50 protein-coding genes and 1 tRNA gene (2 of these 51 cut by a window edge) are annotated in these 57,671 nt (G+C 58.4%); 28 read left to right on the top strand and 23 right to left on the bottom strand.

Annotated elements, in window-relative coordinates; all coding sequences use genetic code 11:
• Both CKALI_RS10955 and CKALI_RS10950 read left to right on the top strand, forming a co-directional pair.
• Window positions 1–7,767: the 3' portion of a DUF7507 domain-containing protein gene (locus CKALI_RS10955; RefSeq protein WP_156193384.1), read on the top strand. The gene continues 2,979 nt to the left of window position 1, outside the view; 7,767 of the gene's 10,746 nt are visible here — the last part of the coding sequence; the start codon falls outside the window, past its left edge; the stop codon is at window positions 7,765–7,767.
• A gap of 139 nt (window positions 7,768–7,906) precedes the next feature.
• Window positions 7,907–8,287: a hypothetical protein gene (locus CKALI_RS10950; RefSeq protein WP_156193383.1), complete on the top strand. Its 381-nt coding sequence runs from the start codon at window positions 7,907–7,909 to the stop codon at window positions 8,285–8,287.
• A 262-nt stretch (window positions 8,288–8,549) separates the two neighbouring features.
• Here CKALI_RS10950 and CKALI_RS10945 read toward each other — a convergent pair whose 3' ends face one another.
• From CKALI_RS10945 to CKALI_RS10935, 3 genes are read right to left on the bottom strand one after another with little or no spacing between them, the layout of a single operon-like run.
• Window positions 8,550–9,245 (bottom strand): type 1 glutamine amidotransferase, encoded by a 696-nt coding sequence (locus tag CKALI_RS10945; protein ID WP_156193382.1) that lies wholly within the window; start codon window positions 9,243–9,245, stop codon window positions 8,550–8,552.
• The gene (locus tag CKALI_RS10940) at window positions 9,236–10,483 is read right to left on the bottom strand and encodes a MurT ligase domain-containing protein (protein ID WP_231580464.1); all 1,248 of its coding nucleotides are present in this window, start codon (window positions 10,481–10,483) and stop codon (window positions 9,236–9,238) included. The genes CKALI_RS10945 and CKALI_RS10940 overlap by 10 nt, the downstream gene beginning before the upstream one ends.
• A gap of 29 nt (window positions 10,484–10,512) precedes the next feature.
• Complete coding sequence (locus CKALI_RS10935; protein ID WP_156193381.1) at window positions 10,513–11,553, bottom strand: DNA polymerase III subunit epsilon; 1,041 nt, start codon at window positions 11,551–11,553, stop codon at window positions 10,513–10,515.
• A 122-nt stretch (window positions 11,554–11,675) separates the two neighbouring features.
• Here CKALI_RS10935 and CKALI_RS10930 point away from each other — a divergent pair, with 122 nt between their 5' ends.
• Window positions 11,676–12,119, top strand: a complete 444-nt coding sequence (locus CKALI_RS10930) for a DUF2231 domain-containing protein (RefSeq protein ID WP_156193380.1) — start codon at window positions 11,676–11,678, stop codon at window positions 12,117–12,119.
• 26 nt (window positions 12,120–12,145) lie between these two features.
• Here the strand turns inward: CKALI_RS10930 and leuA are convergent, their stop codons facing one another.
• Entirely contained in the window at window positions 12,146–13,876 is a 1,731-nt protein-coding gene (leuA, locus tag CKALI_RS10925) for a 2-isopropylmalate synthase (protein ID WP_156193379.1), read from the bottom strand.
• Between the two features lie 181 nt (window positions 13,877–14,057).
• Here leuA and CKALI_RS10920 point away from each other — a divergent pair, with 181 nt between their 5' ends.
• Window positions 14,058–15,179 carry a hypothetical protein gene (locus tag CKALI_RS10920; RefSeq protein ID WP_156193378.1) on the top strand — a complete coding sequence of 374 codons (1,122 nt, stop codon included), beginning with the start codon at window positions 14,058–14,060 and terminating at the stop codon, window positions 15,177–15,179.
• Between the two features lie 148 nt (window positions 15,180–15,327).
• On the opposite strand, the gene CKALI_RS10915 is transcribed toward CKALI_RS10920, so the two are convergent.
• Window positions 15,328–16,167 (bottom strand): DMT family transporter, encoded by an 840-nt coding sequence (locus tag CKALI_RS10915; RefSeq protein ID WP_156193377.1) that lies wholly within the window; start codon window positions 16,165–16,167, stop codon window positions 15,328–15,330.
• Window positions 16,168–16,285: 118 nt separating this feature from the next.
• Here CKALI_RS10915 and CKALI_RS10910 point away from each other — a divergent pair, with 118 nt between their 5' ends.
• From CKALI_RS10910 to CKALI_RS10870, 9 genes are all read left to right on the top strand, one after another.
• On the top strand, window positions 16,286–17,551 hold the full coding sequence (locus CKALI_RS10910) for an aspartate kinase (RefSeq protein ID WP_156193376.1): 1,266 nt from the start codon (window positions 16,286–16,288) through the stop codon (window positions 17,549–17,551).
• A 99-nt stretch (window positions 17,552–17,650) separates the two neighbouring features.
• Complete coding sequence (locus CKALI_RS10905) at window positions 17,651–18,679, top strand: aspartate-semialdehyde dehydrogenase (RefSeq protein ID WP_156193375.1); 1,029 nt, start codon at window positions 17,651–17,653, stop codon at window positions 18,677–18,679.
• A gap of 209 nt (window positions 18,680–18,888) precedes the next feature.
• Window positions 18,889–20,208 (top strand): hypothetical protein, encoded by a 1,320-nt coding sequence (locus tag CKALI_RS10900; RefSeq protein ID WP_156193374.1) that lies wholly within the window; start codon window positions 18,889–18,891, stop codon window positions 20,206–20,208.
• A gap of 449 nt (window positions 20,209–20,657) precedes the next feature.
• Window positions 20,658–22,391: a SpaH/EbpB family LPXTG-anchored major pilin gene (locus CKALI_RS10895; RefSeq protein ID WP_156193373.1), complete on the top strand. Its 1,734-nt coding sequence runs from the start codon at window positions 20,658–20,660 to the stop codon at window positions 22,389–22,391.
• 88 nt (window positions 22,392–22,479) lie between these two features.
• Window positions 22,480–23,412, top strand: coding sequence for a class C sortase (locus CKALI_RS10890; RefSeq protein ID WP_156193372.1), 933 nt, complete (start codon window positions 22,480–22,482; stop codon window positions 23,410–23,412).
• Window positions 23,405–24,151 carry an isopeptide-forming domain-containing protein gene (locus tag CKALI_RS10885; RefSeq protein ID WP_156193370.1) on the top strand — a complete coding sequence of 249 codons (747 nt, stop codon included), beginning with the start codon at window positions 23,405–23,407 and terminating at the stop codon, window positions 24,149–24,151. Before CKALI_RS10890 ends, CKALI_RS10885 begins: the two co-directional genes overlap by 8 nt.
• Before the next feature lie 15 nt (window positions 24,152–24,166).
• A complete protein-coding gene (locus CKALI_RS10880) occupies window positions 24,167–25,036 on the top strand; it encodes a class C sortase (RefSeq protein ID WP_231580463.1) in 870 nt (289 codons plus the stop codon).
• The gene (locus CKALI_RS10875; RefSeq protein WP_156193368.1) at window positions 25,033–29,454 is read left to right on the top strand and encodes a SpaA isopeptide-forming pilin-related protein; all 4,422 of its coding nucleotides are present in this window, start codon (window positions 25,033–25,035) and stop codon (window positions 29,452–29,454) included. The genes CKALI_RS10880 and CKALI_RS10875 overlap by 4 nt, the downstream gene beginning before the upstream one ends.
• A gap of 430 nt (window positions 29,455–29,884) precedes the next feature.
• A complete protein-coding gene (locus CKALI_RS10870; RefSeq protein WP_156193367.1) occupies window positions 29,885–30,682 on the top strand; it encodes a hypothetical protein in 798 nt (265 codons plus the stop codon).
• Here CKALI_RS10870 and CKALI_RS10865 read toward each other — a convergent pair.
• Window positions 30,679–31,239, bottom strand: coding sequence for an RNA polymerase sigma factor (locus CKALI_RS10865; RefSeq protein ID WP_156193366.1), 561 nt, complete (start codon window positions 31,237–31,239; stop codon window positions 30,679–30,681). The genes CKALI_RS10870 and CKALI_RS10865 overlap by 4 nt on opposite strands.
• Window positions 31,240–31,351: 112 nt before the next feature.
• Here CKALI_RS10865 and CKALI_RS10860 point away from each other — a divergent pair, with 112 nt between their 5' ends.
• Both CKALI_RS10860 and CKALI_RS10855 read left to right on the top strand, forming a co-directional pair.
• Entirely contained in the window at window positions 31,352–32,863 is a 1,512-nt protein-coding gene (locus CKALI_RS10860; RefSeq protein ID WP_156193365.1) for a catalase, read from the top strand.
• Window positions 32,864–32,895: 32 nt separating this feature from the next.
• Window positions 32,896–33,309 (top strand): Ohr family peroxiredoxin, encoded by a 414-nt coding sequence (locus CKALI_RS10855; RefSeq protein WP_156193364.1) that lies wholly within the window; start codon window positions 32,896–32,898, stop codon window positions 33,307–33,309.
• 99 nt (window positions 33,310–33,408) lie between these two features.
• Here the strand turns inward: CKALI_RS10855 and CKALI_RS10850 are convergent, their stop codons facing one another.
• The 7 genes from CKALI_RS10850 to CKALI_RS10820 form a co-directional block, all read right to left on the bottom strand.
• Complete coding sequence (locus CKALI_RS10850) at window positions 33,409–34,143, bottom strand: hypothetical protein (protein ID WP_156193363.1); 735 nt, start codon at window positions 34,141–34,143, stop codon at window positions 33,409–33,411.
• Between the two features lie 362 nt (window positions 34,144–34,505).
• Window positions 34,506–34,772 (bottom strand): Na+/H+ antiporter subunit G, encoded by a 267-nt coding sequence (locus CKALI_RS10845; protein ID WP_156193362.1) that lies wholly within the window; start codon window positions 34,770–34,772, stop codon window positions 34,506–34,508.
• A complete protein-coding gene (locus tag CKALI_RS10840) occupies window positions 34,769–35,020 on the bottom strand; it encodes a monovalent cation/H+ antiporter complex subunit F (protein ID WP_156193361.1) in 252 nt (83 codons plus the stop codon). The genes CKALI_RS10845 and CKALI_RS10840 overlap by 4 nt, the downstream gene beginning before the upstream one ends.
• A complete protein-coding gene (locus CKALI_RS10835) occupies window positions 35,017–35,427 on the bottom strand; it encodes a monovalent cation/H+ antiporter subunit E (RefSeq protein ID WP_156193360.1) in 411 nt (136 codons plus the stop codon). The genes CKALI_RS10840 and CKALI_RS10835 overlap by 4 nt, the downstream gene beginning before the upstream one ends.
• Complete coding sequence (locus tag CKALI_RS10830) at window positions 35,424–36,884, bottom strand: monovalent cation/H+ antiporter subunit D family protein (RefSeq protein WP_156193359.1); 1,461 nt, start codon at window positions 36,882–36,884, stop codon at window positions 35,424–35,426. Before CKALI_RS10830 ends, CKALI_RS10835 begins: the two co-directional genes overlap by 4 nt.
• The gene (locus CKALI_RS10825; protein ID WP_156193358.1) at window positions 36,881–37,291 is read right to left on the bottom strand and encodes a cation:proton antiporter subunit C; all 411 of its coding nucleotides are present in this window, start codon (window positions 37,289–37,291) and stop codon (window positions 36,881–36,883) included. The genes CKALI_RS10830 and CKALI_RS10825 overlap by 4 nt, the downstream gene beginning before the upstream one ends.
• Window positions 37,291–40,035 (bottom strand): DUF4040 family protein, encoded by a 2,745-nt coding sequence (locus CKALI_RS10820; RefSeq protein WP_156193357.1) that lies wholly within the window; start codon window positions 40,033–40,035, stop codon window positions 37,291–37,293. The genes CKALI_RS10825 and CKALI_RS10820 overlap by 1 nt, the downstream gene beginning before the upstream one ends.
• 179 nt (window positions 40,036–40,214) lie before the next feature.
• Between CKALI_RS10820 and CKALI_RS10815 the strand changes: the two genes are divergently transcribed.
• Both CKALI_RS10815 and CKALI_RS10810 read left to right on the top strand, forming a co-directional pair.
• Entirely contained in the window at window positions 40,215–41,567 is a 1,353-nt protein-coding gene (locus CKALI_RS10815; protein ID WP_197079695.1) for a hypothetical protein, read from the top strand.
• Window positions 41,564–41,845 carry a metal-sensitive transcriptional regulator gene (locus CKALI_RS10810; RefSeq protein WP_156193355.1) on the top strand — a complete coding sequence of 94 codons (282 nt, stop codon included), beginning with the start codon at window positions 41,564–41,566 and terminating at the stop codon, window positions 41,843–41,845. The genes CKALI_RS10815 and CKALI_RS10810 overlap by 4 nt, the downstream gene beginning before the upstream one ends.
• Window positions 41,846–41,848: 3 nt before the next feature.
• Here CKALI_RS10810 and CKALI_RS10805 read toward each other — a convergent pair whose 3' ends face one another.
• The 5 genes from CKALI_RS10805 to CKALI_RS10785 all read right to left on the bottom strand — a co-directional run bounded on the left by CKALI_RS10805 (window position 41,849) and on the right by CKALI_RS10785 (window position 45,212).
• A complete protein-coding gene (locus CKALI_RS10805; protein WP_156193787.1) occupies window positions 41,849–42,889 on the bottom strand; it encodes a DUF4185 domain-containing protein in 1,041 nt (346 codons plus the stop codon).
• A 206-nt stretch (window positions 42,890–43,095) separates the two neighbouring features.
• The gene (locus CKALI_RS10800; protein ID WP_156193354.1) at window positions 43,096–43,830 is read right to left on the bottom strand and encodes a hypothetical protein; all 735 of its coding nucleotides are present in this window, start codon (window positions 43,828–43,830) and stop codon (window positions 43,096–43,098) included.
• Between the two features lie 6 nt (window positions 43,831–43,836).
• On the bottom strand, window positions 43,837–44,049 hold the full coding sequence (locus CKALI_RS10795) for a hypothetical protein (protein WP_156193353.1): 213 nt from the start codon (window positions 44,047–44,049) through the stop codon (window positions 43,837–43,839).
• A 143-nt stretch (window positions 44,050–44,192) separates the two neighbouring features.
• Window positions 44,193–44,266: transfer RNA gene (locus tag CKALI_RS10790), tRNA-Pro, on the bottom strand.
• A 55-nt stretch (window positions 44,267–44,321) separates the two neighbouring features.
• Complete coding sequence (locus tag CKALI_RS10785; RefSeq protein ID WP_231580570.1) at window positions 44,322–45,212, bottom strand: metallophosphoesterase; 891 nt, start codon at window positions 45,210–45,212, stop codon at window positions 44,322–44,324.
• Window positions 45,213–45,237: 25 nt separating this feature from the next.
• Here CKALI_RS10785 and CKALI_RS10780 point away from each other — a divergent pair, with 25 nt between their 5' ends.
• A complete protein-coding gene (locus tag CKALI_RS10780) occupies window positions 45,238–45,669 on the top strand; it encodes a GatB/YqeY domain-containing protein (protein ID WP_407643752.1) in 432 nt (143 codons plus the stop codon).
• On the opposite strand, the gene CKALI_RS10775 is transcribed toward CKALI_RS10780, so the two are convergent.
• Entirely contained in the window at window positions 45,664–48,063 is a 2,400-nt protein-coding gene (locus CKALI_RS10775; RefSeq protein ID WP_197079693.1) for a transglycosylase domain-containing protein, read from the bottom strand. The two genes, CKALI_RS10780 and CKALI_RS10775, sit on opposite strands and share 6 nt — an antisense overlap.
• A 122-nt stretch (window positions 48,064–48,185) precedes the next feature.
• Between CKALI_RS10775 and CKALI_RS10770 the strand changes: the two genes are divergently transcribed.
• From CKALI_RS10770 to CKALI_RS10755, 4 genes are read left to right on the top strand one after another with little or no spacing between them, the layout of a single operon-like run.
• Window positions 48,186–48,494 carry a WhiB family transcriptional regulator gene (locus tag CKALI_RS10770; RefSeq protein WP_156193350.1) on the top strand — a complete coding sequence of 103 codons (309 nt, stop codon included), beginning with the start codon at window positions 48,186–48,188 and terminating at the stop codon, window positions 48,492–48,494.
• 2 nt (window positions 48,495–48,496) lie between these two features.
• Window positions 48,497–48,652, top strand: a complete 156-nt coding sequence (locus tag CKALI_RS10765; protein WP_156193349.1) for a DUF4177 domain-containing protein — start codon at window positions 48,497–48,499, stop codon at window positions 48,650–48,652.
• Complete coding sequence (locus CKALI_RS10760; protein WP_156193348.1) at window positions 48,649–49,104, top strand: RidA family protein; 456 nt, start codon at window positions 48,649–48,651, stop codon at window positions 49,102–49,104. Before CKALI_RS10765 ends, CKALI_RS10760 begins: the two co-directional genes overlap by 4 nt.
• Before the next feature lie 31 nt (window positions 49,105–49,135).
• Window positions 49,136–49,945: an MBL fold metallo-hydrolase gene (locus tag CKALI_RS10755; protein WP_156193347.1), complete on the top strand. Its 810-nt coding sequence runs from the start codon at window positions 49,136–49,138 to the stop codon at window positions 49,943–49,945.
• Window positions 49,946–50,022: 77 nt separating this feature from the next.
• Here the strand turns inward: CKALI_RS10755 and glxR are convergent, their stop codons facing one another.
• Complete coding sequence (glxR, locus tag CKALI_RS10750; RefSeq protein WP_156193346.1) at window positions 50,023–50,706, bottom strand: CRP-like cAMP-activated global transcriptional regulator GlxR; 684 nt, start codon at window positions 50,704–50,706, stop codon at window positions 50,023–50,025.
• 281 nt (window positions 50,707–50,987) lie between these two features.
• Between glxR and nth the strand changes: the two genes are divergently transcribed.
• From nth to CKALI_RS10730, 4 genes are all read left to right on the top strand, one after another.
• Window positions 50,988–51,713 carry an endonuclease III gene (gene nth / locus CKALI_RS10745; protein WP_156193345.1) on the top strand — a complete coding sequence of 242 codons (726 nt, stop codon included), beginning with the start codon at window positions 50,988–50,990 and terminating at the stop codon, window positions 51,711–51,713.
• On the top strand, window positions 51,710–52,258 hold the full coding sequence (locus tag CKALI_RS10740; RefSeq protein ID WP_156193344.1) for a TlpA family protein disulfide reductase: 549 nt from the start codon (window positions 51,710–51,712) through the stop codon (window positions 52,256–52,258). The genes nth and CKALI_RS10740 overlap by 4 nt, the downstream gene beginning before the upstream one ends.
• 7 nt (window positions 52,259–52,265) lie before the next feature.
• Window positions 52,266–52,949 carry an NUDIX hydrolase gene (locus CKALI_RS10735; RefSeq protein WP_156193343.1) on the top strand — a complete coding sequence of 228 codons (684 nt, stop codon included), beginning with the start codon at window positions 52,266–52,268 and terminating at the stop codon, window positions 52,947–52,949.
• Between the two features lie 66 nt (window positions 52,950–53,015).
• The gene (locus CKALI_RS10730; RefSeq protein ID WP_156193783.1) at window positions 53,016–54,194 is read left to right on the top strand and encodes a MarP family serine protease; all 1,179 of its coding nucleotides are present in this window, start codon (window positions 53,016–53,018) and stop codon (window positions 54,192–54,194) included.
• Here CKALI_RS10730 and CKALI_RS10725 read toward each other — a convergent pair.
• Together CKALI_RS10725 and CKALI_RS10720 are read right to left on the bottom strand one after the other, a co-directional pair.
• Window positions 54,187–54,894, bottom strand: a complete 708-nt coding sequence (locus CKALI_RS10725; RefSeq protein ID WP_156193342.1) for an alpha/beta fold hydrolase — start codon at window positions 54,892–54,894, stop codon at window positions 54,187–54,189. The genes CKALI_RS10730 and CKALI_RS10725 overlap by 8 nt on opposite strands.
• A gap of 5 nt (window positions 54,895–54,899) precedes the next feature.
• The gene (locus CKALI_RS10720; protein ID WP_156193341.1) at window positions 54,900–55,406 is read right to left on the bottom strand and encodes a phage holin family protein; all 507 of its coding nucleotides are present in this window, start codon (window positions 55,404–55,406) and stop codon (window positions 54,900–54,902) included.
• A 101-nt stretch (window positions 55,407–55,507) separates the two neighbouring features.
• On the opposite strand from CKALI_RS10720, the gene CKALI_RS10715 reads away from it, so the two are divergent.
• Window positions 55,508–56,110 (top strand): hypothetical protein, encoded by a 603-nt coding sequence (locus tag CKALI_RS10715; protein WP_156193340.1) that lies wholly within the window; start codon window positions 55,508–55,510, stop codon window positions 56,108–56,110.
• On the opposite strand, the gene CKALI_RS10710 is transcribed toward CKALI_RS10715, so the two are convergent.
• Entirely contained in the window at window positions 56,087–56,923 is an 837-nt protein-coding gene (locus CKALI_RS10710; protein ID WP_156193339.1) for an HAD family hydrolase, read from the bottom strand. The two genes, CKALI_RS10715 and CKALI_RS10710, sit on opposite strands and share 24 nt — an antisense overlap.
• 329 nt (window positions 56,924–57,252) lie before the next feature.
• On the opposite strand from CKALI_RS10710, the gene ssd reads away from it, so the two are divergent.
• Window positions 57,253–57,671, top strand: the 5' end (the start) of a protein-coding gene (ssd, locus tag CKALI_RS10705) for a septum site-determining protein Ssd (RefSeq protein WP_156193338.1). It continues 604 nt past the right edge of the window; 419 of the gene's 1,023 nt are visible here — the first part of the coding sequence; it begins with the start codon at window positions 57,253–57,255; its stop codon lies off the right edge, out of view.

The raw sequence follows: 57,671 nt of genomic DNA, 5'->3' as shown, positions 1-57,671 counted from the left end.
GCTGGTGAGGTTCCGCCGACGTCGATTCCTGGTACGACGGTTCCTGAGTCGACGGTGCCGGGTACGACGGATGCGACGACGACGGTGCCTGGTTCGACGGTGCCGGGTACGACTGATCCGGGGACGTCGGTTCCTGCGACGACGTTGACGACGACGGATCCTGCTACTGCGACGGTGACGACGACGCCGGTGGTGCCGGGTGTTCCTGGTATCAATATCGTGAAGAAGATCAATGGTTTTGATGCTGATTCGAAGGATGCGGCTGCTGTGGTGGCTGTTGGTTCGGATATGAGTGTCACGTTTGAGGTCACGAATACTGGTGATGTGCCGTTGACGAATGTGACGGTGACGGATGACAAGATTGCGGCGTCTGAGATTAAGTGTGATGACGACAATGTTGTTGATGTGTTGTTGCCGGGTGCGTGGGTTACGTGTTCGGCGACGATGAAGGCTCCTGCTGCTGATACGCCTCACGTGAATGTGGGTACGGTTTCTGGTGATACGCCGGGGACGACGGTGCCGGGTACGACGGATGCGACGACGACGGTGCCTGGTTCGACGGTTCCGGGTACTGCGGTGACGACGACGAATCCTGCGAATGCTGTGGTTCCTGAGGTGTCGATTAAGAAGTACATCAATGGTGATGATGCTAACGTCACGGCGGTTACTGTTCCTGCTGGTCAGGATATGGATGTTGAGTTCCGTGTGAAGAATACTGGTCAGAAGGATCTGTCGAATGTGACGGTGACGGATGACAAGGTTGCTGCTGAGGAGATTGTGTGTGAGGGTTCCTCGAACAATGTTCTGGGTGTGCTGAAGGTGGGTGAGGAGAAGGTGTGTAAGGCGACCTTCCCGGCTCCTCCTGCGGGTTCTGAGCATGTGAATGTGGGTACGGTTGCTGGTGAGGTTCCGCCGACGTCGATTCCTGGTACGACGGTTCCTGAGTCGACGGTGCCGGGTACGACGGATGCGACGACGACGGTGCCTGGTTCGACGGTGCCGGGTACGACTGATCCGGGGACGTCGGTTCCTGCGACGACGTTGACGACGACGGATCCTGCTACTGCGACGGTGACGACGACGCCGGTGGTGCCGGGTGTTCCTGGTATCAATATCGTGAAGAAGATCAATGGTTTTGATGCTGATTCGAAGGATGCGGCTGCTGTGGTGGCTGTTGGTTCGGATATGAGTGTCACGTTTGAGGTCACGAATACTGGTGATGTGCCGTTGACGAATGTGACGGTGACGGATGACAAGATTGCGGCGTCTGAGATTAAGTGTGATGACGACAATGTTGTTGATGTGTTGTTGCCGGGTGCGTGGGTTACGTGTTCGGCGACGATGAAGGCTCCTGCTGCTGATACGCCTCACGTGAATGTGGGTACGGTTTCTGGTGATACGCCGGGGACGACGGTGCCGGGTACGACGGATGCGACGACGACGGTGCCTGGTTCGACGGTTCCGGGTACTGCGGTGACGACGACGAATCCTGCGAATGCTGTGGTTCCTGAGGTGTCGATTAAGAAGTACATCAATGGTGATGATGCTAACGTCACGGCGGTTACTGTTCCTGCTGGTCAGGATATGGATGTTGAGTTCCGTGTGAAGAATACTGGTCAGAAGGATCTGTCGAATGTGACGGTGACGGATGACAAGGTTGCTGCTGAGGAGATTGTGTGTGAGGGTTCCTCGAACAATGTTCTGGGTGTGCTGAAGGTGGGTGAGGAGAAGGTGTGTAAGGCGACCTTCCCGGCTCCTCCTGCGGGTTCTGAGCATGTGAATGTGGGTACGGTTGCTGGTGAGGTTCCGCCGACGTCGATTCCTGGTACGACGGTTCCTGAGTCGACGGTGCCGGGTACGACGGATGCGACGACGACGGTGCCTGGTTCGACGGTGCCGGGTACGACTGATCCGGGGACGTCGGTTCCTGCGACGACGTTGACGACGACGGATCCTGCTACTGCGACGGTGACGACGACGCCGGTGGTGCCGGGTGTTCCTGGTATCAATATCGTGAAGAAGATCAATGGTTTTGATGCTGATTCGAAGGATGCGGCTGCTGTGGTGGCTGTTGGTTCGGATATGAGTGTCACGTTTGAGGTCACGAATACTGGTGATGTGCCGTTGACGAATGTGACGGTGACGGATGACAAGATTGCGGCGTCTGAGATTAAGTGTGATGACGACAATGTTGTTGATGTGTTGTTGCCGGGTGCGTGGGTTACGTGTTCGGCGACGATGAAGGCTCCTGCTGCTGATACGCCTCACGTGAATGTGGGTACGGTTTCTGGTGATACGCCGGGGACGACGGTGCCGGGTACGACGGATGCGACGACGACGGTGCCTGGTTCGACGGTTCCGGGTACTGCGGTGACGACGACGAATCCTGCGAATGCTGTGGTTCCTGAGGTGTCGATTAAGAAGTACATCAATGGTGATGATGCTAACGTCACGGCGGTTACTGTTCCTGCTGGTCAGGATATGGATGTTGAGTTCCGTGTGAAGAATACTGGTCAGAAGGATCTGTCGAATGTGACGGTGACGGATGACAAGGTTGCTGCTGAGGAGATTGTGTGTGAGGGTTCCTCGAACAATGTTCTGGGTGTGCTGAAGGTGGGTGAGGAGAAGGTGTGTAAGGCGACCTTCCCGGCTCCTCCTGCGGGTTCTGAGCATGTGAATGTGGGTACGGTTGCTGGTGAGGTTCCGCCGACGTCGATTCCTGGTACGACGGTTCCTGAGTCGACGGTGCCGGGTACGACGGATGCGACGACGACGGTGCCTGGTTCGACGGTGCCGGGTACGACTGATCCGGGGACGTCGGTTCCTGCGACGACGTTGACGACGACGGATCCTGCTACTGCGACGGTGACGACGACGCCGGTGGTGCCGGGTGTTCCTGGTATCAATATCGTGAAGAAGATCAATGGTTTTGATGCTGATTCGAAGGATGCGGCTGCTGTGGTGGCTGTTGGTTCGGATATGAGTGTCACGTTTGAGGTCACGAATACTGGTGATGTGCCGTTGACGAATGTGACGGTGACGGATGACAAGATTGCGGCGTCTGAGATTAAGTGTGATGACGACAATGTTGTTGATGTGTTGTTGCCGGGTGCGTGGGTTACGTGTTCGGCGACGATGAAGGCTCCTGCTGCTGATACGCCTCACGTGAATGTGGGTACGGTTTCTGGTGATACGCCGGGGACGACGGTGCCGGGTACGACGGATGCGACGACGACGGTGCCTGGTTCGACGGTTCCGGGTACTGCGGTGACGACGACGAATCCTGCGAATGCTGTGGTTCCTGAGGTGTCGATTAAGAAGTACATCAATGGTGATGATGCTAACGTCACGGCGGTTACTGTTCCTGCTGGTCAGGATATGGATGTTGAGTTCCGTGTGAAGAATACTGGTCAGAAGGATCTGTCGAATGTGACGGTGACGGATGACAAGGTTGCTGCTGAGGAGATTGTGTGTGAGGGTTCCTCGAACAATGTTCTGGGTGTGCTGAAGGTGGGTGAGGAGAAGGTGTGTAAGGCGACCTTCCCGGCTCCTCCTGCGGGTTCTGAGCATGTGAATGTGGGTACGGTTGCTGGTGAGGTTCCGCCGACGTCGATTCCTGGTACGACGGTTCCTGAGTCGACGGTGCCGGGTACGACGGATGCGACGACGACGGTGCCTGGTTCGACGGTGCCGGGTACGACTGATCCGGGGACGTCGGTTCCTGCGACGACGTTGACGACGACGGATCCTGCTACTGCGACGGTGACGACGACGCCGGTGGTGCCGGGTGTTCCTGGTATCAATATCGTGAAGAAGATCAATGGTTTTGATGCTGATTCGAAGGATGCGGCTGCTGTGGTGGCTGTTGGTTCGGATATGAGTGTCACGTTTGAGGTCACGAATACTGGTGATGTGCCGTTGACGAATGTGACGGTGACGGATGACAAGATTGCGGCGTCTGAGATTAAGTGTGATGACGACAATGTTGTTGATGTGTTGTTGCCGGGTGCGTGGGTTACGTGTTCGGCGACGATGAAGGCTCCTGCTGCTGATACGCCTCACGTGAATGTGGGTACGGTTTCTGGTGATACGCCGGGGACGACGGTGCCGGGTACGACGGATGCGACGACGACGGTGCCTGGTTCGACGGTTCCGGGTACTGCGGTGACGACGACGAATCCTGCGAATGCTGTGGTTCCTGAGGTGTCGATTAAGAAGTACATCAATGGTGATGATGCTAACGTCACGGCGGTTACTGTTCCTGCTGGTCAGGATATGGATGTTGAGTTCCGTGTGAAGAATACTGGTCAGAAGGATCTGTCGAATGTGACGGTGACGGATGACAAGGTTGCTGCTGAGGAGATTGTGTGTGAGGGTTCCTCGAACAATGTTCTGGGTGTGCTGAAGGTGGGTGAGGAGAAGGTGTGTAAGGCGACCTTCCCGGCTCCTCCTGCGGGTTCTGAGCATGTGAATGTGGGTACGGTTGCTGGTGAGGTTCCGCCGACGTCGATTCCTGGTACGACGGTTCCTGAGTCGACGGTGCCGGGTACGACGGATGCGACGACGACGGTGCCTGGTTCGACGGTGCCGGGTACGACTGATCCGGGGACGTCGGTTCCTGCGACGACGTTGACGACGACGGATCCTGCTACTGCGACGGTGACGACGACGCCGGTGGTACCGGGTGTTCCTGGTGAGCCGGGTGTTGATATCAAGAAGTTCATCAATGGTCGGGATGCTGATACTGCCGGTGATGCTGCGGTGGTTAAGGTCGGCGATATGATGCAGGTTGAGTTCCGTGTGGTAAACACGGGTCAGGTTGCTCTTCGTAATGTGACGGTGACGGATGACAAGATTGCGGCGTCTGAGATTAAGTGTGATGACGACAATGTTGTTGACGTGCTAATGCCGGGCGGTGTGGTGATTTGTAAGGCGGAGTTTGCGGCTCCTGCCGATGCGAAGGAACTGCATACTAACGTCGGTTCTGTTGGTGGTGAGGTCCCTGGTACCACGGTTCCGGGGACGACGGTTCCGAGAACGACCGTGTCAACGACGAACCCTGCGAATGCTGGTGTTCCTGCTATTGATGTGTTGAAGCAGATTAAGGATCAGGCCGGTGTGTGGCAGGATGCTGATACTGCTGAGGCTGCAGCTGTGGTGAAGCCGGGTGCTGATCTTGAGGTTCAGTTTTTGGTGACGAATACTGGTCAACAAGCCCTACATGGTGTGACGGTGACGGATGACAAGATTAAGGATGTTGTTGCGCCGTCGGTGAAGGTGCTCAAGGAGGGTTCGACTGCTGCGTGGGATGGCACGTTGGCTCCTGGTGAGTCGGGTGTGTTTACTGCGAAGGTGGTTGCAGCTGATTCTGATGCGGCTTCTGGTCACGTGAATGTGGGTACCGCGTTGGGTACGGTGACGGTGACACCGTCGACGATTCCTGGTACGACGGTTCCTGAGTCGACGGTGCCGGGTACCACGGACGCGACGACAACGGTTCCGGGTACGACTGTTCCGGGTACGACGGTTGGTGAGTCCACCGTTCCGGGTACGACGGTTGTAGTGTCGACGACGAATCCTGCGCATGCGACGGAGTCGACTCCTCCAACGACACCACCAGTTCCTGGCACTCCAAAGCTGGAGATCCAGAAGCTGATCAACGGTGACGACGCTGACAATGCGCCGGGTGTCGAGGTCAAGCCAGGTGCTCCGATGACGATCACCTACGAGATCAAGAACACCGGAGACACCAAGGTGTTTGACATCCATGTCGTCGATAGGGTGCAGGCAGGCGATGACGTCGCCGGCGTGCAGGCAGCGATCGACGCTGAACTCGCTAGGATCGAAAAGTTTGACCTGGCCAAGGGCGAGGCGAAGACAGTCACCATCACGGTTGCCGCGCCGTCCAGTAAGACTGCCGGCCACCTGAATGTGGCCAAGGCTGTCGGTACGCCGGAGAATCCGGAGAAGCCGGGCGAGCCAGGCGATCCGAACAAGCCGGTCGAGTCTCCGGAGGATCCGGGCAATGCTCACAACCCACCGGAGGAGCCGAAGCCTTCGAACCCTGCAATTCATATCGTCAAGATGATTAATGGCACGGACAACAACTCCAAGCCAGGCGTCCGTGTCGAGGCAGGTTCGATGATGGCGATCACCTACAAGGTGACCAACACCGGCGACGTCAACCTGACTGATGTTCAGGTCACTGACACCGTGTACCTCCAGGACGGGGTGGAGCACCCAGTGGTCACCTGTCCTAAGACGGAGCTTGCTCCGGGCGAGGAGATGACCTGTACGTCTCAGATCAAGGCACCGAAGCCGGGCGTCGGACACTACGACCTCGGCCGGGTCGAGGGCACGCCGCCTAGCGACGGCCACAATCCGCCAACCAAGGTCCGGGACGAAGATCCTGAGTTCGCTCACGTGGATTCTCCGGCAGGTGTTCAGGTGATCAAAAAGATCAACGGTGATGATGCCAACAATGCTCCTGGAGTCATCGTCAAGCCTGGCGAGCCGATGAGCGTCACCTTCGAGGTGACCAACACCGGAAAGACCGCTCTGAAGAATGTCACTGTCACCGACGACAAGATCGTATCCAGCGACATCGTCTGTGCTGGTGGACAGGGCAATGTCGTCGCCAAGCTCGAAGCCGGCGCGTCCTTCACTTGCACCGCTACTTTCCCAGCCCCAGCGGCAGGGGAGCAGCACACGAACACCGCCAAGGTCGAGGGCACCCCTGAGGTCGACGTCTTCCCGACGCCAACCCCTACCCCGGGCACCACGGTCCCAGGCACTACGGTTCCGGGCACCACTGTTCCAGGAATGACGATCCCAGGTACCACCATTCCTGAGAGCACCGTCCCTGGTACGACGAACGCGACCACCACCGTTCCAAGCACCACCATTCCTGGTACGACGGTTCCGGAAACCACCGAGCCAGGCACCACGGTCCCAGGCACCACGGTTCCTGGAACCACGGTGCCAGGCGAGCCTGGCCCTACGGAGACCACGACTCCGGGCCCAGACCCAGAGGAGCCTCCGGCAGTGGTAGACCACGATCCGGCAAACGCTGTGGTTCCTGCAGTGCGCATCGTGAAGCTGATCAACGGCGACGACGCCGACACCGCTCCAGGTGTTGCAGTGGAACCAGGCTCTGACATGACAGTGCACTTCCAGGTAACAAACACTGGACTGGCAAAGCTGAAGGACATTAAGGTGACCGACAACGTCATCGCGGCAGACAAGATCTCCTGCCCGAAGACGGAACTCGAGCCAGGTGCCTCCATGACGTGTACCGCCACCTATCCAGCTCCAAAGGAAGGCGAGCAGCACACGAACGTCGGTACGGTCGAAGGTACTCCGGCTAATCCGGATGGCTCGACGGCAGTGGATGAAAAGGGGCACCCAATCCCGCCGGTCAAGGATGACAACCCTGCAAACGCGCACAGCAAGCCGGGTATCCCGCCATGGGTACCGCTGATTCCACTCATCCCGCTGATTCCGCTGGTACCAGGTTCTTCCGGATCCTCTGGCTCCTCTGATCCAGTGCCACCTGCTCCTGCGACCTCTGTTCCACAGCCAGCACCAACGACTAAGCCAAATGACGGTGTTGACAGCATGAACAAGGGTCCACAAAAGGGTGTGCAGCCTAAGGGCGGAGTTCTAGCTAAGACTGGCGCAAACGTTATCGGCATCTCCATTGCCGCCGCGCTAATTGCGCTGCTCGGATTCGCACTGATTCGTCGTCGTAAGGCCGACGAAAACTAAGGTGTAACTCCTTAAAAGCTTGAGCCCCAAACCAGTGAACACAGTGGTTTGGGGCTCAAGCTTTTACAGAACGCAACATTCGCGTTCCAACTCAAGGTGCCATCCGAGACACGTTGAGTAAAATACTCCCACAATCGTCATGTGGAAGCAGCGAGCTCAGCTTCCATTACCCGAAAAGAGACATACAGTTACTGAGAACGGTGACACGTTCCAGAAGATTAAGCAAGTCGAACAAAAGTACGCCCGACAAGCAGTGCTTTGGATGGTTTGCTATTTCTTCGCCGTGGCACTAGGCGTTTTCCTCATGGCAAAAGGGATGCATCCAAAATCAATCCGCGTCATCAGCTCCATTGTCTACCTGGTGGCATTTGCCTACGTGATGGGGATATTTCGACGCCAGCATCCCAAACTGACAGGTGCATTCATCCTGGTCGCGATCATCGCCACTGTCGTCTGCTTTTCTGAGTTCATCAACAGCAGCGAAGCTGTCGTCAATTACGCTGTTGCAGACACACCCTGACGCCGATCCCAGGTCTTGTTCCCAATATCCGTGTTTATCCTCGGCGTCATCGTGATAAGAGATACCCGATTACCCAAGGCATTCGGAATTGGTTTTTCGCAGTGTCCACAATGTGGGCCATGACCGTAGTATTCCACGACCAAATCAACGCACGGTCGTTTTTTGCATTTCTCACCGATGTGACGCAATTTTTCGCCTACGGAGCATTTACAATTTGGATATACACGTATGGATTTGGTGCGCAAAAACTACATGTAAATGACTAGCTCAACCGTTCCTTCCGCAGCTGCTCCACCTCAGGCAACTCCAACGGTTCCAAAGCAAGCCCGGTCGCCCGCGTGAGCAGCAGGTCTGCGAGCTCTGGGTTACGTGCCAGCACAGGGCCGTGCATGTAGGTCGCAATGACGGAGCCCTGGACAGCGCCCTCCGAAGTACCATCGGAGGAGTTGCCAACACCCCTCGTGACTGAGCCCAGTGGAGACGCATCGTCGCCTAGCACGGTGGCGCCCATATGGTTCTCAAAACCGGTCAGAGGCTGCGTCAATCCCTCAATCCGAGGAGTGGTGACCACTTCGCCGATGGCGCGCTGAGTAAGTGGGGCAGTGGTGGCGTCGATAAGGCCGACGCCCTGCACAGTGCGTCCGGAAGCTTGGAAGGATTCGCCAAGCACCTGAAGACCGGCACAGATGGCGAGGATTGGGCGGCCAGCGGAAGCCGCGCGCTGGAGGCCACCGTCGGCAATCAGGTGTTCAGCCGCGAGGATCTGGGCGGTGTCTTCGCCGCCGCCGAGGCAGTACACATCAAAAGTGGACGGCACGGGTTCGCCAAGGCCAATGCGGACGATCTCGGCGTCGAGGCCACGCATGCGGGCGCGCTGGCGCAGGACCAGAGCATTGCCGTCATCGCCGTAGGTGCCCAGGACGTCGGGAAGAATGAGGCCGATAGTGATCATGACAATGCCTTCTTCAGATCGCGGAATGCGGTGTAATTGGCCAGGACTTCCACTCGTCCAGGCGCACAGGCGCGGATGGCGTCCACGGGATCTTGGTGCAGATCATGAGGAATAGACGCATACGTCAGACGCACGGCTAGGTCGGTGCCGCGCTCGCCGGCGGCGTGGACGAAGGAATCCTTGCAGTCTTCAAAGGACACGTCCCACAGCCAAGAGAGATCCTCACCGTCGGCTACCTGGCCGTTGACGGCTATGACGAGCCCGTCGGCGGTGCGATCCACCATGGACAGCGCTTCTTGCCAGCCGGCTGGGTTCTTGGCCAGGATCATGTGCACATCCCACTGCTCAAAGCGGATGGTGGAGTAGCGGCCGGCCACGTTGTCCACCTGCTCGGTCGCGTGCAGCGCATCGGACAGGGGTACTTCCATGGCCACTGCCGCAGCGATCGCTTGGGTGGCGTTGCCGCGGTTTGCGCGTCCGGGGAGTTTCAGGTCCAGCTCGTGCAGCCCCTCGTGGTCAATGCCCTCTGGGGTGATCGACCAGGTCGGGGTTGGGCGGCGGAACTCGCGGCCATCCTGCAATGGCTTCGCCGCGTACCAGTCCTCGCCGTCTCGAATAATGTGGCCGCCGGTGCGTGGGCAGCTGACGGAGTCACCCGTCCATCCGGCACCCGCGGACACCCATACGACGTCCGGGGCGTCAAAGGCTACGGAGGTTACGATGACGTCGTCGCAGTTCGCGATCACCGTCATCTCGGGGTGCTTCTCGACGGCCCCGCGCAGCACTCGTTCGATCTTGTTGATCTCGCCAACGCGGTCCAACTGATCGCGAGTGAGGTTTAGTAGAACCAGCACACTAGGTCGCAGTCGATCGGCGACCGCAGGAACGTGCAGCTCATCGCACTCGAGTGCAATGTGGGTGGCAGACTTGCCCTTCATAAGAGCCGCGATAATGCCGGCATCCATGTTGTCGCCGCCATCATTAGTGGCGACCTTGTACTTAGTGCGAAGCGCGCCGACCAGCATGCGAGTCGTGGTGGACTTACCGTTCGTTCCGGTCACCAGCGCCACCGGGCGGGATGCCCCCAGCTGCTCCATGATGGTCGGGTCAATAGCATTCGCGATCAGGCCTCCGATCATGCCGCCAGCGCCCCGGCCGGTGGCCTGAGATGCCTTGGTAGCAGCGTTAGCAGCGAGCACTGCGAAACCAGTGCGCATACGCGCGAGTGGAGCGGGAAGTTTCATGCAGAAGATTCTAGTCGTATGCCGGGGGATTATTTGCAGAGCGCGAGGAAGTCCGCGTCGGAAACCAATGGGATGCCCTTCCGGTCGGCGTGCATCGCCTTGCCACGGAGTACTGACGTGCGGTTACACACCAGCAAACTTGTCTGACGCGTGATCTTCTCGTTGTAGGTGAGCCCCGCAGCGATGCCGCTGGAAATGACCTCGTCCGGATCAACTGCTATGTCCGGGCTCACCACGAACTCCATGCCGGGCTGCAACGGCTTTCCAGGTGTAAAAGCGCCAGGATTCTCGGTAGCGGCGGATGCCTCCATGGCGTCGACACGCACAGCGGATCGCTGCAGGCCGAAGCGGTCGGCGCGGAGCGACGTCGGATCATAGGTTGCCAGTTCGCCGCGAGCAGCTTCCGCATCATAGATGTCCGCGATAATCTCAGCGGTCTCCCGTGACACGACTTCTGCTGACAGCAGCGCCCGCTCGACGGAGGCGACTGGGGACGGGGACGGGATGCCGAGCTCGCGAGCCACCGCGCGCACGCGCGTGTCCTCCAAAGGCAGGCCTAAGCGACGCGCCGACGCGAGCGTATCGATGAGTGCCACCGGACGTGGCGGACGTCCCACGCGACGACGCCCACGGCGATTCCGGTTGCGACTGCGCTGGCGACGCTGCAAGGCGCGCAGCGCCGATCGCGTCTCACCCAGCACAAAGCCCCAGGTGCGCGGCACATTGTGCATGATCACTGTGCGGCCGTCGAGAAGCGTGTTGATCCTTCTTAGGTAACGCTCGACGGTGTGGGCTTGTTCGAATTCCTCCGCAGTAATGCCGTGCAGATGGCGCGGGCCGGTGTCGCCGCCGGGGTTGAAGATCTCGAAGAATTCATCCACGATCTCTCCCTCGGGGGACAGCGTCATGATCGTCAGGGACACCATCCGCGATGTCGACGGGTGAATGCCGGTGGATTCCACGTGGACAACGGCGAGAGGCGCGGCGGCAATCGCGGCCTCGCGGGCTTCGCGACGCGCCTGCTTCTCAGCCTCGCGATCCTCAGGAGTTTGGGGGTCTTGGTTAGTCATTAGAAAGTGATCTTAGAACCCCGCGCCGGATTTGGTAAGACAGATAGGCTTTTAACCCCTGAAAACGACAGTTTGCTTTGCCAAATCCGGCAGACTGCACTCTCGGCGCTTATCCTGTGTCCATGCTTTCTGGACTTCCTATGCACCCACTCATCGTTCACCTCACCGTTGTCGGCATTCCCGTCGTCGCACTACTAGTCATGTACGCTGCGCTTCGACCTGGTTGGCACGTGAAGCACCCGTGGTTGGTGTCCATCGCAACACTACTGGCTACGATTTCCGCTGCCATTACCAATAGCACCGGCGAAGAATTGTTGGTGCTCAAGGGAGCATCCGAGCATGATCCTGGCATTTATGGGGACCACGCCAACAAGGCGAAGATCGTTATGATCAGTGCTGCTGTGATGCTGGTGCTCATGCTCGTGTACCACTTCTTGCAGGTGAAGAAGCAGATTCCGGCCCTCGCGATCGCGGTACGCGGGCTCACTGTCTTGGCAGCTATTGCTGCCATCGTGGGAGTCGTTCTGGCCGGACACGCAGGCGCACTGCTCGTCTGGACTCAGTAGACCCGCCGGAATCTGCTGCTGCGCCGCTAGGCGCGGTTTACCGCAGAAACGATCGCCTTCAGCGATGCTTCGGTAATGCTGGAATCTACACCAACACCCCAAGACGCAGTGGAGCCGACGCTGGCGTAGACGTAGGCTGCGGCCTCGGCGTCGTCACCGGCGCTGCGGGCGTGCTGGGAGTATTCCTGCACCTCAACGTCGATTCCGAGGGATTCCAGTGCATTCGCAAATGCTGCGACGGGACCGTTTCCGACACCTTCGATGGTGCGGGATTCGCCGTCGTGAAGCACGGTGGCGGTGACCCCGGTATCGGTGAGATGCACGGACTCTAGCGACAGCACATCAGCACGGTCGAGGTACTCGGTGGCGAAGATATCCCACATTGCCTTGGAGTTGATCTCGCCGCCTTCGGCATCGGTGACAGCCTGGACAACCGAGGAGAACTCGACCTGCAGCGCGCGTGGCAGGTCAATGCCGTGGTCGGTCTTGAGGATGTAAGCGACACCGCCCTTGCCGGACTGAGAGTTCACGCGGATCACGGCTTCGTAGGAACGGCCGACGTCCTTCGGGTCGATCGGCAGGTATGGCACCTCCCAGACCGGGGAGTCGGAGGCGCGCATCGCATCCAGACCCTTGTTCACGGCATCCTGGTGGGAGCCGGAGAACGCGGTGAAGACCAAGTCGCCGCCGTATGGGTGGCGCTCAGGCACACGCAGCTGGTTGCAGTATTCGACGGTGCGACGGATGAGGTCGATGTCAGAGAAGTCGAGCTGCGGATCCACGCCCTGGGTCAGCATGTTTAGGCCCAGGGTGACCAGGCAAACGTTGCCGGTGCGCTCGCCGTTGCCGAACAGGCAGCCCTCGATGCGGTCCGCGCCAGCCAGGTAGCCCAGCTCGGCCGTCGCAACGCCCGTGCCACGGTCGTTGTGCGGGTGCAGCGACAGGATGATGGATTCACGGTTGTTCAGGTTGCGGGACATCCATTCGATGGAGTCGGCGTAGACGTTCGGGGTGATCATTTCCACCGTGGACGGCAGGTTGAGGATCATCGGGTTGTCTGGGGTCGGCTGCATGACCGCGGTGACGGCGTTGCACACTTCCAGCGCGTACTCGACCTCGGTGCCGGTGTAGGACTCAGGGGAGTACTCCCAGCGCCACGCGGTGTCCGGGTAGTCCTGCGCGATGGTCTTGATCAGCTCAGCGGCATCGGTGGCCAGCTTCTTGATGGCTTCCTTGTCCTTGCGGAACACCACTTCGCGCTGCAGGATCGACGTGGAGTTGTAGAAGTGCACGATCACATTCTTGGCGCCTGCGCAGGCCTCAAACGTGCGACGGATCAGGTGCTCGCGCGCCTGTACCAGCACCTGGATGGTGACATCGTCCGGGATCATGTTCTTCTCGATGATCTCGCGCACAAAGTCAAAATCCGTCTGGGAGGCGGACGGGAAACCGACCTCAATTTCCTTAAAGCCCATGTCCACCAGCAGGTTAAACATGCGGCGCTTGCGCTCGGGGCTCATCGGGTCTATCAGGGCCTGGTTGCCGTCGCGCAGGTCTACGGCGCACCATGCTGGCGCCTTGGTGATCCGCTTGTTTGGCCAGGTGCGGTCTTCTAATTGGAAGTCCTGAACCTCCACGTCATAAGGCTGGTATCTGGTGGCGGGCATTGCCGAATTGCGCTGCTTATTCCAAGTTGGCTGGTCAGCAGGGATCTCGCCTTGTGGTTTGGTCAGTTGTGCGGGTGCGGAAAATTCCATCGTTCAATCCTTCTTTGGTGGGTTGGCCGGCAATGGGAAACTCCGCGACAGGCGCCGGCCAGTAAAAGACCTAAATCCCGCCGCGGCAAAGAAGGAGAAGTGCCCGCTGCATGTAACGCACGATACCGCATTTTATGCTTCACGTCATGCATTTTGCGGAACTAAGTTAGGCTTATTCACCATGGAATCCGTAACTTCTCGCAGGTTGACCAAAGAATTGTGGTTCTTCGCGGTCGCTATCTTTGCGGGGGTATCCGCCCTCCGACTGTATATTGTTAGCTGGCTTGCCGACGCCAAAGGTCACACCCTCGAGAAGGTGCTGACGCGCTGGGATGCCGTCCACTACATGGGCATTGCCAATGGTGGCTACTTCGAGAACATGGATCCCAACGCCCTCGACGGCTTCCACTCTCGCCTCGCGTTCTTTCCACTCTTTCCCTTCCTCCTGCGCATCCTCCACGAAACGACTGGGCTGGAGTACTTTTGGGCGGGATTCCTGATCAACTGCATTGCTGGTGCGCTGATGGTGGCGGCGGTGATGGCCGTCGTGAAGCACATGGGCTGGGGTAAGTGGGTGCAGGCTGTCGCCGGTGTGGCGGTGGCGGGAGCGCCGATGGCGCTGACTTACAACATGGTCTACACGGAAGCGCTGTTCGGTGCGCTGTCGCTCTGGGCACTGTGGGCGATGCTGGAACGACGCTGGTTCCTGGCCGGCGCGCTCGTGTTCTTCACAGGGCTGACCCGCTTAACTGCCGTTGACTTGTGGGTTGTCTTCCTCGTGGTGGTGGTTGCGTGGGGGTTGCGCAGCTGGAAGGCGTGGGCTGCTTTGGTGTTGTCGCCGCTGGGCATGGTCGCGTACATCATGTTCGTGAATTCGCACACCGCGGATGTCGGCGGGTACTTCGGTATTCAGAAGAAAGGGTGGGGTTCGGCCTTCGACCTCGGGCGCTCGACCTGGGAATATCTCACCTGGATCTTCAACCGAAACAGCGATTCGTGGATCGTGCTCGTGGGCCTGAGTATTGTATTGGCTGTCGTGCTCGTGGTCTTTAGCTTCGGGAAGATGCCTTGGCCAGTGTGGCTGTTCGGCTTCGGCGTGGCGATGAATGTCATCCTTTCCGACGGCACGTTCACCGCGCGGCCCCGGCTGCTGCTACCAGTGACCATCTGCCTGCTGCCGCTGGCGATGGCCTATGCGCGTTCCTTTGATCGTATTAGGGGAGTGGTTGGCATGGCGGTCTGGGTGGTGGTGGGTGCCGTGATTTCCGTGCATCCGCTGATTTCCACGGGGTGGGCGATTTAGGGCTTCTCGGGTAGCCGGGAAACCGGCTATGTGAAACCAGCTATTGGGAGCTGCACCACTTCTACTTCACTCAAAATGGGTGCATTATCGCTAGCTTCGCTCCTAATAGCTGGTTTCACATAGCTGCAATAAGACAGCAGCAGATCCCCTACACGCCCCTGCGCGACAGCATCACCGTGGCGAAGATCATGGCGATCAACGCGAGGAACATCCAGAGCCATTCGAGGTCGGTGGCGGAGAATTTTTCGCCAAGCACCAGGTAGCCCAGGGAAAAGGCGACGACGGGCTCAGCGCTTTTCATGGCGGGCAGCGAGTTACGGAGGGCGCCGGCGTTGAAGGAGGACTGCTGCACGATCGTTCCCAAGGTTGCGGCGATGATCAATGCGTAGAGCTCCCAGTTGGATAGGAGCCCGAGGAAGCCGTGGAGTATGAAAATGTCCGCGACTGCTTTGGAGAATACGGCCACAAATCCGAAGATCGCTCCGGTCACTATGCCAAGGATCAGGGCTTTTTCGCGGCGGATCTGTCGGCTGGCGTAGCGGTCCATGGCGAACAGGACGAGGAATCCGACGCCGACTGGGATGAACCACCGCTCCAAAGGAGGGTGGGTGATGCCGGGGAGTGGTCGGCCCAAGAGTACGAGGACGGTAACGGCGGCTGTCAGCACGGTTGCCCAGGTCATCTCGGAAAAAGTGATGCGTCTGCCGTCGTAGCGGGCAGACAGGGGGAGGGTAAACATGAGCGACATCACAAGAATTGGTTGCACGACCAAGAGTGGGCCGAATCCGAGGGCTACGACCTGCAGAAAGTAGGCGATGATGGCCGTCGACATGCCCGCCCACCACAAGGGCCGTTTCATGGCAGACAAGATGGCCGCGTTGCCTCCGACCGGCGCTGCTTCGGCAATGCGGTGGCGTACCACGGTGCCCCACGCAATGGTGAGGGCAGAGAGTAGTGCGAAAAGCACCGCCAGGAGGTAATTGTGCACGAACCCAGATTACCGGAACATATTTACAGAAAATGAACAAAAGGTTACCCGGCATTAGAGTTGCTTAATTCCTGGTGGGCGGTACTATTAACTCAGCAATCGAGAAAGGTGGCGACGAATGGCACTTATCGTGCAAAAATATGGCGGCTCCTCGCTGGAGACCGCGGAACGTATTCGGGCTGTTGCGGAGCGAATTGTTGCCACTAAGAAGGCGGGCAACGACGTGGTCGTGGTGTGCTCGGCAATGGGTGACACGACCGACGAACTCCTCGACCTCGCAGCGCAGGTCAACCCAGTTCCACCTGCACGAGAGATGGATATGCTTCTCACTGCAGGCGAGCGCATCTCCAACGCTCTGGTAGCAATGGCAATTGCGTCTTTTGGCGCCGAAGCTCAATCCTTCACTGGTTCCCAGGCCGGCGTTATTACTACGGAACGCCACGGCAACGCGCGCATCCTGGAAGTGACTCCAGCTCGCGTGCAGGCAGCTCTCGACGAAGGCAAGATCTGCATCGTCGCCGGATTCCAAGGTGTGAATCGTGAATCTAAGGACGTCACCACGCTCGGTCGTGGTGGCTCGGACACGACCGCCGTGGCACTGGCAGCAGCGCTGAAGGCCGATGTGTGCGAGATTTACTCTGATGTGGACGGTGTCTACACTGCCGACCCACGCATCGTGCCAGATGCACAGAAGCTCAAGCAGCTCAGCTTCGAGGAAATGCTGGAGCTGGCAGCAGTAGGTTCCAAGATTCTTGTCCTGCGCAGCGTTGAATACGCCCGCGCATTTAACGTGCCCATGCGCGTTCGTTCGTCGTACAGCAATGACCCCGGCACCCTCATCGCCGGATCTATGGAGGATATTCCCGTGGAAGAAGCAGTCCTGACCGGTGTAGCCACCGACAGCTCCGAAGCAAAGATCACCGTCCTGGGCATCCCTGACTCGCCGGGTGCCGCCGCCACCATTTTCCGCGCCATTGCGGACGCCGAGATCAATATCGACATGGTGCTCCAGAATGTCTCTTCCCTGGAAGACGGCAAGACCGACATCACCTTCACCTGCCCGCGCGCCGACGGCCCTCGCGCCCTCGAGCTGCTCAAGGCAATCGAAGCTGAACAGGGCTGGGAAGCCATCACGTACGACGACCAGGTAGGCAAGGTCTCCCTCGTTGGTGCCGGAATGAAGTCTCACCCGGGCGTCACCGCGACGTTCTGTGAAGCGCTCCGCGATAAGGGCATCAACATCGAGATGATCTCCACTTCCGAGATCCGCATTTCCGTCCTCATTCGCGAAACCGACCTTCCAGAGGCTGCTCGCGCTATCCATGAAGCCTTCGAACTCGGTGGCGACGCGCCGGCCACGGTATACGCTGGTACCGGTAGATAACCCCTTGTCGGATTTGGTAATGCAGATTGACGTTTTCGCCCGAAAATGTGCTGTTTCCTTTACCAAATCCCGCACCTTATAACTGAAAGGTCCCCTTCTATGACTACTGTCGCAGTTGTCGGCGCAACCGGCCAGGTCGGCCGCGTCATGCGCACGCTCCTTGAAGAGCGTAATTTCCCTGCTGACGAGGTGCGTTTCTTCGCTTCCGCACGTTCCGCCGGTTCCACCCTGCCGTTCCGCGGTCAGGAGATCACTGTTGAGGACCTGGCTCTGGTGACCGAGGAGTCCCTGCGCGGAATCGACATTGCGCTCTTCTCTGCTGGCGGTTCCACGTCCAAGCAGTACGCGCCGATCTTCGCTGCTGCTGGTGCGACCGTGGTGGACAACTCCTCTGCGTGGCGCAAGGACGAAGAGGTTCCGCTCGTCGTGTCCGAGGTGAACCCAGAGGCCGCGAAGGCACCGCAGAAGGGCATCATTGCGAACCCGAACTGCACCACCATGGCTGCGATGCCAGTGCTCAAGCCACTGCACGATCGCGCCGGGTTGGTTCGTCTGCACGTCTCCAGCTATCAGGCGGTATCCGGCTCGGGTGTTGCTGGCGTGGCTGCGCTGGCATCTCAGGTGGCCTCTCTTGAGGATCCAACCGTGCTCGCACACGACGGTTCGGTCCTTAACCCTGCCGACCTCGGCCCATACGTGGCACCGATCGCCTTCAACGCGCTGCCATTTGCCGGCAACCTTGTCGACGACGGTTCCCTCGAAACCGACGAGGAGCAGAAGCTGCGCAACGAATCCCGCAAGATCTTGGGGATTCCGGGCCTGAAGGTCGCCGGCACCTGTGTGCGCGTCCCGGTCTTCACCGGCCACACGCTCACCATCCACGCCGAGTTTGAGCGTGCGATCACCGTTGAGGAAGCAAAGGCATTGCTTGTCGATGCCCCAGGCGTCGAGGTTGTCGATGTTCCAACGCCTCTGATGGCTGCCGGAAAGGATCCATCCTTCGTCGGCCGTATCCGCCAGGATCAGTCCGTTGACGATAACCGAGGCTTGGTTTTGGTCGTTGCTGGCGACAACCTGCGCAAGGGTGCAGCGCTAAACACGATTCAGATTGCAGAGTTGCTTGTGTAGCTTTCAAGGATTCTAAGAACCCGCACTCTTTTGAGGCGGGTTCTTACTATTTATGGGGTACGAAGGGTATTACTTTCCCAGGGGAAACCCTATTTAACTAGCCATAACTCACTCTTTTGCCAGTTTACTTTTACTTTCACTCATGATCCGCTAAGCTTCAAAGTGAACATTATTAGTAGGTATTCAGGCTCTGGCAGATAGAAGTGACAATGAGGAAGATTACGGCAGCTGCGTTTTCGGCGCTGGTACTGTCTCAAACCGTCATCCCTGGTGTGGCGCAAACCATCACCACAACCCCAGTTGTAAGCCCTGCACCTTTCATTGCAGAGGAAACCGTCGAGGGATACGACAAGTACCTCCCGACCATTGAGACTATTCCTACTCCTGAGCCTGCGTTGGTAACTGAAACCGCGACCCCTACCGCAAAGTCGACCTCGACAACAACGGCGACTGCGACGGCGACACCAACCACCACTCCGGCAGTTCCTAAGGACTTCTTGAACACCGACAAGGTGTCCTATGTCTTTAAGGAGCGTACGGATAAGGAAGTCAATGAGCTGACTGTCGGTGAGGAATTCGCTGTTCAGCTCAAGTTTGACATGGAGAAATTCAAGACTGGCGAAGTCATGCACCTTGGTACCGAGGGCATGGCTTTCAAGGACATGGATTTGCCTCAGATGATGATGGCGAACAACCTCGGTTTCCCAATTGCAACCTTCGAAGATATCTCGAAGGACACCGGCGCACCAATGCTCCGTGTGCAAAAGATCGATACTCGCGAAGAGATCACCCCAGACTTTGGTTGGGAAGCCCAGATCATTCTCCCCGTCGAGGTCAGTGCAGACTTCGAGGCTAAGGCAATTGAGAAGAATGAACCGATCGTTCCTCTGATCGGTGTGGTGGAAGAGACTGACAAGCATGAGTTACAGCTGGTGAAGCCGGCTGAGGCCCAGGATCGCCCTCAGCCGAAGATGGAAGCCCCGGCTGAGATTGCTGCCGAGGAGACTCCTGCTGTAGAAACGGTAAAGCCAGCGCCTGTTGACTTTACGGAAGAGGTCCAGTTGATCGAACCGCTGGCGGCCCCTGCACCTGAGATGGTTGTTGAGGACGCCGAGAAGCAAGCCGTGGAGACGAAGGCATCTGGCACTCCGACGACCACCGAGGCTGCAAAGAAGGATGAGCTGCTTGCCGACGCCATGGGCATCGTTAACGCAGTCGAGAAAGTTTCGGGAGATATCGCAAAGGTTAGTGGCGGGGAAGAAAAATTTATTTCTTCCAAGGCTTCGCCAGTTCCTTATGCTGCGCCCGCCGAGCAGCGCTCTCCTGAGACTAGCGCCTCGGCTCCAGTGAACCAGGCAGCTCCGCAGGCTACGCCTGTTGCTCCGGTCGGTGCGACGGCGCAAGCTCCGAAATCTCGTCCGATGCTCGCTATGACGGGTGCTTCCGTTCTCGGTGTGCTCCTTGTCGCGACCGTCCTGTTTATTATTGGCTCGACCTTCCTCGCCCGCCCAAAGGGACGACATTCCTGAAGTATTAAGCACAATCAATTCTGAGAGCCCGCTGACAGAGATGTTGGCGGGCTTTGTCGTGTCCTGCGGTTTCGTTGAACGTGGCAGCGATCACATTTATGCAGGTTAAGGGAGTTTGGTGGATATGTTATCCCCCAAATTGGTGAGGCTCCCCTGCGGGAATGGCGCTAATGGTAATCAAAAATGACGTGTGAACCAGCAATTTTTTCAGGCAATACTACAGGCAAACCCTATTCCTGACAGATAACTACCATATTTCTTAGCAATGTATTAAGATTAATGGTGTGCCGATAAGGATGTCGGTGTGTGGCTGGAATACCGGTCACTAGGCGGAATCCGGCCGACGACCGAGAAGATCTCGGAAGCACAGCCAGGAACGGCCACCAACTGCATATTTAGCCTCCCGGCTGTACGGTTCGGGTGGCCTGTCGTTTCGAAGGAAAAGATTCATGACTAAGAATTCAATCGCTTTGCGCAGCGTCTCCGCTGCCGCAATCGTCGGCCTGACCCTGGGTATGTCCCCAATGGCGCTTGCGCAGGATGTCACTCCATCTACCCCAGTAGTCGTCTCGACCATTGACCGGGCCGAGGGTACCCTCACCATCCACAAGTACGGCAACCCAACCTCGACTGGTACCCCAACCGGCAATATCCAGGATCCTGCTCCGGATGGCACACCGCTCAAGGACGTGGTGTTCACTGCGACCGAAATTGAGCTCCTGGATGCTAATGGCAACGTCATCAAGGCTGGCACTAATGAGTGGCTGGCAGCCGCTCAGGGATTGACTCCAGCGACCGTTCAGAAGTGGATCACCGACAAGAAGGCTCGCCTCGCAGATTCTTCGACCACTATGACCACCCTCGCTAGCGGCGACACGGATCCTGTCACCTTGAAGATCGGTGCATATCTGGTCAAGGAAACTACCCCAGCTCCTGGCTACACCCCAGCAGCGGACTTCATCGCCTTCCTGCCAATGACCAATACCACTGCTGATGACCCTCGTACCAAGGAAGTCGAGACCGCAACTCAGGGCGAAAGCTGGAACTACAACGTTCACGCTTACCCTAAGAACTACTCCAAGACTCAGCCAGTCAAGGAAGTTGAGGATAAGGGCCAGCACACTTCCGGTACTTACAAGTACGACATTACGACCAAGGTTCGTCAGGTAGAAGATGGCAAGAAGCTTTCCTACTACTGGATCGAAGATACCCTGGATGCCAAGAACCTTGACGTGAAGAACGCCATAATCTCGGTTACTGTTGACGATGAGGCGGTCACCAAGGATGTTGACTACACCCTGACCAAGGTTGACGCTACTGGCAACTTCGTTGTCAAGTTCACCGCTGAAGGCCTAAAGAAGCTCAACAACCAGAACACTGTCGTTGTTCACGTTGAAGCTGTCAAGACCACTAACGCCGAGGTTGTGCCTAACGAGGCCCGCGAGTGGGAACCATCCAACCCAACCAACGACATGGACTTTGAGGGTGGCACCCCAGGTAACCCAGATCCAAGCACTGAGTCCTACACCGCCCCTCCTGTGTTCACCTACTCCAGTGGCGTTGAGTTCCTGAAGGTCGATGGCAACCGAAAGGGCCTCGAAGGTGCAGAATTTAAGGTCTTCGAATCCGCGCCGGGCGCAAAGGACTGCTCCGCACTCGACGTCAAGACTGCTAAGGCAATTGACCTGAACGGCGCGGAAGCTGGTGGAGATGTTTTCGTTTCCGGACAGGATGGCAAGGTTTCCATCACCGGTTTGCACGTAAACGACTTTGCGAACAATGGGCCGGTTGCCGAGGATGATCGCACCCGCTACTGCCTTGTGGAGACCAAGGCTCCTAAGGGTAAGGAATTGCTGGCTGAGCCAATCGACTTCCAGCTGCTCGCTTCTGGTGAGACTCAAAATGTGACTCGCGACATCGTCACCCGTTCCTTCACCAAGAACACTGACGGCACGGTGGTTGAAAATCCTCCAACGGTTGAGACGAAGTCCTACACCGTTCCGGTTTACAAACTGGCTTCCGTGAAGGTTGGCGCGAATGACGGTGAGGTCATCAACCTTGATGACACCACCCCTCAGCTCCCACTCACCGGTGGTGCTGGTATCGGTGTTCTGGCTGCGATCGGTGCAGCTCTCGTCGGCGCTGGCGCTTGGTTCGCCCGCCGCAACTCCAAGAAGGCCTAATTACCTAGCCTTCTCGCCAAAGTGAGGCGACCTCTAGCAGGTCGCCTCACCGGCAGTTAAGCCTAAAGATCAGCAAGAGTGATACGCCATGACGGTAGAAACGAAAGCCCCACAGTCGCAGAGGGACCTGAAGTCGGTCCTGATTCCGGTGATCCTGGTTCTCCTCGGAGTCTTGGTGCTGGTGTATCCGGTTGTTGCCACTCAGTGGAACAACATCAGGCAGATCAACGTCGCGAATGAATACGCGAAGTTTGAAAAGCAAGCTGATCCCGAACAACTCAATACCGCGCTGGAGAGTGCGCGCCAGTACAACGACACCCGCAACACAGGTCCGATCCTGGACCCTTGGCTGGCGCAGATCTCCAAGCAAAACAATGACTACCAGGCCTACCTGGGACAACTGCACCAGAACGAGGCCATGGGTCGTTTGATTGTCCCGACGGGCCAAATCAACCTCCCGCTGTACCACGGTACTGACCATGACACCCTGCAAAAAGGCGTCGGCCACCTGTTTGGCTCTGATCTTCCGGTGGGTGGCGAAGGCTCGCACTCGGTGCTCACCGGACACACCGGCCTTCCAAACGCCACTCTTTTTGACAACCTCAAGGATGTCAAGGAAGGCGACGCCATCTACGTCCAGGTCTCCGGTGAGAAACTGAAGTACCAAGTCGACCAGATCAAGGTCGTGCTCCCTAACGAAACCGATGACTTGCGTCCAGTCGATGGCAAGGACTACATCACCCTCGTCACCTGTACGCCATATGGCATCAACTCTCACCGACTCCTTGTCCGCGGACACCGCGTTGAGATGGATGCGAAGGACCACGAAGCCATCGACCAGACGAAGGGTGCTCAGTGGCAGTGGTGGATGTGGGCGCTGCTTATCGGTGCACTCGCAGTGGCGATCGCCCTGGCCGTGTGGATGCGTCGCCAGCTAAAGAAGCTCAAGGAAGCCGAACCTCGGGTTCCCGCCATGGACTTGATTGACAAGTACGAATCGGAAAGTGATGATCATGAATAAGCGCTTCGCCTTGGCTACCGCTGTGACGATTGCAGCGCTCAGCATCGCACCTGCTGCCGCCAATCCGGTTACCGGGCCTATCGACGGCCTTGACATCACACAATCTGATTCCTGCGCTGGCATCAACGTCACCATGGTCGTCAACAAGGTCAAATGGGACGACGAAGTCGAAGGCACTGTATTCACGCTAGAAAAGTTGGCCGGCATCGACCTCACCACGACGGCTGGCTGGGATGCGGTGAAGGGAATGGACGTCGATAAGGCAAGCGCTGCTCCGAAGGACGGCCAGTGGTACGCCACCAGCGACGCCTCGGGAAAGGCCTACTTCAGTGGCCTTCCATCTGGCGCCTACTTGGTAACCGCGACGATTCCGAATGATGGCAAGCACCAAACGCCAGCTCCGTTCGTGATCACGCTGCCCACCGGCGGCACCGATCGCTGGAACTGTGAGCCGACGATCAACGCCAAGTTCAAGCCGGTCGCGCCGACCACCACCCCGACCAAGCCGGAGTACCCGCCTTACGTGCCGGGGGACAACCCGGACCCAACGCCACGTCCGACCGATTCGGTGCAGGGCGTGCGTGACGATCCAACTCCACCGATGCGTGAGGATCGGGTGTTGGGAATTCGTAAAGGATTGGCATCCACCGGCGCGGCCGTCATCGGTGTTGTCGGTGCAGCCGTCGCTTTGATGGCGCTCGGCATCATGCTGGTGCGACGCAGGAAGAATGCAGAGTAGGGAAGAACGATGGGGATGCACACCGTGGTAAGAGAGAAGGAGCCACAGGCGCAGCGCAAACTGTCCAGCGTGCTGGTGCCTGTCCTTCTCGTGCTCGCTGGGCTGTGCGTGCTGCTCTACCCAGTCGTGGCCACCCAGTGGAATAACATTCGGCAGACGAAGGTTGCTGAGGCGTACTCGCAGTACGAGCAGACCGTACCGGCAGAGGTCATTAATAAGGAGCTGGAAGATGCCATCTCCTACAACGACCACCGCGGTGAGTCCGCCGTCACCGACCCCTGGTCCGGCACCCAAGATGAACGCTCTGCCGGATTCCAGGAATACAAGAAACAACTGGACTCCTACGACGCGATGGGGCGCGTAGTCATTCCATCCGCGCAGGTGAACCTGCCGATTTACCACGGCACCAGCCATGAAGTGCTGCAAAAGGGTGTGGGCCACCTCTATGGGACCGACCTTCCAGTGGGAGGCGTCGGCAAGCATGCCGTCATGACTGGCCACACCGGCCTCCAGAACGCCACGCTCTTCGACAATCTTGCCAAGGCCGTAGTCGGCGACGCCATTTACATCCAGTCCGCCGGCCAGAAAATGAAGTACAAGGTGTACCGCATCGACACCGTGCTGCCGACCGAGGTCGAGAGCCTCAAGCGTGTCGACGGCCAGGACCTCATCACCCTCATCACGTGCACGCCATACGGCATCAACAGCCACCGGTTGCTCGTGCATGCTGAACGCGTACCGATGGATCCGTCGGACGAGAAGTTCTTTGAAGAAAGCGGCTTCCACTGGCAATGGTGGATGTGGGCGATCGTTATTGGATCTGCAATTGTCTTGCTCTTGCTGGTCCTCTGGATAAGAAAGATGCTTCGGAGGAATAAACAATGAACAAGCGAAATCCCATCCAACACCACACCATGCTTAAGGAGAATTCGATGAAAGTCACAAAACGACTCACCACGTGTATTTTGGGTATCTTTGGAGCACTGGTGCTAGTGCTGGGTGTTAGTTCTTTCGTGGTCTCTCAGGTACCGGAGGTTCAGGCGCAAACGACGTATCAGACGATTCCGAGCCACATTGATAAGAACAATTCTTCGAAGGCTAAGGGAAACTACCTTTATGTAAATGTGGTAATGGATGGATCGGGCCCCATTCAGAGGGTGGAGATTCCCTTAAATAGCAGCACATCTTTGACAGTAAACACTTGCTCGTTGACAGTGGAAACTGCTGAAATTTCTAATTGCATTTACGACAACGCCGGCAAGAAGATTATTATCGATTTTAAAAGCTCGCTTAATGGGGGTTCAGATTTTATTGGTAACAGTGGCGACGTTCTCAATTTCACTATCGGATTCAAAACTTATATTCAGGGAACCGTTTTTAAATCTGATATGGCCGACGGAGTGTACTTAACTCCAAGTAATTTCCCAGGCGACTCAAAGGTTCTCTCTACCCAATCTGCATCCGCTGCCCCTTCATTCAAAGTTGCCAAAACTGGCTTGACCACCAGTCCTGTGAACGTTGCTGCTAATACTGCCGCAATTTTCAAATACAATATTTCAGTCAGTAATACAACCGGTGGCACTGGGCCAATCCCGAATCCACTTGTTGATACTCCAAAAGTTCCAACGGGATTTACCATCAATTCGGTGACCTTTGCCAACGGAACCTCGGCAGTTTCTGCGTCGCAAAGCGGTGGTAGCTACTCGATTGCGGCGAGTGCTCTTGGAAGTTTTGCTGCGAATGAGACAAAGAACATCACTGTCACTGTTACTGCAACGCCAAACACAACGGTGGAAAAAGATATCGCCACGAGCCCATCGAAATATCAGTGTTCCAGCTTGGCAAATGGTGATGGTGCTTGGAATGAAGCATCGATGAATGGCGAATCCGATTCAGCAGGGACGTCGAACAACTCTGCTTGTATCAAGCTTCAAGCAGCGGCTTCGACAACCACTACCACGACACCGGTTCCGCCAACTACTACAGTGCCAGCTACGCCGACAACGACAACTTCTGTTCCAACGACTCCACAGATCCCGCCATCAGCGACGTATCAAACCGTAGATTCCTACATTGATATGTCGAAGTACCCGGCTTATGCAATTTATGATCAACTGTACCTAGATGTGGTCTCGAACGGCGAGGGCGAAGTAAAGGCTATTACCATCGATTTTCCAGACAACTTGGATTTCACTCTTAAAGATGTCGGTTTGAAAGTTGGCTATGGAGACTTTAATGGATTCGTCGATTCATGGACACGTGATCCAAAAACAGGCTTGATCACAGTCAATTTCAAGCCGGGGCTGCAGACGTATGAAGGCCAGCGGTTCTCATTCAATTTCAATTTTCATCAGTACTTTACCAACGGCACCTCGACAGTAAAGTTTCCGGCGGACTTTACCGATAATTCCACGATTTATCTTACGGCTCCAGTGACGGCGCCAGGTGCCGCATTCCAGCTGGAAAAGCGTGCTAGTACTACTACGCCTGTGGCATTGGAAGGGGCGAAACAAACCACATTGGCTTATGAAATTGAAGTGACAAATGTTGGTGACCTTGGTGGAAAGCTACCTGCAGGTATTTTAGATGGTTTGCAATTGCCGAACGGCATGACCATTGACGGGGCAGCGTTCTCGCTAAATGGCTCAAATATCGCGACGACTATCAACGGTTCCAACTTTGAAATTTCTCCAGCCGCTCTTGGAGAGTTTGCGGCTGGTGAGACTAAAACCATTGCAGTGGAAGTAAAAGCCACTCCGGACGCCAATTTGGCCAAAGATGTAGCGGCAAATCCTAAGAACTACACCTGCGGCGATATAGCTAAGAAAGATGGACTCTGGAACAAAGTGAGTCTCGTAGGAGAGCGCGACACGTCACTGAAGGCTGTTACCAACAATTCGGCTTGCATTCGTCCGTTTTCGACTGCCAACACCGGTCCAGATCTAGAAACAGTTCTAGACGATATTTCCTACCTGCCGGATTCGCTTCAGAATCCTCCGCTCCAGCAACGATGTGGTCAGAACGTTGCAATAATATTTGATGTATCGACTTCTATTGGCAGCACTGGATTAAGCAATGTAAAAAACGCTGGCAATTCGATAGTCGATGCACTTGCGGGAACTAGCGCGAATATCGGATTGTTCAATTTTGCGACAAATGCTCCATATGTTGAAAGTGCAGTTCAAAAAACTCCACTAAGTATGCAGGATGCCACCAATGTCGGCACCTTAAAGGATAAAATTGGAAGCCTTAGCATACCTGGAACTTTTGAAGGTGGCACTAACTGGGAGGGCGGACTTCAACAGGTGCTCAACTCGGGAGTACATTACGATGCGGTCTACTTTGTGACTGACGGCCAACCGACCACCAGCATGTCTCGTACTGATTCACCGGCAAACGGAAAAGGAGATTTGGATTACGGCTTGTATACGCATACCTCAGAAGTTGCCGCTGCAATTGACGTAGCCAATCAACTTAAGCTATCGGGTACACATATTGAAGCTATTACTGTCAACTTGCCCACCAAAACCGAAATTCTTCTTAAAGAATCAGTTTATATCTATGCTCAAGCGGGAACTGATGACAATTGGACTGATGGCAAGTTCTGGGTGGACAATGTGAATTTCTCTGGTCTGCTTTCTAATGCCGTTGATGGAGGATCATCCAAGATTAAACAGTATCCCGGATCGGGGCAGTGGTCGACCAGCACTGACGTAACGAGGGATGAGTCCTTGTGGGCTGACGGGCGAATGTCGCCTGCGGACATGATGAATCATGTAGTGGGGCCAAACCAACTGGACGGTTCAAAGTACGCTGTTTCTCCAGTGGGTGATTTTACCAAGATGGCCGCACAGCTCCGCAACCTTATCGTTGGACCTTGTCTAGCAAACCTGAATATTACCAAGACCATCGTGAATCCAGACGGGTCTACCAAACGTCCCGGTGAAAACTGGTCCTTTAAGGCGGAGGCGCTTCCAAACAACATTGTTTTGACCTACGACTCAAGCGGCACTCCAAGGTCAACTGCACCGAATCAGACCAAACAGACGGATCTATTCGGAAAGACAACTTTCGGTATTGGATCTCAGGAGAATCAACTGGTTTCCGTGCAAGAGCTCATTCCAGCTGACTCACCGTACAAGCTTTACCCACAAAAAGCGAACAAGAACGCAGTTTGTACAATGAAGAAGTTCAACACGTCAACTCAACAGATTGATACGATCGCCGTCCCCGTCACCAATAGTGGCAACACAGGATTCGATCTGAATATGATTTATGAGTCTTCGCTCGGTGCTGTGCGTTCCGTTGATTGTGAGGTTAAAAACGTTGAAGAGCTCGCCGAGATCAGTAAACAACCAACCGTCGGCGCGCCGCAGATCGTAAACCCTGACGGGACAGCCTCTCTCACTTACACGATCGAAGTGAGCAACCCGGCAGTTGGCCCCATTAGTTCTGGGCCAGTGAAAGAAATTTTCCGACTCCCCGCATCTGTAGAGATTAACGGTAACGTGAAACTTGATTTCCCCGAAATAGTCGGCTCGACCGTGACCGGAGATATTCGGACCATCCCAGCGGCAGACATCTCACTTAATAAGGAAGTCGTAATCGCTCAGAAAATCGATCTTGAGCAGGGGGTAAGCCAGAAGATTACAGTGACGATCCCTGTCAAGGTGAAAGACATGGTCGGGGTGAATTGGTATGAGCTAGGTAGGTGTGACGGTAATGGAGGGGCGGTGTCTGCTACCGGCGTACCTAACTCGGTGGCGATGGCTAAGGACGGAGACCCGTCGAATAACAATGCTTGTATTCCTCTAACACCTCCAGAGATGCCACTGCTCAAGATATCTAAAGTTGCATACGATGGTGACAAAGATGAGCTCAATGACGTTGGTCTCGACGGGGCTGAGTTCGGTCTTTACTACGATCTGAACGGGAAACCCGATTTTCAGCGGGGTCAAGTTGTTTCTCTTGGAAGTGGCGTGCCTACAAGGATGAATGTCCAGCCAGGAGAATACTGGTTGGTAGAAACTAAATCTCCAGCCGGTTATGAGCTTCTTGCGCAGCCAGTCAAGCTGCAGTTCACGGGCAGTGCAGACGGTTGGTCCGCTGCAGTCGCTGATGGAAGTGGCCTAGTGTACGTGGATACCTCTAAGGAGAAACCGGCAACCGAAATTTGGATTAAGGTCGCTGACGTGACTTCATCAAAGCTCCCACGCACCGGTGGCTTCGGCATCGGCCTCCCGGCAGGAATCGCAATGCTCCTCATCGCAGCCGGTTTCATGTACGGCCGACGACGCGCATAAGAGCTAGCTTAAAGCAAGCTAGAACGAAAGAAGGAGAGCCTCTCCCGAACAGAGGCGCTTCTCAAGTTGGCAACAGTTTTCTTGATCCAGCCCAAAGGAGCAGTTCAAATGGGAGGGGCCCTCCCGTGTTTCTGGAGACTAAAGACTTCAACAGGGCTCCCCCTTCTCAAGGCTACATCAGCACTTTCGCAGCCCAGTTGTTGTCGACCTGATCATAAGCTAATATTTCCTTATGTCCATCTTAGATTCGTGGGCATTTCAATAGAAGCAAGGGTCTCCTTTGGTAGTCGATGTTAAGAAAAAAACATCCCGTCTCGGGCTCGCGTTGGCCTTTGCTGCGGCCATCCTTGGCCAGTCGCTTTTCGTGCCCGCCTTTTCTGCGACGACAGGGTCGCAAATGCCGACAGACACGGATTCTTCAATCCATGTTGTGGAATTTGAGAAATCATCCCATCCAGATGTTGTCTTAGAGTCAATCGAGATAAATCTCGATGTTGTCCCAAGTGATACTGAAGAATCTGTCACCGAGACGGATGAGCCCATAGCAACGGAAATCCCAATCCCGACCTGTGTCGAGGCGGATCCTTGCGAGTCGGACCCTTTGCCTGGAGACGATGATGCCACCACTTTCGTGCCACACGAAGGACAGATTCCTGTAATAATTGACTATTCTCGGCCCGACGAGCCGACTAGCTACGAAGGGTCGGACGATGATGAACCTGAGGCGATGGAGCCGTTGGCTAGCCCGGAACAGGTGAAGGAAGCGTCCGCAAGATCTAACGTCGGCGATAATCTTGTGCTTGCACTGCGCGGAAATGAACGAGACCCATGGCCAGACATGTCCGTGCTGGACTTGATCAACGGGCTGGCAACGAAGGTGGAAGAGTTCAGTAAAGAGGTCTTTGGATCAGCTGACCTGGAAACCCAGTCGGTAGTCACGCAGAGCCCGGTGCATGTGGAGCAGCTAGAGACCCAGGAACCTGCTCCCCTCATCCCCGTCCTGGTGAGTGATCCTGCCGAGGTGCCAGTGGAGAAACAGCTCGCGCAACCAGTGCTCACAAAAGTTGTCTCACCGAGCCCTGCTCTCGATCATCCGTACAAAAACGTCAGCGAGCCTACCGCACCGACCCCACAAGTGGCGATGGCAACCCTAGTGCTCATCGTTCTCAGCCTTATCACCGGAGTCATCTTCACTATCGGCACCAGCTTCACCAGCCGGAAAAACTAAGCCTGTCGAACAGCTTGGCTCGGTGCCGAGGCTGCAATCATGTCAGCGCGCGCACGTGCCACGCGTGACCGAATCGTGCCCACACGGACACCCGCGATGCGTGCTGCCTCTTCATACGTGTAGCCGAGGACCTGGGTAAGAATTAGGGCCTCACGGCGGTCGGGATCCAGGGCGTCGATAAGCATGCGGGCATCGACCCACTCCGCCCAGCTAGACGGCGCAGCGCCGGCATTGGCATCTTCAATCTCCACCGCAGACTTGCGGGGCCTGGCCATGTCGTGACGAATATTGTCCACCCACACGCGGCGCGCGAGGGAAAGCAGCCACGTCTTTGCCGAGCTGCGTGCGGAGAAGCGGGGGAGGGCGCTGATTACACGCAGGTAGGTTTCCTGGGTGAGGTCATCGGCGATGTCGCGGCCGCCGAGGTGGGCGAGAAGACGCCACACATCACCTTGAGTGAGCTCGATGAACTCGCTAAGCGCACTCTTATCGCCCCGACCAGCCTTGAGGGCCAGGCGGGTGACGTACTCGTCAGAGCGCTCGGGTTTGAAACTCATAAAAACTTACTCTACCAGGAAATTCTATTGAACTAATAGTGCGACTAACCATTGACGTAAACCTGCTACAGGTGTAAGCTATGAAATATCCGTCGCTCAATAGGAGAAGCATATGTCTAAAGCTCATGAGGGTCTTAATCCCACTGAATCCGGCAACACCACTCGTCTAAACGGCTCGCCCGTCGCATCTGAAAACATCTCGGTCACCGTCGGCGCTCAGGGCGCCAACGTCCTCAACGATTTCCACCTGATCGAAAAGCTCGCCCACTTCGACCGCGAACGTATCCCAGAGCGCGTCGTCCACGCCAAGGGCTCCGGCGCATTCGGCGAACTCCACATCACCGAAGACGTCTCCGCCTACACCAAGGCGGGTTTGTTCCAGCCCGGCACCGTCACCCCAATGCTTGCCCGCCACTCCACTGTCGCCGGCGAGCAAGGATCCCCGGACACCTGGCGTGACGTGCGCGGATTCGCGCTGAAGTTCTACACGCAAGAAGGCATCTACGACATCGTCGGCAACAACACCCCAGTGTTCTTCATCCGCGACGGCATCAAATTCCCTGACTTCATCCACTCCCAGAAGCGTCACCCTGGCACTGGCCTGCGCAGCGCCGAGATGCAATGGGACTTCTGGACCCGCAGCCCAGAATCCGCACACCAGGTGACCTACCTCATGGGCGACCGTGGCCGCCCGCGCGGCTTCCGTCACATGGACGGCTTCGGCTCCCACACCTACCAGTGGATCAACGAAGCCGGCGAGGCCTTTTGGGTGAAGTACCACTTCAAGACCCAACAGGGCTGGGACTACTTCACTGACGAGGAAGCCTCCGCAATGGAAGGCAAGGACACCGACTTCGCGCGCCGTGACCTGCGCGAAGCCATCGAACGTGGCGACTTCCCACGCTGGGATGTCAAGGTCCAGATCATGCCAGTGGCCGAAGCCGAAGGCTACCGCTGGAACCCATTCGACCTGACCAAGACCTGGTCGCAGAAGGATTACCCGCTCATCCCGGTCGGTTACTACGAGCTCAACCAAAACCCGCTCAACTTCTTCGCTCAGATCGAGCAAGCCGCGTTCTCCCCATCCAACCTGGTTCCAGGCATCGGATTCTCCCCAGACCGTATGCTCCAGGCTCGTGGCTTTTCTTACCCGGACACCCAGCGCTATCGCCTGGGCGTCAACTTCGAGCAGCTGCCGGTCAACCGTCCGATCTGCCCGGTGAATTCCTACGCCCACGACGGCGCTGGCACCCACTTCTTCAACGCTCCTGACCAGCCGGTGTATTCGCCGAACGGTGTGCGTGGCCAGGGCTACCTGGATGATGGGGCTACTTCCTCCTCCGGCGTCACCCACGGCCCTGCCACCGACCTGTACGTCTACCCGGACGCGCACGGCACCGACCTAACCCGCGCCGCCTACGTGCAGCACCCCGAGGATGACGACTTCATCCAGCCAGGTATTTTGGTGCGCGAGGTGCTTGACGACGCCGCTCGCGAGCGACTCGCAGGCAACATCGTTCGCGCTATGGACGGCATCTCTGCTGAGCTTGCCGAGCGAGTATTCCAGTACTGGACCAACGTTGACCCGTGGCTCGGCGGACGCGTGCGGGAGCTTTTTAGCTAGACTGGGCCACCCGAGTTTCTATAGGAGTATTCATGTCTGAAGCTTTGTACACCGCATCTGTCACCTCTACTGGCGGTGGCCGCGACGGCCGCGTCACCGGCGACTTTGAATCCGACATCCGCCCACCAAAGGAGCTTGGCGGCTCCGGCGAAGGCGCTAACCCAGAGACCCTGTTCGCTGCAGCATGGGCAGCCTGCTTCAACGGCGCACTGCAGAAGACCATGAAGGAAGCTGGCGTATCTGTTTCGGACCACGAGCCTTCCGTGACCGCAGACGTGACCTTGAATAAGGTTTCCGACGGTTTCCGCCTCTCCGGCGAAATCTTGGTTGAGTTCGCAGGCGAGCCACTGGAGAACGCATCCGAATTGGTGGCGAAGGCACACGAGTTCTGCCCGTACTCCCGCGCCGTGCGTGGCGACTTCGATGCGAAGGCCGGCCTGAAGTAGTTCTGGTTTTTGTAGCCCGGACGGATTTGTTCCTTTGAGCAAGTTCGTCCGGGCTTTCGCGTGAAAAGCCCAGGTGGCATTCTTCCAGAACCGGACAAATTAAGGCCAGGCGAGGAAATCGTCCGGCTTCGCCTTTGGCTGTCGAATCATCTGCGAGTCTAAGGTGGCAATCTCAGCTTCAGCCATCGCAAGCAGTTGCAAGAAATGCGCGACTATCCACCTGGGGTCAGAAAGCATGCCCGAGGTTACTCGAAGACACCGCCAACCCATTTGACTCAACAGCGCCCAAACTTTCGAGTCGTAGTCACGTTGTTCCCGGGCGAGATGAGCCTCGCCGTCATAGAAAGCTGCCACTTTTAAGCGTGGGACCGCCAGGTCCGCCGTCGTCAACAACTGACCGGTGGGGCTGTCAATGCGGACCTGGGACTCAATATTGGGAATGTCGCGGAGAATGAGTCGGAGGATCGTCTCTCTCGGCGACTGGGCATGCGGATCACTGAGCTTTCCTAACTCGTAGAGCTTTGAGCGAGAAAACCGGCCCGTCGCGGCATCAACGAGTTGAGTGCCGTCGAGAAGCTTGCGGTGGCGAAGCTCGTCGAGAAGCTGAACTTGGCGAACCTGAACGTCAGTGATCCCGGGGACTTTTGGCACCCGCCACGTGTGGCGTTCCTTTTCGAGCAATTGCAGGCAGTCGACAGCGGCGTGATGAATCTCCGACACGGCTAAGGAACGAAAGTACAGATCAGGATGCCATACCTGCAGTTCGCGCATCGGCCGCAGGAAGTACACGTTTTCCTTGCAACGACGGTGATTACCAGCGGAAATTAGTGTCAAGGGTGCCCTTGTGGTTTCTAACTGCAGACCTGCGTAATGAGCCGCGGCCCAACCGCCAATAATGCAGCGGGAGTATTGCAAGTGCGCGATTTGGGCGCGAGTTTGTAGGTCGTTAGGAAATGGCGGAGGCAAATAGATACCGGGAGCAACTTGACGGCATCCCGGCGTTTTGGTTTTGGATGGGATAATTGGGTTCACATGAAAGTTAGACTGATCGACCCTTGGAAATGGTTCCACTCCCGGACGAATTTATTGGCGATCAGACAAAAGACGCTGGTAGAAGTTCTGCTAGCAGCGGAAATGTTGAACTTACCCGGACGAATTTCTACTGGGAGATATATTCGTTCGGTCCGACGAAACCCCTACACCTCGTGCACACTCCGGGCGATGTAAAACGAAGAAACGGCAGCCACGATCCACAGCCCGGCAATAGCTAGCAGAGCCCTAACAAGGTTGTGCCAGTCGAACGGGTCAGAGAACAGGTGCGCCAAAACCAACAGCGGCAAGGCCACGCCTACGGTCGGCCCCATGAGGTTGATCCTGGTCAGCGCATCGGGGGCGCGCCAGAGGGCGATGGTGGTGCCGAGGATAAAAACGGTGGCACAGATAACGAGAACAGCGGAAATCATCGGCGTCCCTTCGACAGGATGCGGGCGACGGACACGGTCGAGAGCAGGCCCAGCAGGGAACCCAACAGGATGACCTCGTAGACGATCGAGGTGTCCCAGAGCAAGGTCCACACCGCATAGCAGGAGAGCATGAGGTAGAAGACCATGTCGGCGACAACGCCTCGGGTGGCGTCGTCGGAACGCAGGATCAGCACCAAGTTAGCCAGCAGGCAAAGGGCAATGACACCTAGGCATACATACAGAATCATGACTCCGCCTCGAAAGTTGTGTACGGGCCGAACTTGTCATCGGAGTGTCCGACGACGAAGGTCGAGTGCAGCGGGTTGCCCGGCCCCTGGCCTGGCGCGCCCCGGTCAATGTCGCGAACAGCAGGGACGAGGCGTTCCTCCATTTCGGCTAGGCCGGCGAGGACTTCGCCCGGATCCATGCCGTACACAGCGTGCACTAGCAGATGGTCGCCACGCAAGCCCAGAGACAGCGTGCCCGGGGTGATGGTGATGCAGGTGGAGAACCAGAAGATGTCTCGATCAGAGGTCACACGCAGCGGGTAGGAAACGATCACGGGCTTAAAGCCAGTCGAAGGGGAAAACGCAGACTTAACAATCACCAGCGCGCCCACGAAAATCTGGCCGATCAGCCACAACACGAATTTCATTGGACCACTCCAATCGGGTCAGCGCCCAAAATAGCGGACGTGTAGCCAGGGACGTCCAACAACGACGTGGCGGCCGCGGAACAGACGTCGAAAAGCGGGCCCGCAAAGACAAACATGAGCAGGGAGCAGGCGAGCAGCGCGCCACCGGGCAGGGCCTTGATTGGGGCGACGACCAGCGTCGACGGGTAGCGTGTCGGCGGCTTGCCCCAGAAGACGCGGCGCCACACACGCAGCAGTGACAGCAGCGCGCCGATGGACGCCAGGACGATGGCGGCGATGAGCACCCAGGACCTAAACGTCGCAGCTTCCATCACAATTGCGACCTTGCCCCACATGCCGGAAAACGGTGGGAAGCCGACAAGTGAGAAGGCACCGGCGGCCCAGAAAGTGGAGGTCCAGGGATCACGACGCGCAATGCCGGAGAGCTTGGAGAGGGTGCCCGTGCCGTAGGTTTCCTCGATCGCGCCGGTCGTGAGGATCAACGAGCCCACCGTCACCATGTGGTGCACCGCGTAGAAGATACCGGCGGTGAGAGCTCCGGAAGTGGAGAACGCGAGCATGACCAGAATGAACGGCATGCCGTTGACCATTTGGTACGCCAGCACGCGACGGATGGTGGATTCGCCGAGACCCGCGAACCCGCCGACCAGCATCGACACCACCATTACGGCGATGATGAACGCGGCCCAGCGCTCGGAACCATCAAAGATGACAATGTAAATGCGGAACAGCGCGTACACCGCCACCTTCGTGTGCAGGCCCGAAAACAGGCCCATCACCGCAGAACTGGTGGACGGGTACGTGCGCGGCAGCCAGGTGTGCATCGGGAAAACGCCCGCCTTGATGGCCAGAGCCAGTACGACGATGCCCATGGCAATCGCCACCGGCCCCTCGTCGGCGGCCCCGGCCAGCGCCGCGAAGTTGACCGTGCCGGATACGCCGTAGACCACGCCGACACCCATCACGAGCATTGTCGACGCCAATAGGTTCGACAACACGAACATGCGACCCGCAGCCAAGCGGGACCGACCACCCGTCATCGCCAGCAGCGCGTACGACGGCAGAAGCATGATCTCCACCATGACGAACAGGTTGAACAGATCGGCCGTGAGTAGCGCGCCGTACACGCCGCCGAGCAGCATGAGTGCGAGTGACGGGAAGAATCGCGACGTGGTTTCTCCCGCGAACACTGCGAAGAGCAGGGAGAACAGGGCCACCAGGGAGGTAGCGATGATCATGACGGCGGAAAACTCATCGGAGACATAGGGGATGGCCACGCCGCCGACGTACAGGCCGATCGAGTGAGCGATCGTGCCCTGTTGGAACAACCAGATGCCGCCGATCAGACCCGCGGTAGGGATACCCAACATGAGGGCAATTCTGAGGAACCGCCAGGGGCTGACCGCTGCGATAGCTGCCGCGAGCAGTGGGAAGGCTAGGAAGAGAGGGAGGATCATTGGTCGGCCTCCGCTGCCTTGACGCGTTGGACGCGCGCGGAGTCTTCCGGCAATGGGTGGACGTTGCGGGCTGTGGTGATCAGTGGTGCCAGCTCCAAACGAGCAGCTCGCTTGGACCTGGTGTCATCGTTGTAACCTACGGCAGACAGCGCCAACATGTACGTGGTGGTGGCCATGGCGATCACGATGGCCGTCAGCACGAACGCCTGTGGCAGCGGGTCGGCGGCCAGGTCGAGGGGCGAGTTGATCGGCTCCGCGCGCCACCGTGGGACACCCAGCGCCAAGATGGTGAGATTTCCTGCGTGCCCGATTAGGGACATGCCCAGGACCAGCCGGTACATGCCGCGTTGCAGCACCAGGTAGACACCGCCGGCCATGAGGATCGAAATGGTCAGTGCCAAGATCATCAGTGGTCTCCTTTTTTGGAAGGGGCGAGCGGTTCAGGAATCGGGCTATCTGCGGGTCTCTCGTACGGAGTGTGCTCCACGCCAGGGCGTTTTCGTTGGCCCAACTCGTTGATGCCGAGCGTCACCATGCCGAGCACCGCGAGGAACACACCGAGGTCAAAGATCATCGAGGTAGTGACGTGCTCACCCAGAATGTGGCCGTGGATGGCGTAGAGGAAACCACCCTTGAGCAGGCCCAGGAAGCCGGCGAACAGGGCCGTGATCACGCCGAACCCGGACAGCAGAAACGGCACGTTGCGTGAAACCACGGGCTCATCGCGATCAGAAGACAAGTATTTGAGCATGAAGATGCTGGAAGCGACCAGCGCAGCGATGAAGCCGCCACCAGGGGCGTTGTGGCCACGCATGAAAATCAAGAAGGACAACACGGCCAGAACCGGTGTCAGCAGACGAACCAGGTACTGCAACGGAAGCGCATTCCGAGCAGGCTCCGGGAATTCCGCCAACTCTTGAGTCTCCTGGCGAGGCATCGAACCGATCACCGCGGCGATCGCGATGGCGGCCATGCCTAGCACGGTGAGCTCGCCCATCGTATCGAAGCCACGGAACTCGACCAGGATCGTGTTCACCACGTTCGCGCCACCGGAAATCTTTGGTGCTTCCTCCAAGTACCACATCGCCAGCTCCGGGCGTTCGTGGCGGCCCAGCAGGCCGTAGACGATGAAGAAGCTGGATAGGCCAGCGCCCAGGGCGATAGCCCCCGTCCAGAACTTCCGCTTCGGGGACACTGGATAGAAACCACGTGGGTGGTGGCGCAGCACCATCATCATCATGACGATGACCAGCAGCTCCACCATGAACTGCGTCAGCGCGACGTCCGGTGCGCCCAGCACGAGGACCTGGAAGGTCACGCCCACGCCCACCGCAGACAGCAGCAGGGTGGCGGCTAGTCGTGAATTGGTGCGGATGAGCGACGGCACGGCCAGTGCCGCGAGTCCGAGCGGAATCAGGTCCCACGCGCGGTCGATGCCCGGAACACGCGGGGCGAAGCCGGCGCCATCGAGTTGAGAGAAGAACCCGAATGCCATCAGAGTCGAAAGTCCAAGGAACGGCCAAGCCAGGTGGCGCGCAGGGGAGAAGGAATTGGCGATCTCTCCGAATGCGCGTCCCAGGCGGTGGCTGTCCGCGACCAGACGATCTAGCAGGGACGCGCCTGTGAACGGCAGCAGCTGCTTGCCGGCGAGCGGAGCGAGCAACCTAGCTCGGAATACCACGCCGATGACACCCACAGTGAGCACCACAAGGGACACCACGAGTGGCAGGTTGACGCCGTGCCACAGGGCCAGGTGTGCTTCGTACTCAAAGCCGATCGCTTGGACCGCGCTGGAGACCGGGCCGTCCAGCACACCTACTGCCAGCGCCAATGGCACCGAGAGCAACGCAGGAAGGGCGGCTGGGAGCCACAGCGCGACGGGAGCTTCCTTGACATGGTCGAGCTGGCGAGGGCCGTCGATAAACGCGCCAAAAACGATGCGCGCCGAGTAAGTGAAGGTCAGCAGGGCAGCCAACGCCGCCAACACCAGCATGACCGGGTATTCCTCGAAGGCGGCCAGCATGGATTCCTTGGACACGAAACCCAGCAGCGGCGGGATCGAGGCCATCGATGCTGCCGCGATGCACATGGACGCGAAGGTGAACGGCATCTGCTTGTACAGCGGGCCGAGGCGGCGGATATCGCGGGTGCCGGTCTGGTGATCGACCACGCCGATCAGCATGAACAGCGAAGACTTGAACATCGCGTGCGCCAGGGTGTGCACCAGTGCTGCTGCCAGGGCCAGCGGCGTGCCCACGCCAATCACGGCCACAAGCCAGCCGAGGTGGGAGACCGTGGAGTAGGCGGTGAGCTGCTTGAGGTCGGTTTTCTGAATCGCGAAGAGGGCTGCCATGATCGCGGTGGTCATGCCGATGCCCATGAGCCCGAAGCGCCAAATGGCCACGTCCGAAAACAACCCTGAAAAGCGCAGCAATAGGTAAATACCTGCTTTGACCACTGCTGCGGCGTGCAGGAATGCCGACACCGGGGTGGCGGCCGCCATGGCCTCGGGCAGCCAGAAGTGGAAGGGCAACTGCGCGGCCTTGGTAAATGCCGAAATCGCAATGAGCACGGCAATGATCTCGACGTGCTCGTAGGAGCCTTGGGTGATGGCGGACAAAGACGTCGTCCCCGCCTGCGTCACCAGCAGCGCCAACGCGACGAGCAGGGTCAGACCACCAACGAACGTCAGAATTAAGGTGCGCATGGCGCCAGCCTGCCCGCCCGAACCGGACCGAGCGATCAACAGGAAGGAAGCAATAGAGACGAGTTCCCACCCGGCGAACAGGAGGACGATGTCGTCGGCAAGCACCAGCGTGAGCACCGCGAGCATGAACGCGGACATGATCACATAAAAGCTGGTGTTGCCCTTGCGTTTGGGGAGGTACGCCGCTGAATAAATAAAGACGGCGGCGCCGATGAGGAGGGCGAGCATCGCGAAAAAGAACGACAATCCGTCCGCCTCCAGCGCGAACGACGCGCCGAGGGCCCAAGGGACGTTGACGCCCCGAGGATGCTGGGCGAGGACAGCCGCCGCGGCGAGAAAGATTGCAGCCAGGGGCCAGCCTGCCTGTCGATCCAAAACGCGCACCAGCAGCGGAGATGCCGCCACAGCTGCCCCAGTTAACGCAAGTACGAGGAGCAGGGTCATGTGAAAATCACACCTTGCTTGTGTCGTGGTCGTATATCGTCTCTGGCCGGGTGTGGCCTGCCGACTTCCCTCACTTGGTTTGTGAGCAAAGCAACTGTGAAAATCTTACCAGGTGGAACGCCAGGCGAATCGGTGCGCCTAACCACAGTCTTGCTCCCCATTTCCTACCCTTAGGGTTTATGACTGCCCTTCGCCGCTCATTGATGGCCTTCCTCCTGCTGCTTCCGCTCATCGTGGGCACGGTGTACGCCACGGCAACGAAGCTGGAACCGGCGGCATCGTGGTCCGAGGAGCCGGCCGCCGCGCCAGGCGCCACCGAGCTCGTGCCCGCGCGCAGGGCTGCAGGCGAGGCGGCCTCCCAAGCCGGTCTGTTGCACACCGGCACCGGGGAGCTGAGCAAGGGCGCGGGCGAGCTTGCCGACGGCACCGCCAAGCTTTCCGAAGGTGCCGCCAGCGCCTCCACTGGCGCTGGCGAACTGTCGGCCGGGATGGTGCAGCTGCAGGCCGGCACCGGCCAGCTCGGCGATGGCGCCACCAAGGTGGCCGATGGCGTGGCCAAGGCGGTGGACCAGGTGCAGGGCATCGGGCTGGTTCAGGGGCAGATCGTGACCGAGATCGACCGAGTGGACGCGGAGCTGGCCAAGAACAAGGACCCGCAGGCGGCGGAGTTCCGGAAGCAACTGGCTGAATTCAAGAAGCAGGTGGAGACTTTCAAGCTCGACGGCGCGATGGTCGATCAGTTGGCGCAGCTGCGCACCGGCTCCCGCGACATCGCTAACCAGCTCGCGGTGCCGGGCTACGGCTTTCACGACGGCATCTACTCCGCCACTTCCGGGGCAAAGGAGCTGGCCACGGGTCTCGCCGAGCTGGACAAGGGACTCGCAGAAGCCTCCACTGGTGCGGGTGCGCTCAAGGACGGCGCAGGCAAGGTCGACGGGATGGCAAAGAACAACAAGGACAAGATCGGCTCCGTGCAGCGTGCGTTGCCTGCCGACCCTGCCCCCGCTGCCACCGAGGAACCTGCTTCGCAGCTCATCCCGCTGTTCGGCTTCCTGATCGCGTTAACGGTGGTGTTCGGATCGGCGTTCTCCAACCGTTGGCGCTGGCTGATCGCCGTTGGCATTGGCATTCTGCTGGTCCTGGTTCTCGGCACGTCCTTGACTGCTACCTCTGGCCTTGGTCTGGTCGCCATCATTGCGCTCGCGGGCGGCGCATCCGCGCTGCTCAGCAATGCCATCGTGCGACTGTTTGGTGCCCGAGTGGGCAAGCCCATTGTCTACGGCTTCTTGGCAATCCAGGCCGGCGTGGTCGGCTGGGTGTGGAAGCAGGCTTCTGTCTCTGCTGTCTCGCAGGCTTGGTCGGTCTTGTCCGGCCTGCTGCCGCTGAACTACGCCACCTCAGGTATCTCAGCTTTCGGCAACAATGGATCCATGCCGACGATGCTCCTGGCCTGTGGCGTGCTGGCCGCCCTCGCTGCGGCGTCCGCCTACATCCTGAAGGCGGTGCCAGTGGAAGGCGGTGCCGACTCATGACGCATGATCACGGCTACACGCCAGCTAAAGACAACTACCTGGCGCGCCTGCGCCGCATCGAGGGCCAGATCCGGGGCATTCACCGCATGGTGGAAGAAGACGAATATTGCATCGACATCCTCACCCAAATCTCGGCGGCCACCAGCGCTTTGGAAAACGTGGCGCTGGGATTGCTCAGCGACCACATCGAGCACTGCGTCGTCGGGGCGGCGCGCGCGGGCGACCCTTCCGAAAAGATCGCCGAGGTTGAGGCCGCGATCAAACGGATGGTCAAGTAACCACTAATCCAGCGGCACCACTGAGATTGGGTCGGTGGTCCCGGATTCCGTCACTTCAGTGACCGTTACCTGCAGTTCCGGCTCCGACTCCATTCGCATGGACCGGGCTTGCATCCGTGGCTCGAACTGGAAGCTCTCCAGCCCCTTGATGTTGAACTGGGTGGAGTTGTAGCGCCGGTTGGTGCTGGTGTTCCACTGCGACACCACGATGTCCATATTCTCGATCGTCGAGCCCGGCACGATGTACCCGCCGTACAGCTGCGTGAAGTTATTCTCGTTCTGGGTGACGTTCCACCCGTCCCAACCAGCGACAACGTGCGCGGGCTTCAGCTCATTCCAATCGCGGTCGATGCGGTCGGAGATGCGGATTTCAATCGAGGCGGATGCTGCGTTGAACATGGCGAGGACCCAATGGCCGTCGATAAGGCGCAGCGACATCTCACCCGCATCCGCATTCAGGATCTTGCCCAGGTGCTCCCAACGCTCGGGATGCCCGAAATCGGTGGGGCGAAAGCGCGTGAGGTAGACATCGTCGGCGCGCTTAAACTGCGAGCTCACCATGTAGATCCAGCCGTCAGCGCCGCGTTCCCACGAGATGAGGTTGGCCATGCCGCCCATGTAGTTCGCTGGGAGCCTGCTTATCGACGTCCATGTCTTGCCTTGATCCGTGGACTTCCAGATTTCCGTAGACAGGACATTCCCCACGCCCTCGTTCCACATCGCCTGCATGTACAGCGTGCCGTCGACATTGATGACATCGCTCGGCAGGAGCGTCAGGCCACGATCATTGTGCTGGTACTTAATGAGCTGCTCGACCCTTTTGCCATCATTGAGCGGGCGCTTCATGGTGATCTTGCCATTTTTCATCTCCGCGACCGCGCCCACTGGGCTCATCCACTCGCCATCGCCGAGGTACTGGCCGCGGAAAGAGTCCCCGAAGATGATCGCGAACTCCTTGCCCGTCAGGGGTGCCATTTCGCCGAGGTCTCCCGAACGAAAACCGAGGTGATCCGAGATGCCCGGGCCGAGGAGATCGCCGATCATCGTGACATCCAGGCCCTGATCCTTGTCATACTCCGGGGCAACAGGTTTGGATTTTTCACTGCTGCCGCTACTACCGAAGCTGCTTTGGGCATAGGCGGTTGCGGGTGTCGTTGCTAAGACAAGGACAGTGATCATTCCGAGGGCTTTGATGCGCATGGGGCAGATTGTATTGGGGTTGAGACGCGAGCGCAGAGGGGCCGACCTTGTCACCAACCGTCGTGTCTGTTGACACTTGGTGGCGTGGCTGGAGATTCTACTTTGTAGCCGAGTTTTCTCAATGCCTCCGCTGCGTGCTCGGGGTGATCGCGTACGGAGGCGCTTAGTTGGTGATCGAACCAGACGTTTCGAGAGTCTTGTAGTTTTTTCTCCCAGCCGTGGAGGCCGGTGAAACCGCATTCCTCAATCACGAAGTAGAGGAAGTCTTCGAGGGAAGGTCGGAATCTATGCCCACCAACTGGGAAATGAACCGACTGGATTTGTCCGCCCTTCTTTGCTTTCCCCTTCCCCTTATTTCTTCCAGAGAAATTTTTCATGAGGGCTGGAGTCAGAAGGCCACCCATTCCTGAAAAGTGAATGTGGGCAGCTGGGACGTTGTTCTTCTCGCGTTCATACTCGAACCGTACTCCCGGCGAAGTGTGAACCCTAAGCTCGAATTTGCTGTATTGAACTGTGAGATGCTGTCTGTTCCGGTCACTGCCCATCTGATATCGGATGAAGACTTGGAACAAATCGCTGGGGGGTTTCGTCAATTCCCGAAATGATCCAACTGTTCCATAGCCGTGATAGAGCGGTACTTCAAACTCGGCGACGTAAATTCCATTATCGGCATTCAGATCAACGGAAAAATGTACATCTTCATCATTGAAAGGTAGAGCGCTCGAAAGGGTGGCTTCGATCTGATCAAAGAACTTTTCAATCGCCTGATCATCAAAGCTGGCCATTGAAAACTACTCTCCCAGGAGCAAATCAATGCGACGAAGTTCGTCGTACAGAGCGCGCTCTTCGGTGGACAACCTGCCCATCGAAGCTAAATCCCGAAGGTCGCGCTCGGTCAACGCGGATCCTTCAATAGCGGAGTACTCGCTAATGAAGCGACTTAAGATATCTGATTTGCGCTCGCGCAGTTGGGCATTGTTTGTGCGCCGAATCGTGAGTGGCATATCTACTCCTTTAACTTTGTAACACCCATAATAAGTGAGTGTGCGGACATCTTCAGGGAATTGCATGCGGAAATTAGCGCACGCGTTCGATTATTTCGGTATGTGAAGAAGGCCACCTCATCAAGAGGTGGCCTTCCATAGGGTCGGGATAACAGGATTTGAACCTGCGACCCCGTCGTCCCGAACGACGTGCGCTACCAAACTGCGCTATATCCCGAGGGGAGTAATCCCGCTGGAAAACAACGGTACTCCTGCCCCCAAGAGAGACAAAATTACGATCGCTCAACAACCCGAATGAGGGTCGCAGACGGCCGGCTGAAGATACGGAACGGGACATAAGGCGAGGTACCGAGGCCGTTGGAGACGTACATCCACATGCGCCCGAACTTATGCAGCCCGTTGGCGCGCTTGCGGTCGATCTCGCAATTCGTCACGATCGCGCGCTCTCCCGGCAGGCACAATTGCCCACCGTGGGTGTGGCCGGAGAAGGAGATGTCGTAGCCATCAGCTTCGAAGAGGGAGAGAACCCGTGGCTCCGGGGAGTGCGTCAAAGCGATTCGCAGATCTGCGTCTGGGTTGGGCTGGCCTGCGACCAGAGGGTATTCGTCCAAGTGGTAGTGCGGGTCGTCCACGCCAGCGGCGGCGATGCGTACCGGCCCGACCTTGAATTCGTGTCGGGCGTTGGTGGCATCTCGCCAACCGTGCTCGAGGAAAGCCGCGCGCATGCCTTCCCACGGCAGATCGACTTCCTTCACCTTGCGCTTCTTTCCCACCAGGTAGTTCACCGGGTTGACGGGGGTCGGGGAGTAGTAGTCGTTGGAGCCGAAGACAAACAGTCCTGGTCGGGAGAGGAGCGGTCCGAGTGCGCGCAGCACGGCGGGCACCGCGCCAGGCGAGGAGAGGTTGTCGCCGGTGTTGATCACCAAGTCGGGATTAAGAACCGATAGCGCTGCCACCCAATCCTGCTTCACGCGGTGGGAGGGAAGCATGTGCAGGTCGGAGATGTGCAGGATGGTGAATTCCTTGCCTTCGAGAACTCCGGGTTCTACCAGCGGCACTGTGACCTGCTTCAAACGAAAGCGGTTAAGTTCTGAGTAGCCCCAGCCGAGGGTTGCGAGGCCGGCACCAACGAGGGAGAGCAGGATTTTCTTCACGCCTGTCATGGTACCGGTGCGTATGCTGAAAACCATGAAAACGAAGATTCGGGAAGATTTGAAAACATCCATGAAGGCCAAGGACAAGCTGCGCACGAATACGTTGCGCATGCTGCTGTCAGCCATTCAGACAGCGGAAACCGAAGGCACCAAGCATGAGGCGAGCGATGAGGACATCCTCAAGGTCATCGCCCGCGAGATCAAGAAGCGCAAGGAATCCGCCGAGGTCTACGCGCAAAATGATCGCCAGGACTTGGCCGACAACGAGCTCGCCGAGGCCGAAATCCTCCAGGATTACCAGCCACAGCAGCTCACCGACGACGAGCTCGACGCCCTGGTTAAGCAGGTCATCGCCGACCTGGGCGAGGGCGCACAGATGGGCCCGGTCATGCAGGCAGCCACGAAGGCTGCTGCAGGCCGCGTGGATGGCAAGCGCTTGTCGACGGCCGTCCGCGCCGCGCTATAACCCGTTCTGCTCCAGCAAGTCCCACAGCAAATCTTCCAGGTTTGACGCTGGTGGCGCTGCCGGGGCTGCAGGAGGCGGCGCAACTGGCGCCGGAGATTGCTGGCGAGGCGCTGGAGCCGGTGCCGGCGCCACCGGCTGAGAGCCGTCGGATACTAGGAGGGTGACGGCTGGCTTGGCGTCGCGCAGGTTGGCCAATTTGACGTTGATGACCTGCCCCTTCTTATTCGAAGGCCCGCTCACGTTCTCCACGGTCACCGCGTACCCTTGTGCTTCCAGCTGTGACTTCGCTGCGGCCGACGTCTTTCCTACGACCTGATCTGCGATGGCCTGAGTCTTGCCCTTGATCTGTGCTGGATCGGCCTTGGCCACTGTTCCGGCGGCGGCCCCCGGCGTTTTGGACGCCACCGACATCCAAGTGCTGGTTGGTTCCATGCCACCGAAGAGCGTGCCGTCGTAGCACTGGCGCACTGGGCCGGTACATAGGGACATCGTTTCGGTGCCGTCGTTGTAGATGTACGGCACGGCTGCAAAGTTTGAGTTGAATCCCATGAACGCAGCAGACTGGTGGGATTCCGTGGTGCCCGTCTTGCCGGCGGTCGGGGCGCTCCAACCCCAGTTGTTGGCAGCGGGAGCGGCGGTGCCGTTCTTGGTGTCGTCGCTCATGGCGTCGGCAAGCGCGTGTGCAATGGCAGGCTCCACGGCCTGTTCGCAGGGGGTCTTCTTGAGCTTGATTGGCGCGCCGTTGCGGTCGGTGACGGAGTCGATCGGGCTTGGTTCGCACCAGGTGCCGTCGGAGGCGAGGGTCGCTGCGACGTTGGACAGCTGGAGTGGGTTGACCGAGGTAGGGCCGAGCACGAAGGATCCGAGGTTGTTGTCACCGAAGTACTGCGCGATCGAGGATTTGCCGTCGAAACTGCCAGCTTCGGTGTAATCGCGCAGGCCGAGGCGCACTGCCATATCGACGGATTCCTTGACGCCCGTCTGCTCGATGAGCTTGATGAAAGTCGTATTCGGCGACTGGGCGAGCGCTTGCTTCAAAGTCATCTGGGGTTTGAATGCCGCAGCATTTTCCACGCAGTACTTGCCCGGTGGGCAGTTCTTCGCTCCGCCATCGCCCATCCCGGACACCTCGACGCGTTTGGGCACGTCCAGCACCGTTTCGATGCCCATGCCCTGCTCAATGGCAGCGCCTGCGGTGAAAATCTTGAAGATGGAACCCGCGCCGTTGCCCACGCGACTTGCGGTCTGGGGCAGCATCGTCTCGTTCTTTTCGACATTCAAGCCGTAATCGCGGGAGGACGTCATCGCCAGAATGCGACGCGATTCCTTGCCCGGTTCCACCACGTTGAGCACCTCTGCGACGCCTTGGGCCTGCGGATTAGTGTGCGCGACCACCGCGTTGTGGGCTGCGTCCTGAACTGCAGGATCCAGAGTCGTTTTCACGGTCAACCCCTCGCGTTGCAAGCGCGCGGGATCCAGGCCGTTGCCTTCGAGGTACTTCAGGGCGTAATCGCAGAAGAAGCCTCGATCACCAGCGCCAATGCAACCATTGGGTAAGCGCTTCGGCTGGTCCAGGATGCCGAGCGGGGCGGCCTTGAGCTGGCCCGCTTCCTCAGCGGAGAGGTCACCCGTGGAGACCAGCGCGTCCAACACCTGGTTGCGGCGCTCCGTCATGCCCTCCGGGTTCGTATACGGATTGAGCGCCGACGAGGACTGAACGATGCCCGCAAGCAGTGCGGACTCGGTGACGGATAGCTCCGCAGCGTGCTTGCCAAAGTAAGTTTGGGCTGCCGCCTCGATTCCGAAGGCACCATTGCCATATGGCACCACGTTGAGATATCGGGTGAGGATTTCATCCTTGGACAACTTCTTTTCCAGGTCGGAAGCCATGCGCATTTCGCGCAGCTTGCGGGCGTAACTCGTCTCAGTTGCGGCTGCCTGCTCGGCTTCGGATTCTGCGTCCACCAGCAACAGATAGTTCTTGACGTACTGCTGATTCAGCGTGGAAGCGCCCTGCTCCACCGAACCGGAGGTCAGGTTGGTCACCATCGCGCGTGCCGTGCCACGCCAATCGACGCCATCGTGCTCGTAGAAACGCCGGTCTTCAATCGCGACGATCGCCTTCTTCATAGTCGGGGCAATCTGCTCCGATGGGACATCGACGCGATACTGATCGTAGATCCAGGCGATGGGAGCGCCGTTGGCGTCTGTGATCGTCGAAACGCCTGGTGCGGTGCCATCGGTGAGGTCCGACAGATTCGACTGCATTGTTTCGTTTGTTCGGGCAATGGCGACGCTGGAAAGGCTTGCAGCGGGGGTGAGCGCTGCTGCGCTGACTACACCAGCGGTAATGATCGCGCCGAGGGCTGTTAACAATGACTTCATACTGGACACCCCTATTACCCTACGCAAAAAGTTCCCGCGTGTAGACCCCCGTTTGTGTGACACATTCGACATTAACTTTGGGCTGTGAATACACTTACATACGTCGAATAGTGTTGAAGGAGGCCGAGAGAATGACTGCATCGCTGGTTAATGAGCAGCAGCTGATCGACCGAGGGGAATGGGTGACGCTGGCAAAGTGCCGTGACGGAGACCCAGATGCACTGTTTGTTCGGGGTGCCGCGCAGCGCCGAGCTGCCGCAATTTGCCGCCACTGCCCAGTACTTTTGCAGTGTCGCGCAGATGCTTTGGACAACCGAGTCGAGTTCGGCGTGTGGGGCGGGCTGACTGAGCGCCAGCGTCGTGCCCTGCTCCGCAAGAACCCCCACATCACTAGTTGGGCGGAGTACCTCGCGTCCGGCGGGGAACTGGTAGGAATATAGGCATGACTACTTGGGAATACGCCACCGTTCCGCTTCTTACTCACGCCACCAAGCAGATTCTCGATACCTGGGGCGAAGATGGCTGGGAGCTCGTCTCCGTCGTGCCAGGGCCAAACCCAGAAAATGTTGTTGCCTACATGAAGCGCGAGAAACAATGATCAGTGATCGTCTGAAGGAACTGGGCATTTCCCTCCCACCCGTGGCCGCTCCTGTCGCGGCCTATGTGCCTGCCATTCAGGTAGGCAATCAGGTGTGGACCTCTGGCCAGCTCCCATTCGTGGACGGCGTGCTCCCTGCCACCGGCAAGGTGGGCTGGGACGTTACCCCAGAGCAGGCCGAGAGCCTGGCGCGTACCGCCACCCTCAACGCTCTAGCCGCGATCGATGACCTCGTAGGCATCGACAATGTGGCCCGCGTACTGAAGGTGACCGGCTTCGTAGCCTCCGCTGAAGACTTCCAGCGCCAGCCTGGCGTAGTCAACGGCGCGTCCAACGTGCTTGGTGAAATTTTTGGTGAGGCCGGCAAGCATGCCCGTTCGGCTGTCGGTGTCTATGAGTTGCCACTCGGCTCCCCAGTCGAAATTGAACTCGTAGTTGAATTAGTCGGTTAACATTTCACCAAAAGAGGATAAGCTAGTGAGTATGGAGCACCCTGCTTACAGTCAACTACGTCCTGTCACCGAATCTGTCGGTGTCGTCCTGTGCCCGAATCCGAGCTATAGCTCGCTCGAAGGCACCAACTCCTGGGTCATCCGTGGCCCAGAAGACACCACTAGCGTGGTCATCGATCCAGGCCCGGAAGACGAAGGCCACCTCAACGTCCTCCAGCAAAAGGCCGGCGAGATCGCCCTAACCTTGATCACTCACCGTCACCACGATCATGCGGATTCTATCGATCGATTCCGCCAGCTCACTGGAGTGCCGGTCCGTGGCTTTGAGGCCACCTACTGTCGTGGTGCACAGCCACTTGTTGACGGTGAAATCATCACTCTGCCAGGTCTGACCCCACAGATCGAGGTCGTCCACACCCCAGGCCACACCCAAGACTCCGTGTGCTTCTTCATCTGGAGCGGTGAAGCAGGAAAGTCCACCCTCGAAGGCATCGTCACCGGCGACACCATCGCGGGACGTCACACCACCATGATCTCCGAGACCGACGGCGAACTCGGCGCTTACTTGGTCACTCTTCGCATGCTGGAGGAACGTGGCCAGGATGTCACCTTGCTCCCAGCCCACGGCCCAGAGCACCCCAACACCGCGGAGCTCGCTCGCAAGTACCTTGATCGTCGTGAGCAGCGCCTCCAGCAGGTCAAGGACGCACGCGCAAAGCTTGGCGACGACGCCTCGATCGAGCAACTCGTTGACGAAATCTACACCGATGTCGACCCAGTGCTGCGTGGCGCAGCGGCGCAGTCCACTCGTGTGGCCGTGCGCTACCTCGACTCGCTTTAAGCAAAACTTAGCCCCCGACCCGAATTTTCCTCAGTGGAAAATTCCCGGTTGGGGGCTATTTTTATGCGAACGGGTTGTTACCTGGCGCGCTTGGCTAGGTGCTCTGCGTCGGTAATGAGCACGGACTTGCCTTCGAGGCGGATCCAGCCACGCTGTGCGAAAGTAGCGAGCGCCTTGTTTACGGTCTCACGGGAAGCGCCAACGAGCTGGGCGATCTCTTCCTGGGTGAGGTCGTGGTTGACGCGCAGAGCATTGCCTTCCTGGGCGCCGAAGCGGTTGGCCAGCTGCAGGAGGGTCTTGGCCACGCGACCAGGGACATCGGTGAAGATGAGGTCTGCAAGAGAAGCGTTGGTGCGTCGCAGGCGACGAGCCAGTACGCGCAGTAGCTGCTCGGAGATCTCTGGGTACTGAGCAATCCAGCTACGTAGCATCTCCGAGTTCATGGTTGCAGCCTGAACTTCAGTGACGCACACGGCGGAAGAAGTACGTGGGCCTGGGTCGAAGATGGAGAGTTCGCCGAACATGTCGGATGGGCCCATCACAGTAAGGAGGTTCTCGCGTCCGTCATTAGCGTGACGAGCGAGCTTCACTTTGCCGGTGGTGATGATGTAAAGGCGGTCGCCGGGCTCGCCCTCTTCGAAGATGGTGGTGCCTCGCGGGAATCGAACGGTTTCGAGGTCGCGAATGAGGCTGCCAACTGCGATTGGGTCTACGCCTTGGAAAATGCCAGCTCGTGACAGGATGTCCTGTACGCCTTCCAACTCACTTCTCCTTTTTGTGAATGTCACATGCTACCTAGGTGGTTCTAGAGGCTGCGCAAGTGTTGTTACTGATAAAACCTTACCCGTTATTCGCGAGCGTGTGCACTTTTGGTTGTGACAAAATCAACATTACCTGATCAATGTGAAAATTTAGTCAGAAGTGGTGTTGGTTCGGGTGGAAAAGGACTCAAATTTCTCCATCTGGATGGCGAATACCGCGATGACGATCGGGGTAGCGACGGCGAAAAGAATACTCATAGTGCCCGACTATACTTTGCCCTATGTCCGAAACTCCTCTCGCCACCAAGAGACGTGCGCGGAAAATCAACCGGATGCTGGCGTTGTGTTATCCGGACGCGCGTGCCGAACTGGACTTTAGGAATCCCTTCGAGTTATTGGTGGCCACGATCCTGTCGGCGCAGACCACCGATGTGCGGGTCAATCAAGTAACTCCCGCGCTGTTCCTCAAGTACCCCGCTGCCGAGGATCTCGCCCACGCGAATCTGGAAGAAGTGGAGTCCCTAGTCAAACCGACCGGTTTCTACCGCAATAAAGCGAAGGCTTTGGTGAAACTGGGGCAGGAGCTGTGCGAAAAGCACGGTGGCCAGGTGCCGAGCACCCTGGAAGAGTTGGTACAGCTGCCAGGCGTAGGCCGCAAAACCGCGAACGTGGTGTTGGGTAACGCCTTTGGTATTCCGGGACTGACGGTGGACACGCACTTCGGGCGACTGGTGCGCCGGCTGGGGCTCACTGAGGAGACGGATCCTGTGGTCGTCGAAAAGCGCATTGCCGAGCTGATAGAGCGCAGCGAATGGACCATGGTCTCGCACCGGCTCATCTTCCACGGTCGCAGGGTGTGCCACAGCCGCCGGGCCGCGTGCGGGGCCTGCTTTGTGGCTAAGCTGTGCCCTAGTTTTGGGGTCGCGGGCCCGGCAGACTTTGCCGAAGCGGAGAAATTGGTCAAGGGCCCGGAGCGCGAGCATTTGTTGAGGATGGTGGAGAAGTGACGAACACAGCGAAGTGGTCCATCCTGACCAGCGTGCTGATCCTAGTTGCCCTGGTCTTCGCCGTGCCTCGGTTGCTCGCAGGCCCGGAGGCTCACGAAGAGGCCACGGCTCCGGTAGCCACACGCCCCGACTGCCCTGTCAGCGATATCGGCCACGTCAGCCTGCCGTGCCTCGGCGGCGACGCAGCCGGCAGCAGCCCTAAGCCGACGGTGGTCAATGTGTGGGCGTGGTGGTGCAAGCCGTGCCGTGAAGAGCTCCCGCTTTTCGACGCCCTCGCCGCGCAGCACCCAGAGTGGAACGTCATCGGGGTCCATGCGGACACGAACGCAGCCAATGGTGCGGCACTTCTGAATGAACTGGGATTGCAGCTGCCGAGCTTGCAAGACGATGGCAACCAGTTCGCCGGAACATTTGGACTGCCGGGCGTCGTGCCGATCACTGTCGTGTTTGACGAGCAAGGAAAGCTGGTCCAAAGCTTTCCGGCAGTGTTCGGATCGCAGGAAGAACTCGACAAGGCTGTGACAGAGGCACTGAATAGGCACTGAGGTAGTAATGAATTTCAACGGGATCAACACCGCACTACGACCGAACGATTCGCCCGAGTGGCTGCGCCCACTGGTCGCCAGCGCGAAGAATGGCAGCTTGCTCGGTGGCTTGGGGCTAGAAGACTTCCCATCCACCAAGCGTGCGGCGGTGCTGATCCTGCTCGAGGGCGCCGGGCTTGACGATGCTGCAGTACTACTCACGCACCGCACCCCGACGATGCGCTCGCATTCCGGCCAGGTGGCCTTCCCAGGTGGGCGCATGGACCCCGAAGACCGTGGGCCGGTCGATTGCGCGCTGCGGGAAGCCTGGGAGGAAACCGGGCTGGACCGACGCACTGTCATTCCGCTCGCCGAGCTCGATCCGGTGGGGATCCGCGCCACCGGCAATCCGGTGATCCCGATTCTCGGATATTGGCAGGAGCCACGCGACCTGGACGTGGTCAGCCCGCTCGAAAACGACGACATCTTCCGCGCCCCGCTCACTGACTTGGTCAACCCGGACAATCGGTTCATCGTGCGGAAAGGTAGCTGGAGTGGGCCCGCTTTCTGGCACCGCGGCTACGTTATCTGGGGATTCACCGGGGGCCTCCTGACTGCGATGATCCGCCATGCCGGATGGGAAGAGCCATGGTCCCCGCTGGAGGTTGACCTAGAAACCGCGTTGCGAGGTTCACGCAACGGGGAAATGTGAGAACGTAGAATGGTTTAACCCCACTATTCAAGGAGCGACGTGCAAGGCGCAGACAACCCGGGCTTGATGGTCGATATCGTCCTGGCCGTCATCATCATCGGCGCACTCTTTGGAGGTTGGCGCCAGGGTGCCTTCGCGTCCGTACTTTCCACCATTGGCGTCATCGGCGGCGTCATCGCCGGTGCCGCACTAGCTCCCTGGGTGATGAGCTACACCGACAGCACGGCCTTCCGATTCCTCCTCGCCATCGCGACAGTGCTGCTACTCATCGGAATCGGCAACATGATCGGCGCCATGATTGGCGGAGCGATGCGCCAAAACATGCGCACGATTTCCGCACAGCGTGTCGACTCCGCGATCGGTGCCGTCTTCCAGGCCGCCGCCACCCTCATCGTCGCGTGGCTCATCGCGATTCCGCTGGTCACCGCCGCCCCGGGAGGACTTGCCAAAGGATTAAAGTCCTCCCAGATCCTGCAGAACATCGACCGTATTGCTCCGGAACCGCTGCGCCAGCTCCCCACCCAAATCTCGGCAATGCTGAATGAATCCGGCCTGCCGCCGCTGCTTTCCCCGTTTGAGGAGGCCTCCCGGGTTGAGGTTGCCGCGCCGCGGATCGAGGTGGAGCGGCCTGAGGTCGTCGAGAAGCTTCGCCCTGCGGTGGTACACGTGACCGGCCAGGCCGACAAGTGCCGGCACCTGCTCTCCGGCACGGGCTTCGTCTTTGACGAGGACTTCGTGCTCACCAACGCGCATGTCGTGGCGGGCACCGAGACCGTCAAGCTGGACACGATGCTGGGCGTACAGCAGGCCAAGGTGGTCTACTACAACCCTGACGTGGACATCGCCGTTATTCACGCCCCTGACCTCGGGATCACCCCGATGGGATGGGCGGAGCAGCCGGCTGAGCCGGGATCGGATGCCATCGTCATGGGCTACCCAGGGTCCGGTCCGTTCACTGCCACCCCGGCGCGCGTCCGGGAAATCATCACCATCAATGGCCCGGATATTTACGCAAAGAACCGTCTTGACCGCGAGGCCTACACGATTCGCGGCTCGGTCCGGCAGGGTAACTCTGGCGGTCCGCTCACCACTACCGATGGTGAGGTGCTCGGCATGATCTTCGGCGCGGCAGCCGACAACACTGACACCGGCTACGCTCTCACCAAGAAGCAGGTGCTGGATACCATTGGTGACTACCGCCAGCTGGTCAGCCCAGTGAATACCCAGGAGTGCGTGCTTAAGTAGCCAGCTGGACCTGCTCGGCGAAAGCGACTGGATCCGCCACATAAGGCATTCCGGAGGCGTAGCGCACTGGGACCTCGATCCGGGACGTCCACTTCACGGGCAGTGGCGTGCCGGGCAGCTTCGCGTGCTTAACGCGGGCGTGCTGGGTGCCACCGATTTGATAAGAAAGGGCGCGCAACTCAAGCGTGCGCTCAGTACGCAATGCAGGAGGCAAGGATCGACCGGCGACAAAGTCGGGCAGGTTAGTGGCGGCGCGCGCCAAGAGGAGAGTACGCGGGCTCAGTCGGGTGCGGGCGTCGGTGAGAATGAGGGAGCGGACGCGCTCGGGGTAATTCGCGGCGAGGGACGTCGCTAAGCGCGCTGCAGTGCCCGCCGCGACGATGGTCGCCTTCCCGTGCCCCAGCGCCCGGATCATCCCGGAGATGTCGCCGACGCCCTCCCGGAGCGAATAGCCCATCGGCGGTTTGTCGGACTGGGCGAAGCCACGGGCGGACATGGCTACGACGTGGAAATCGGCTGACAGCGGCTCAAAAAGGTGGCGAAAATCGAACCAGCCACCTAGGCAATCATGCAAAAACAACACGAGTGGTGCCTGCGGGGCCCCGGCCACCGCTGCGTGCAGCCGGGTGCCTCGGGTGTGCACCAACTCGTGTTCAAAAGGCCCCGGGATCGCGAGCACCGCGGGGGATAACGCAGTCACCTGATTTAGGAGTACAGGCCGCGATTCTTGGCTGCCAGCTTCTTCTGAGCCTGGCCAGGAACCAGGTTCTTCATCTCCTGGACGGACTCGATGGTCTTCTCAGGCTTCTTCACCTGCTTGACCTTCTTCAGGCCAACGAAGGCCAGGATGCCAGCGAGGGCGAGCATGATGAGGAAGACGATGAGGAACGCGGCCCAGCTATCGAGCCACAGGGTGAGCAGCTCTGCCAGGAAGAAGAAAAAGAAAAAAGAGCTGTAGAGAGCGATGGTTCCGGCTGCGCCGAACAGGCCACCGCCGATGGCGCCCTTCTTGGCGCTGTCCGCGAGCTCGGTCTTGGCCAGTTCCACTTCGGCGCGGAACAGGCTCGACATCTGGGCGGTGGCGTCGCTCACCAGATCACCGATGGAGCCCTGGCCTGCGGCTCGGGTATCGACGTCAGAAAGCGGGATAGCGTTCACCCGTGGGGCGAACTGGTCGTCGCCTGCGGTGTAGAGCCCCTTGGCATTGCTCACGGTGTTCCTCCTGTTTTAGCGTTCTCGTTGCCACAATCGTGCCACGAAAATTACTTCGGTGCTAACAGTTGGCCATTGTATCGCGCGTAAGCTTGGGAGCCATGTCATTGTTCGACCCCGCGCTGATGGACGAAGCAACGCGCGCCATTGCCGCCGTGCATCGTCGCCCGATTAGCCTGCGTCGCTCCGAGGTCACCTCTTCGGAAGGGGTGCTGCGCGGTGCCAAGCTCTCCGCGCTTATCGACGGCCTACCTGCGGAAACCGCTATTTCTGTCGCCACGCTGCTTGCTCCGGATGCGGTAGAAACCTCGGCCAGAACTTTCCTTCGTGCGCCGTTGCAAATCTTTGCTCGGATGGACGTACTCGCGGGCGGTGACGGTAAGCCGGACTCCAATGTTGCAGCTTTGCAACAACTCTCGCGGGTAATTGTTTCCGGTACCGATTTCCTGCCAGGCGTTGTGCATGTTTCGGTGCTGAGCTCCGGGAGTTTCGGCCCGCGGACTGGCATCATCGCGCGGGCTGCCTCCCGTCTTGCAGCCGTGGCAACTGGTTTTGACCCTCGAGGGTTGACAGTGCCGGAGGTGTATCTGCACCGGCATCGTGCCGAGTACCTGGCCCTTGGCGCTGATTCCTTGAATTTTCAGCTCCGCGCCTTTATCGCCGGCGCAGCCGAGGCAGAATCAATTGCCCGGCTTGCCACCTAGGTTCTTGTTGTACAGCCACACGCCACCAGCTGTGAGCGCCGCTACTGCCGCCACAACTCCCGTGCCGATGGACATCTCCTTGGTGGTTGGCACCGTGAACAGCGGGATTGGGTTCTTGAAGGTCTTGATTTCCCAGTCATTGGCCAGCGCGGCTCGTCTAAGTGTCCGGTCCGGGTTAACCGCCACAGCATTGCCCACGCACTCCAGCATCGGCAGGTCAGTCGCGGAATCTGAGTAAGCGAAGCTGCGATCGAGGTCGTAGCCCTTTTCCTGCGCCAGTCGCTTGATTTCCTCCGCTTTCGCCGGACCCTTGGCATAGAACAGTACTTCGCCGGTGAGCACGCCATCCTTCGTGGCCATCTCCGTGGCTACGATCTGATCGACACCCAGTTCTTTGGCGATCGGCGTCACCAGCTCTGTGGCCGAAGCTGAAATAATGATGACGTCATGGCCGAGATTCTGGTGGAAGCGGATGAGGTCTCGGGCTTCCTCGTAGATAGCGGGGGAGACCACATTCTTCATGGTTTCCTCGGCGATCTGGCGTATCTGTTCGATCTCCCACCCCGCGATCATCGCGGTGAGCTGATCGCGCGTGCGATCCATCTGCTCGCTCGTGTGACCTGCCAGAATATAGGTGGCCTGCGCCAGGCTCATCTGCAGGGCGGACTTCGGGGAAATCAGGCCATTGCTAATGAATTCCTTGCCAAACGCGTAGGCCGAGCTCGTGGCAATAATCGTTTTGTCGAGGTCAAAAAAGGCAGCGACACGAGGCAGTTGCAACTGCCCCTCGAATTCTTGACCATGCGCGTTCACGGCTCCCTAGTGTAGACGAAAAAGACCATTGTCTTCGGGGCGTAGGTGTGTATAATTGGCAGTGCAAGGCCCCGATATACCGAGTGGCCAGCCCCGGCACGACCCCCCTTGTTGTCGGGTAAGAAAATAGGCGGTCCGCGCACACCCCCCCCGAGGCGCGGGCCGCCGTTTCTTTTCTTACTGCGCGGTAACACACTCAGGTGAACTGTCGGACGAACAGCCCGGAGTTATCCACAAAAGTTGTTGAAACCTGAACAAAAACAGGGGTTATCCACAGAGGTTAGCTGTGGCCCCTTTTCTAATTCGGCGCATCCGGCGATCCTAAGCGCATGAAAACAAGCATCATCGTGGCGGTTGGGGATCCGCTCGTACACCCGGAGGCCATGCATATCGCAGCGGCTACGGGCCACACGGTCATCGATGTCCGTAGCGCCGAGGAGCTCAGACGAGTCGCCGGGCGTGGGGAGGCGGTGGTCGTCGATAAGCACATGGCCAGTGACATCGGAGGCGCGCTCGGGCACCCGCGGGTGCTGTTTGTCGCGGCGGATCCGGGGCCGATCGACTGGCAACGGGCATTCAAGGTCGGTGCGTCGGAGGGCTTCGTCATTCCGGCGCAGGCCCCGGAACTGCTGCGTTGCCTCGGTCGGGCGGAAGTGTTGCGGGAGGGCCCTTCGGTGAGCGTTGGGGTTATCGGCGCGGTCGGAGGATGCGGGGCCAGTACCTTTGCGGTTGCACTTGCCCGCGAACT

Source organism: Corynebacterium kalinowskii (assembly GCF_009734385.1).
GTDB classification, from domain to species: Bacteria; Actinomycetota; Actinomycetes; order Mycobacteriales; family Mycobacteriaceae; genus Corynebacterium; species Corynebacterium kalinowskii.
This window is presented reverse-complemented; position numbering and strand designations above follow the sequence as displayed.

Excerpts from the sequence above, each read along its gene's own strand:
- CKALI_RS10950 (WP_156193383.1), top strand. The coding sequence starts at position 7,907 with ATGTGGAAGCAGCGAGCTCAGCTTCCATTACCCGAAAAGAGACATACA.
- CKALI_RS10940 (WP_231580464.1), bottom strand. The coding sequence starts at position 10,483 with ATGAAACTTCCCGCTCCACTCGCGCGTATGCGCACTGGTTTCGCAGTG.
- CKALI_RS10935 (WP_156193381.1), bottom strand. The coding sequence starts at position 11,553 with ATGACTAACCAAGACCCCCAAACTCCTGAGGATCGCGAGGCTGAGAAG.
- CKALI_RS10930 (WP_156193380.1), top strand. The coding sequence starts at position 11,676 with ATGCTTTCTGGACTTCCTATGCACCCACTCATCGTTCACCTCACCGTT.
- leuA (WP_156193379.1), bottom strand. The coding sequence starts at position 13,876 with ATGGAATTTTCCGCACCCGCACAACTGACCAAACCACAAGGCGAGATC.
- CKALI_RS10920 (WP_156193378.1), top strand. The coding sequence starts at position 14,058 with ATGGAATCCGTAACTTCTCGCAGGTTGACCAAAGAATTGTGGTTCTTC.
- CKALI_RS10910 (WP_156193376.1), top strand. The coding sequence starts at position 16,286 with ATGGCACTTATCGTGCAAAAATATGGCGGCTCCTCGCTGGAGACCGCG.
- CKALI_RS10905 (WP_156193375.1), top strand. The coding sequence starts at position 17,651 with ATGACTACTGTCGCAGTTGTCGGCGCAACCGGCCAGGTCGGCCGCGTC.
- CKALI_RS10900 (WP_156193374.1), top strand. The coding sequence starts at position 18,889 with ATGAGGAAGATTACGGCAGCTGCGTTTTCGGCGCTGGTACTGTCTCAA.
- CKALI_RS10895 (WP_156193373.1), top strand. The coding sequence starts at position 20,658 with ATGACTAAGAATTCAATCGCTTTGCGCAGCGTCTCCGCTGCCGCAATC.
- CKALI_RS10890 (WP_156193372.1), top strand. The coding sequence starts at position 22,480 with ATGACGGTAGAAACGAAAGCCCCACAGTCGCAGAGGGACCTGAAGTCG.
- CKALI_RS10885 (WP_156193370.1), top strand. The coding sequence starts at position 23,405 with ATGAATAAGCGCTTCGCCTTGGCTACCGCTGTGACGATTGCAGCGCTC.
- CKALI_RS10880 (WP_231580463.1), top strand. The coding sequence starts at position 24,167 with ATGCACACCGTGGTAAGAGAGAAGGAGCCACAGGCGCAGCGCAAACTG.
- CKALI_RS10875 (WP_156193368.1), top strand. The coding sequence starts at position 25,033 with ATGAACAAGCGAAATCCCATCCAACACCACACCATGCTTAAGGAGAAT.
- CKALI_RS10865 (WP_156193366.1), bottom strand. The coding sequence starts at position 31,239 with ATGAGTTTCAAACCCGAGCGCTCTGACGAGTACGTCACCCGCCTGGCC.
- CKALI_RS10860 (WP_156193365.1), top strand. The coding sequence starts at position 31,352 with ATGTCTAAAGCTCATGAGGGTCTTAATCCCACTGAATCCGGCAACACC.
- CKALI_RS10855 (WP_156193364.1), top strand. The coding sequence starts at position 32,896 with ATGTCTGAAGCTTTGTACACCGCATCTGTCACCTCTACTGGCGGTGGC.
- CKALI_RS10845 (WP_156193362.1), bottom strand. The coding sequence starts at position 34,772 with ATGATTTCCGCTGTTCTCGTTATCTGTGCCACCGTTTTTATCCTCGGC.
- CKALI_RS10840 (WP_156193361.1), bottom strand. The coding sequence starts at position 35,020 with ATGATTCTGTATGTATGCCTAGGTGTCATTGCCCTTTGCCTGCTGGCT.
- CKALI_RS10835 (WP_156193360.1), bottom strand. The coding sequence starts at position 35,427 with ATGAAATTCGTGTTGTGGCTGATCGGCCAGATTTTCGTGGGCGCGCTG.
- CKALI_RS10830 (WP_156193359.1), bottom strand. The coding sequence starts at position 36,884 with ATGATCCTCCCTCTCTTCCTAGCCTTCCCACTGCTCGCGGCAGCTATC.
- CKALI_RS10825 (WP_156193358.1), bottom strand. The coding sequence starts at position 37,291 with ATGATCTTGGCACTGACCATTTCGATCCTCATGGCCGGCGGTGTCTAC.
- CKALI_RS10820 (WP_156193357.1), bottom strand. The coding sequence starts at position 40,035 with ATGACCCTGCTCCTCGTACTTGCGTTAACTGGGGCAGCTGTGGCGGCA.
- CKALI_RS10815 (WP_197079695.1), top strand. The coding sequence starts at position 40,215 with ATGACTGCCCTTCGCCGCTCATTGATGGCCTTCCTCCTGCTGCTTCCG.
- CKALI_RS10810 (WP_156193355.1), top strand. The coding sequence starts at position 41,564 with ATGACGCATGATCACGGCTACACGCCAGCTAAAGACAACTACCTGGCG.
- CKALI_RS10805 (WP_156193787.1), bottom strand. The coding sequence starts at position 42,889 with ATGATCGGCGATCTCCTCGGCCCGGGCATCTCGGATCACCTCGGTTTT.
- CKALI_RS10800 (WP_156193354.1), bottom strand. The coding sequence starts at position 43,830 with ATGGCCAGCTTTGATGATCAGGCGATTGAAAAGTTCTTTGATCAGATC.
- CKALI_RS10795 (WP_156193353.1), bottom strand. The coding sequence starts at position 44,049 with ATGCCACTCACGATTCGGCGCACAAACAATGCCCAACTGCGCGAGCGC.
- CKALI_RS10785 (WP_231580570.1), bottom strand. The coding sequence starts at position 45,212 with ATGACAGGCGTGAAGAAAATCCTGCTCTCCCTCGTTGGTGCCGGCCTC.
- CKALI_RS10780 (WP_407643752.1), top strand. The coding sequence starts at position 45,238 with ATGAAAACGAAGATTCGGGAAGATTTGAAAACATCCATGAAGGCCAAG.
- CKALI_RS10770 (WP_156193350.1), top strand. The coding sequence starts at position 48,186 with ATGACTGCATCGCTGGTTAATGAGCAGCAGCTGATCGACCGAGGGGAA.
- CKALI_RS10765 (WP_156193349.1), top strand. The coding sequence starts at position 48,497 with ATGACTACTTGGGAATACGCCACCGTTCCGCTTCTTACTCACGCCACC.
- CKALI_RS10760 (WP_156193348.1), top strand. The coding sequence starts at position 48,649 with ATGATCAGTGATCGTCTGAAGGAACTGGGCATTTCCCTCCCACCCGTG.
- CKALI_RS10755 (WP_156193347.1), top strand. The coding sequence starts at position 49,136 with ATGGAGCACCCTGCTTACAGTCAACTACGTCCTGTCACCGAATCTGTC.
- nth (WP_156193345.1), top strand. The coding sequence starts at position 50,988 with ATGTCCGAAACTCCTCTCGCCACCAAGAGACGTGCGCGGAAAATCAAC.
- CKALI_RS10735 (WP_156193343.1), top strand. The coding sequence starts at position 52,266 with ATGAATTTCAACGGGATCAACACCGCACTACGACCGAACGATTCGCCC.
- CKALI_RS10730 (WP_156193783.1), top strand. The coding sequence starts at position 53,016 with ATGGTCGATATCGTCCTGGCCGTCATCATCATCGGCGCACTCTTTGGA.
- CKALI_RS10715 (WP_156193340.1), top strand. The coding sequence starts at position 55,508 with ATGTCATTGTTCGACCCCGCGCTGATGGACGAAGCAACGCGCGCCATT.